At 68.1% G+C, this 54,755-nt stretch carries 58 protein-coding genes, 2 tRNA genes and 1 pseudogene (1 of these 61 running past the window's edge); 37 read left to right on the top strand and 24 right to left on the bottom strand.

The genetic code is table 11. The features are described 5' to 3' along the window. The 5 genes and pseudogenes from AB4Z46_RS13270 to AB4Z46_RS13290 form a co-directional block, all read right to left on the bottom strand. Positions 1–2,171: fatty acid cis/trans isomerase (locus tag AB4Z46_RS13270; protein WP_442283967.1), on the bottom strand; the 2,171-nt coding region annotated here is incomplete at its 3' end. Between the two features lie 175 nt (positions 2,172–2,346). Next, positions 2,347–2,481, bottom strand: coding sequence for a hypothetical protein (locus AB4Z46_RS13275; protein WP_442284197.1), 135 nt, complete (start codon positions 2,479–2,481; stop codon positions 2,347–2,349). 4 nt (positions 2,482–2,485) lie between these two features. Continuing rightward, positions 2,486–2,884 (bottom strand): annotated as a pseudogene (locus AB4Z46_RS13280) (HEAT repeat domain-containing protein); the annotation flags it as partial. Positions 2,885–2,970: 86 nt separating this feature from the next. Continuing rightward, on the bottom strand, positions 2,971–3,498 hold the full coding sequence (locus AB4Z46_RS13285; protein WP_442283968.1) for a rhodanese family protein: 528 nt from the start codon (positions 3,496–3,498) through the stop codon (positions 2,971–2,973). Positions 3,499–3,525: 27 nt separating this feature from the next. Continuing rightward, the gene (locus AB4Z46_RS13290; protein ID WP_442283969.1) at positions 3,526–3,837 is read right to left on the bottom strand and encodes an ArsR/SmtB family transcription factor; all 312 of its coding nucleotides are present in this window, start codon (positions 3,835–3,837) and stop codon (positions 3,526–3,528) included. A gap of 83 nt (positions 3,838–3,920) precedes the next feature. Here AB4Z46_RS13290 and AB4Z46_RS13295 point away from each other — a divergent pair, with 83 nt between their 5' ends. After that, positions 3,921–4,805 carry an MBL fold metallo-hydrolase gene (locus tag AB4Z46_RS13295; protein ID WP_442283970.1) on the top strand — a complete coding sequence of 295 codons (885 nt, stop codon included), beginning with the start codon at positions 3,921–3,923 and terminating at the stop codon, positions 4,803–4,805. A gap of 13 nt (positions 4,806–4,818) precedes the next feature. Further along, positions 4,819–5,190, top strand: a complete 372-nt coding sequence (locus tag AB4Z46_RS13300) for a hypothetical protein (protein ID WP_442283971.1) — start codon at positions 4,819–4,821, stop codon at positions 5,188–5,190. A 60-nt stretch (positions 5,191–5,250) separates the two neighbouring features. Here AB4Z46_RS13300 and AB4Z46_RS13305 read toward each other — a convergent pair whose 3' ends face one another. Both AB4Z46_RS13305 and AB4Z46_RS13310 read right to left on the bottom strand, forming a co-directional pair. Beyond that, positions 5,251–6,228 carry an AraC family transcriptional regulator gene (locus AB4Z46_RS13305; protein ID WP_442283972.1) on the bottom strand — a complete coding sequence of 326 codons (978 nt, stop codon included), beginning with the start codon at positions 6,226–6,228 and terminating at the stop codon, positions 5,251–5,253. A gap of 10 nt (positions 6,229–6,238) precedes the next feature. Next, the gene (locus tag AB4Z46_RS13310; protein ID WP_442283973.1) at positions 6,239–6,772 is read right to left on the bottom strand and encodes an OsmC family protein; all 534 of its coding nucleotides are present in this window, start codon (positions 6,770–6,772) and stop codon (positions 6,239–6,241) included. Between the two features lie 192 nt (positions 6,773–6,964). Between AB4Z46_RS13310 and AB4Z46_RS13315 the strand changes: the two genes are divergently transcribed. The 3 genes from AB4Z46_RS13315 to AB4Z46_RS13325 all read left to right on the top strand — a co-directional run bounded on the left by AB4Z46_RS13315 (position 6,965) and on the right by AB4Z46_RS13325 (position 8,903). Next, positions 6,965–7,777: a class I SAM-dependent methyltransferase gene (locus tag AB4Z46_RS13315; RefSeq protein ID WP_442283974.1), complete on the top strand. Its 813-nt coding sequence runs from the start codon at positions 6,965–6,967 to the stop codon at positions 7,775–7,777. A gap of 106 nt (positions 7,778–7,883) precedes the next feature. Next, the gene (locus tag AB4Z46_RS13320) at positions 7,884–8,462 is read left to right on the top strand and encodes a DJ-1/PfpI family protein (RefSeq protein ID WP_442283975.1); all 579 of its coding nucleotides are present in this window, start codon (positions 7,884–7,886) and stop codon (positions 8,460–8,462) included. 63 nt (positions 8,463–8,525) lie between these two features. Then, complete coding sequence (locus AB4Z46_RS13325) at positions 8,526–8,903, top strand: ribbon-helix-helix domain-containing protein (protein ID WP_442283976.1); 378 nt, start codon at positions 8,526–8,528, stop codon at positions 8,901–8,903. 1 nt (position 8,904) lies between these two features. Here the strand turns inward: AB4Z46_RS13325 and AB4Z46_RS13330 are convergent, their stop codons facing one another. After that, positions 8,905–10,590, bottom strand: coding sequence for a M30 family zinc metallopeptidase (locus tag AB4Z46_RS13330; RefSeq protein WP_442283977.1), 1,686 nt, complete (start codon positions 10,588–10,590; stop codon positions 8,905–8,907). A gap of 283 nt (positions 10,591–10,873) precedes the next feature. Next, the gene (locus AB4Z46_RS13335; RefSeq protein ID WP_442283978.1) at positions 10,874–11,200 is read right to left on the bottom strand and encodes a hypothetical protein; all 327 of its coding nucleotides are present in this window, start codon (positions 11,198–11,200) and stop codon (positions 10,874–10,876) included. Positions 11,201–11,565: 365 nt separating this feature from the next. Between AB4Z46_RS13335 and AB4Z46_RS13340 the strand changes: the two genes are divergently transcribed. Further along, positions 11,566–12,459 (top strand): DMT family transporter, encoded by an 894-nt coding sequence (locus tag AB4Z46_RS13340; RefSeq protein WP_442283979.1) that lies wholly within the window; start codon positions 11,566–11,568, stop codon positions 12,457–12,459. A 110-nt stretch (positions 12,460–12,569) separates the two neighbouring features. On the opposite strand, the gene AB4Z46_RS13345 is transcribed toward AB4Z46_RS13340, so the two are convergent. Continuing rightward, on the bottom strand, positions 12,570–13,946 hold the full coding sequence (locus AB4Z46_RS13345; RefSeq protein WP_442283980.1) for an EAL and HDOD domain-containing protein: 1,377 nt from the start codon (positions 13,944–13,946) through the stop codon (positions 12,570–12,572). A 197-nt stretch (positions 13,947–14,143) separates the two neighbouring features. Further along, the gene (locus AB4Z46_RS13350) at positions 14,144–14,506 is read right to left on the bottom strand and encodes a hypothetical protein (RefSeq protein WP_442283981.1); all 363 of its coding nucleotides are present in this window, start codon (positions 14,504–14,506) and stop codon (positions 14,144–14,146) included. A gap of 61 nt (positions 14,507–14,567) precedes the next feature. Here AB4Z46_RS13350 and AB4Z46_RS13355 point away from each other — a divergent pair, with 61 nt between their 5' ends. The 6 genes from AB4Z46_RS13355 to AB4Z46_RS13380 all read left to right on the top strand — a co-directional run bounded on the left by AB4Z46_RS13355 (position 14,568) and on the right by AB4Z46_RS13380 (position 17,423). Continuing rightward, positions 14,568–15,224, top strand: a complete 657-nt coding sequence (locus AB4Z46_RS13355; protein WP_442283982.1) for a DUF6988 family protein — start codon at positions 14,568–14,570, stop codon at positions 15,222–15,224. A gap of 51 nt (positions 15,225–15,275) precedes the next feature. Continuing rightward, positions 15,276–15,362 (top strand) — tRNA-Cys (locus tag AB4Z46_RS13360). Between the two features lie 107 nt (positions 15,363–15,469). Next, complete coding sequence (locus tag AB4Z46_RS13365; RefSeq protein ID WP_442283983.1) at positions 15,470–15,670, top strand: short-chain dehydrogenase; 201 nt, start codon at positions 15,470–15,472, stop codon at positions 15,668–15,670. Between the two features lie 37 nt (positions 15,671–15,707). Beyond that, positions 15,708–15,783 (top strand) — tRNA-Asn (locus tag AB4Z46_RS13370). Positions 15,784–15,869: 86 nt separating this feature from the next. Continuing rightward, positions 15,870–16,316 (top strand): MarR family winged helix-turn-helix transcriptional regulator, encoded by a 447-nt coding sequence (locus tag AB4Z46_RS13375; RefSeq protein ID WP_442283984.1) that lies wholly within the window; start codon positions 15,870–15,872, stop codon positions 16,314–16,316. A 9-nt stretch (positions 16,317–16,325) separates the two neighbouring features. After that, positions 16,326–17,423, top strand: coding sequence for an FUSC family protein (locus tag AB4Z46_RS13380; RefSeq protein ID WP_442283985.1), 1,098 nt, complete (start codon positions 16,326–16,328; stop codon positions 17,421–17,423). Positions 17,424–17,432: 9 nt separating this feature from the next. On the opposite strand, the gene AB4Z46_RS13385 is transcribed toward AB4Z46_RS13380, so the two are convergent. The 5 genes from AB4Z46_RS13385 to AB4Z46_RS13405 all read right to left on the bottom strand — a co-directional run bounded on the left by AB4Z46_RS13385 (position 17,433) and on the right by AB4Z46_RS13405 (position 22,345). Then, positions 17,433–18,506 carry an NAD(P)-dependent alcohol dehydrogenase gene (locus AB4Z46_RS13385; protein ID WP_442283986.1) on the bottom strand — a complete coding sequence of 358 codons (1,074 nt, stop codon included), beginning with the start codon at positions 18,504–18,506 and terminating at the stop codon, positions 17,433–17,435. Positions 18,507–18,622: 116 nt separating this feature from the next. Continuing rightward, positions 18,623–20,140 (bottom strand): SLC13 family permease, encoded by a 1,518-nt coding sequence (locus AB4Z46_RS13390; protein WP_442283987.1) that lies wholly within the window; start codon positions 20,138–20,140, stop codon positions 18,623–18,625. Between the two features lie 104 nt (positions 20,141–20,244). Further along, positions 20,245–20,697 carry an RrF2 family transcriptional regulator gene (locus tag AB4Z46_RS13395; RefSeq protein ID WP_442283988.1) on the bottom strand — a complete coding sequence of 151 codons (453 nt, stop codon included), beginning with the start codon at positions 20,695–20,697 and terminating at the stop codon, positions 20,245–20,247. Between the two features lie 12 nt (positions 20,698–20,709). After that, a complete protein-coding gene (locus AB4Z46_RS13400) occupies positions 20,710–21,948 on the bottom strand; it encodes an NnrS family protein (RefSeq protein WP_442283989.1) in 1,239 nt (412 codons plus the stop codon). Next, positions 21,941–22,345 (bottom strand): group III truncated hemoglobin, encoded by a 405-nt coding sequence (locus AB4Z46_RS13405; protein WP_442283990.1) that lies wholly within the window; start codon positions 22,343–22,345, stop codon positions 21,941–21,943. Before AB4Z46_RS13405 ends, AB4Z46_RS13400 begins: the two co-directional genes overlap by 8 nt. A gap of 327 nt (positions 22,346–22,672) precedes the next feature. Here AB4Z46_RS13405 and AB4Z46_RS13410 point away from each other — a divergent pair, with 327 nt between their 5' ends. The 11 genes from AB4Z46_RS13410 to AB4Z46_RS13460 all read left to right on the top strand — a co-directional run bounded on the left by AB4Z46_RS13410 (position 22,673) and on the right by AB4Z46_RS13460 (position 32,000). Then, the gene (locus tag AB4Z46_RS13410; protein WP_442283991.1) at positions 22,673–23,617 is read left to right on the top strand and encodes a PDR/VanB family oxidoreductase; all 945 of its coding nucleotides are present in this window, start codon (positions 22,673–22,675) and stop codon (positions 23,615–23,617) included. Beyond that, positions 23,601–24,329 carry a GntR family transcriptional regulator gene (locus AB4Z46_RS13415; RefSeq protein WP_442283992.1) on the top strand — a complete coding sequence of 243 codons (729 nt, stop codon included), beginning with the start codon at positions 23,601–23,603 and terminating at the stop codon, positions 24,327–24,329. The genes AB4Z46_RS13410 and AB4Z46_RS13415 overlap by 17 nt, the downstream gene beginning before the upstream one ends. Before the next feature lie 5 nt (positions 24,330–24,334). Continuing rightward, positions 24,335–25,363: a Rieske 2Fe-2S domain-containing protein gene (locus AB4Z46_RS13420; protein ID WP_442283993.1), complete on the top strand. Its 1,029-nt coding sequence runs from the start codon at positions 24,335–24,337 to the stop codon at positions 25,361–25,363. Between the two features lie 22 nt (positions 25,364–25,385). Beyond that, positions 25,386–25,775: a RidA family protein gene (locus AB4Z46_RS13425; protein ID WP_442283994.1), complete on the top strand. Its 390-nt coding sequence runs from the start codon at positions 25,386–25,388 to the stop codon at positions 25,773–25,775. A 3-nt stretch (positions 25,776–25,778) separates the two neighbouring features. After that, positions 25,779–26,567, top strand: a complete 789-nt coding sequence (locus AB4Z46_RS13430; RefSeq protein WP_442283995.1) for an SDR family NAD(P)-dependent oxidoreductase — start codon at positions 25,779–25,781, stop codon at positions 26,565–26,567. Beyond that, positions 26,564–27,493: a 3-keto-5-aminohexanoate cleavage protein gene (locus AB4Z46_RS13435; RefSeq protein WP_442283996.1), complete on the top strand. Its 930-nt coding sequence runs from the start codon at positions 26,564–26,566 to the stop codon at positions 27,491–27,493. Before AB4Z46_RS13430 ends, AB4Z46_RS13435 begins: the two co-directional genes overlap by 4 nt. A 64-nt stretch (positions 27,494–27,557) precedes the next feature. Beyond that, entirely contained in the window at positions 27,558–27,947 is a 390-nt protein-coding gene (locus AB4Z46_RS13440) for a RidA family protein (protein WP_442283997.1), read from the top strand. Positions 27,948–28,017: 70 nt separating this feature from the next. After that, a complete protein-coding gene (locus AB4Z46_RS13445) occupies positions 28,018–29,079 on the top strand; it encodes an ABC transporter substrate-binding protein (RefSeq protein WP_442283998.1) in 1,062 nt (353 codons plus the stop codon). Then, complete coding sequence (locus AB4Z46_RS13450; RefSeq protein ID WP_442283999.1) at positions 29,076–30,260, top strand: ABC transporter ATP-binding protein; 1,185 nt, start codon at positions 29,076–29,078, stop codon at positions 30,258–30,260. Before AB4Z46_RS13445 ends, AB4Z46_RS13450 begins: the two co-directional genes overlap by 4 nt. A 12-nt stretch (positions 30,261–30,272) precedes the next feature. Further along, the gene (locus AB4Z46_RS13455) at positions 30,273–31,172 is read left to right on the top strand and encodes an ABC transporter permease (RefSeq protein WP_442284000.1); all 900 of its coding nucleotides are present in this window, start codon (positions 30,273–30,275) and stop codon (positions 31,170–31,172) included. 3 nt (positions 31,173–31,175) lie between these two features. Next, complete coding sequence (locus AB4Z46_RS13460; RefSeq protein WP_442284001.1) at positions 31,176–32,000, top strand: ABC transporter permease; 825 nt, start codon at positions 31,176–31,178, stop codon at positions 31,998–32,000. A gap of 10 nt (positions 32,001–32,010) precedes the next feature. Here AB4Z46_RS13460 and AB4Z46_RS13465 read toward each other — a convergent pair whose 3' ends face one another. Next, complete coding sequence (locus AB4Z46_RS13465) at positions 32,011–33,096, bottom strand: helix-turn-helix transcriptional regulator (protein ID WP_442284002.1); 1,086 nt, start codon at positions 33,094–33,096, stop codon at positions 32,011–32,013. 261 nt (positions 33,097–33,357) lie between these two features. After that, positions 33,358–35,547, bottom strand: coding sequence for a carboxypeptidase regulatory-like domain-containing protein (locus tag AB4Z46_RS13470; RefSeq protein WP_442284003.1), 2,190 nt, complete (start codon positions 35,545–35,547; stop codon positions 33,358–33,360). A 276-nt stretch (positions 35,548–35,823) separates the two neighbouring features. Here AB4Z46_RS13470 and AB4Z46_RS13475 point away from each other — a divergent pair, with 276 nt between their 5' ends. The 13 genes from AB4Z46_RS13475 (at position 35,824) to AB4Z46_RS13535 (ending at position 48,121) form a co-directional block, all read left to right on the top strand. Beyond that, complete coding sequence (locus AB4Z46_RS13475) at positions 35,824–36,618, top strand: GntR family transcriptional regulator (RefSeq protein ID WP_442284004.1); 795 nt, start codon at positions 35,824–35,826, stop codon at positions 36,616–36,618. A 73-nt stretch (positions 36,619–36,691) separates the two neighbouring features. Further along, the gene (locus AB4Z46_RS13480) at positions 36,692–37,867 is read left to right on the top strand and encodes an ABC transporter substrate-binding protein (RefSeq protein ID WP_442284005.1); all 1,176 of its coding nucleotides are present in this window, start codon (positions 36,692–36,694) and stop codon (positions 37,865–37,867) included. Positions 37,868–37,889: 22 nt separating this feature from the next. Then, positions 37,890–38,858 carry a ferritin-like domain-containing protein gene (locus AB4Z46_RS13485; RefSeq protein WP_442284006.1) on the top strand — a complete coding sequence of 323 codons (969 nt, stop codon included), beginning with the start codon at positions 37,890–37,892 and terminating at the stop codon, positions 38,856–38,858. Positions 38,859–38,950: 92 nt separating this feature from the next. Further along, positions 38,951–39,886: a hypothetical protein gene (locus AB4Z46_RS13490; protein WP_442284007.1), complete on the top strand. Its 936-nt coding sequence runs from the start codon at positions 38,951–38,953 to the stop codon at positions 39,884–39,886. Positions 39,887–39,900: 14 nt separating this feature from the next. Then, complete coding sequence (locus tag AB4Z46_RS13495) at positions 39,901–40,773, top strand: branched-chain amino acid ABC transporter permease (RefSeq protein ID WP_442284008.1); 873 nt, start codon at positions 39,901–39,903, stop codon at positions 40,771–40,773. Next, positions 40,770–41,801, top strand: coding sequence for a branched-chain amino acid ABC transporter permease (locus tag AB4Z46_RS13500; RefSeq protein ID WP_442284009.1), 1,032 nt, complete (start codon positions 40,770–40,772; stop codon positions 41,799–41,801). Before AB4Z46_RS13495 ends, AB4Z46_RS13500 begins: the two co-directional genes overlap by 4 nt. Continuing rightward, a complete protein-coding gene (locus AB4Z46_RS13505; protein ID WP_442284010.1) occupies positions 41,788–42,624 on the top strand; it encodes an ABC transporter ATP-binding protein in 837 nt (278 codons plus the stop codon). Before AB4Z46_RS13500 ends, AB4Z46_RS13505 begins: the two co-directional genes overlap by 14 nt. Further along, positions 42,611–43,330, top strand: a complete 720-nt coding sequence (locus AB4Z46_RS13510; protein WP_442284011.1) for an ABC transporter ATP-binding protein — start codon at positions 42,611–42,613, stop codon at positions 43,328–43,330. The genes AB4Z46_RS13505 and AB4Z46_RS13510 overlap by 14 nt, the downstream gene beginning before the upstream one ends. After that, complete coding sequence (locus AB4Z46_RS13515; RefSeq protein ID WP_442284012.1) at positions 43,320–44,186, top strand: alpha/beta hydrolase; 867 nt, start codon at positions 43,320–43,322, stop codon at positions 44,184–44,186. The genes AB4Z46_RS13510 and AB4Z46_RS13515 overlap by 11 nt, the downstream gene beginning before the upstream one ends. Positions 44,187–44,206: 20 nt before the next feature. Then, positions 44,207–44,596, top strand: coding sequence for a RidA family protein (locus AB4Z46_RS13520; RefSeq protein ID WP_442284013.1), 390 nt, complete (start codon positions 44,207–44,209; stop codon positions 44,594–44,596). 40 nt (positions 44,597–44,636) lie between these two features. Further along, positions 44,637–45,650 (top strand): alpha/beta hydrolase, encoded by a 1,014-nt coding sequence (locus AB4Z46_RS13525; RefSeq protein WP_442284014.1) that lies wholly within the window; start codon positions 44,637–44,639, stop codon positions 45,648–45,650. Positions 45,651–45,710: 60 nt separating this feature from the next. Further along, positions 45,711–46,364: a glutathione S-transferase family protein gene (locus AB4Z46_RS13530; RefSeq protein ID WP_442284015.1), complete on the top strand. Its 654-nt coding sequence runs from the start codon at positions 45,711–45,713 to the stop codon at positions 46,362–46,364. Positions 46,365–46,555: 191 nt separating this feature from the next. Next, positions 46,556–48,121, top strand: coding sequence for a methyl-accepting chemotaxis protein (locus AB4Z46_RS13535; protein WP_442284016.1), 1,566 nt, complete (start codon positions 46,556–46,558; stop codon positions 48,119–48,121). A 55-nt stretch (positions 48,122–48,176) separates the two neighbouring features. Here the strand turns inward: AB4Z46_RS13535 and AB4Z46_RS13540 are convergent, their stop codons facing one another. The 3 genes from AB4Z46_RS13540 to AB4Z46_RS13550 are packed head-to-tail and all read right to left on the bottom strand — an operon-like array spanning position 48,177 to position 51,186. Further along, on the bottom strand, positions 48,177–48,776 hold the full coding sequence (locus AB4Z46_RS13540; protein WP_442284017.1) for an SCO family protein: 600 nt from the start codon (positions 48,774–48,776) through the stop codon (positions 48,177–48,179). Beyond that, positions 48,773–49,231 (bottom strand): hypothetical protein, encoded by a 459-nt coding sequence (locus AB4Z46_RS13545; RefSeq protein ID WP_442284018.1) that lies wholly within the window; start codon positions 49,229–49,231, stop codon positions 48,773–48,775. The genes AB4Z46_RS13540 and AB4Z46_RS13545 overlap by 4 nt, the downstream gene beginning before the upstream one ends. Positions 49,232–49,242: 11 nt before the next feature. Beyond that, the gene (locus tag AB4Z46_RS13550) at positions 49,243–51,186 is read right to left on the bottom strand and encodes a galactose oxidase-like domain-containing protein (RefSeq protein ID WP_442284019.1); all 1,944 of its coding nucleotides are present in this window, start codon (positions 51,184–51,186) and stop codon (positions 49,243–49,245) included. A gap of 267 nt (positions 51,187–51,453) precedes the next feature. On the opposite strand from AB4Z46_RS13550, the gene AB4Z46_RS13555 reads away from it, so the two are divergent. After that, positions 51,454–51,627 carry a hypothetical protein gene (locus AB4Z46_RS13555; RefSeq protein ID WP_442284020.1) on the top strand — a complete coding sequence of 58 codons (174 nt, stop codon included), beginning with the start codon at positions 51,454–51,456 and terminating at the stop codon, positions 51,625–51,627. Between the two features lie 46 nt (positions 51,628–51,673). Here the strand turns inward: AB4Z46_RS13555 and zwf are convergent, their stop codons facing one another. The 3 genes in view from zwf to edd are tightly spaced (each overlapping or abutting the next) and all read right to left on the bottom strand, a layout consistent with a single transcriptional unit that may run on beyond the window. Continuing rightward, positions 51,674–53,137 carry a glucose-6-phosphate dehydrogenase gene (zwf, locus tag AB4Z46_RS13560; RefSeq protein ID WP_442284021.1) on the bottom strand — a complete coding sequence of 488 codons (1,464 nt, stop codon included), beginning with the start codon at positions 53,135–53,137 and terminating at the stop codon, positions 51,674–51,676. Further along, a complete protein-coding gene (eda, locus tag AB4Z46_RS13565; RefSeq protein WP_442284022.1) occupies positions 53,137–53,799 on the bottom strand; it encodes a bifunctional 4-hydroxy-2-oxoglutarate aldolase/2-dehydro-3-deoxy-phosphogluconate aldolase in 663 nt (220 codons plus the stop codon). Before eda ends, zwf begins: the two co-directional genes overlap by 1 nt. Beyond that, positions 53,796–54,755 carry the 3' portion of a phosphogluconate dehydratase gene (gene edd / locus AB4Z46_RS13570; RefSeq protein ID WP_442284023.1) on the bottom strand. It continues 945 nt past the right edge of the window, so only the last 960 of its 1,905 coding nucleotides appear in the window; its start codon lies beyond the right edge, outside the window; its stop codon occupies positions 53,796–53,798. The genes eda and edd overlap by 4 nt, the downstream gene beginning before the upstream one ends.

A 54,755-nucleotide genomic window follows, 5' to 3' on the forward strand; every position in this document is an offset into this window, starting at 1 on the left:
CGGCGATAGCGCTCGACCAGCGCATCGCTCACGGCCCAGAAGCCGGGGTCGGTGCGGCGCACCGCGAAGCGTTCGGAGAAGGCCGCATAGTCCGCCTCGGACTTCAGCTTCCGGATCGCGTCGGCCATGGCCGGCAGCTGGGCCGGACTGACCCGGTAGAAGGCATTGGGGTAGGCACCGATCACGCCGGGCACGAGGGTCAGCGCGTTCTCGTCSGGSCGCAGCTCGCGGCGCTCGCCCAGCAGGTGCGAGACGCTCGCATGCCCGGTGTCGCGCAGCAGGCTGAAGGTGGCCGGCGCGGCGCCCGGCGCCTCGACCACCAGCGCGGCATCCTCGGGCAGCCATTGCAGCGATGCGCCGCGCACCGCACCGAGTTCGCGCAGCGGCGCCTGCAAGGACAGCGCCGCACGGCTGAGTTCGAAGCCCGAGGGCAGCACCGGCGCCAGCCGGGTCTTCATCATCTGCAGCAGTTCGAGCCGGGCGTCGGCGGTGCGGTAGTGGATGCCGCTGTCGACCGAGAGCGTGGTGGACGGCCCGCCGTAGACCTGTTCGCGCGTGGCCTGGCTGTCGGCGCGGTACCAGAGGTCGCGCGTCGCGATGCGCTGCGCCTTGGGCAGCAGCGTGAGGAAGTTGAACTCGCCCTCCATCCGCAGGAAGTCCATGTAGAGGCGCGAGTTGAGCTGGTGCCCGACATTGCCGAAGACGTCGTAGTCGGCCACCAGCAGATAGTGGATGCGCTCGAGCAGCGGATAGCCGATGACCCAGGCGGTCTTGGGCGCGTCGCCGACCATGCCCTTGACCACGCTGGCGCTGTCGAAGTGCCTGAACACGGTCAGCGCGGCGTTGTCGTTGCGGCCGTCGCCGTCCCACATCAGGCGCAGATCCAGGTTCTCCGGCCCGCCCAGGCTCCGGGCGAGTTGCTCCGACTTGGCGCGCAGGTATTCGTTCTCGAGCCGTGCGTAGTGGAGCCACGGCGTGACGACGGCCTCGTTGCTGCTGCCGGTGGGCAGGCGCAGCAGGTTGGCATCGCGCGCCAGCAGGTCCGCCTGCGYCTGGTCGTTGCGCGCCGARGGCGCGAGGAAGACCACCCAGAAACGGTCCTCGATGACGTCGAGCGCCATCTGACCGCGGCACACYGGCCCCTTGATGAAGCCCATGATCGTGAACTCCGCCTCGTCGAGCATGAAGCGGTAGCGCGCGTTCACCGGCAGCGCCGCGAAGGTGGCGAAGGGATTGGCCGCGGTCTCGGCGCTGTAGCCCGGCAGGCGATCGACCGCGTAGGGGACATCGAGGAACAGCGCGCGCCAGCGGGCCATGCGTCCGGCGCCCAGCGCGTAGGGCATGTGGGTCTTGGCGACGATGGTCTCGCGCTCGGGCACGAAGCGGTAGTAGACGCGCTCGACTCCGGGATCGTCGACCGGCCGGCGGCTGGCGATCAATTGCACGGGCTGGCCCGGCGGCGTGGCCGAGCGCACCAGCTTGAAGTACTGGCGCCCCGGGTCGTCGTCGAAGTAGAGGTGCGCCAGGAACAGGTGTTCGTAGGCATAGCGGCTGAAGAGCCTTTCCTTCAACGAATCGCCGTTGAAGAAGCGCTCCCACATCGCGATGCGCTGCAACGCCAGCGGCGCCAGTGCCGGTGGCCCCTCGTAGGGCGCGCCGCGCTCGATCCAGCGGGTCAGCACGCCCAGCTCGGACGGGCTCAGGCCCGGCAGGCCGAARGGCATGCCACCGAGCGGCATCTTGCGCTCGTAGTCATCGATCTCGGCGCCGGCCGGGCACATCGCYTCGCGGTCGACGGAGAAATCGAGCCCTCCGCCGACGATGCCGCGGGTCGGCAACGGATGCTTCTCCTTCTGCATCAGCAGCCGGTGCATCAGCCCGGCGGCGCGGTTGGCCTCGGGGGTGGGCGCATGCTCGTTCAGCACCGGAAAGAAGCCGCGCTCGCGCCATTGCGARGGCTGCTCGGCATCGACGAAGAGCCGGGTCGGCGTCGCCGCGAGCAAWCGGGAGGCGTCATAGACCGGCGTCTTGCTGGCGCCGCGCGCCAGGCCTTCCCAGGCCGTGGCCTTGAGCTGGCAGGGCGCGTCGTAGCAGGCGTGGCAGACCACGCAGCGCCGGTCGAGGATCGGCTGGATGGTCTGGGCATAGGACTCGCCCACGGGCGGTGCCAARGGATGGTCGAAGCGCTTCGGGTCGGCCGGCCCGTAGAGKTCATCGAAGCGGTGGAGGGCYACCGTCGTGCAGGCGGCGACCAGRAGGACCAGGATSAGGGATGCGACACGACGCATGCAAATACTCTCGGCTTCAGCTGTGGATCGTGCAATGTACCCGCCAGCGGGCCTGCCGCTAGGGGCAGCGGGCAGTGATCCATTGCCGCCACTGGGCGGCCGCGGCGCCGCGCGCGGCGGCATCGGCGTCGTTCGGATCGTAGGCGCCGAGCGAGCGCCACAGCGAAGGTTCGTGCGAGCGCGTCCAGCGCATCGGGCGCGCCGATCGCCGCCAGGCCCTGGGCGGCGCGCCCGCGAACCAGCGGATCGCTGTCGGCGACCGCGGCACGCAGGGCGTCGGTGGCCACCGGATCGGCGATCTCGGCCAGGCCCTGCGCCGCCTTCTCGCGGATGCCGGCATCGCCGTGCTGGAGTGCGCGCAGCAGAATCGGCGTCGACGCCCGGCCGGCCACCACCAGCATGGCGAGCGCGCGGCCGCGGTCGGTGGCATCGGCCGCATCGAGCCCGCCGAGATCGCCCGGGGCTGCGCTCATGGCCCCCTCGACACCAGCGGCGCCGCCGCGACACGCCCGCAGGGCGCCGTGTTTCCGGCGCGTGGCGCCCCAGGCTGTCGTCCCTTCACATGTCTCATCGCTCGGCTCCTTGCTCGGCATCATCCCCCCGCATTCGCGCCAGGACAACGGCGCCGATGGGCCGCGCTTCACGGCGCCCCCGCGCCGAGAATGGTGAAGCGAATGCGGGCTCAGCCGGCGAGCGGGTTCCGGTTCCAGGGCATCTTCAGGAGCACGCGCGCCATCCCGCAGAAGCCCGAGACCCCTGCGAACACCAGGCCCGCGCCGACGAAGCCGGACAACAGGTGGAACCAGGGCGAGACGGTCGCGCCCAGCACTGCCCCGGCCACGATCAGGGAGCCCGCGGCGATCTGCACCTGGCGCGCCAGCTCCAGCGGCTGCGAGGCGTCCGAGACGACCGGGAGCCCGGCCTTCTTCCAGCCGTCCAGCCCTCCTTCGAGCACGTAGGCATCGCCCGGCGCGCAGGCACCGAGCGCCACCGCATTGATCCGGGTCCGGTTGCCCGAGCGGCAATAGAAGATGACGGCGCCGGTCTCGCCGGCCGGCAGTTGCCGGGCTGCAAGCTGCGCCATGGGAATGTGGTGCGCCTGCGCGATGTGCTCGCGCGCAAACTCGTCGGCGGCACGGATGTCGACCAGTACGGCGCCCTGAGCGATTCGTTCGCGGGCGCCTTCGGGCGTGAGGGATTCGACGGCCATGGTGTTGGTTTCCTTGGTTGCAGAGATTCAGGGACAGAAGATGGTCTTGAGCGTCGCCACGAGCTGTTTCACATCGGGGTTCTCGATGCGGTAGTGCAGCGTCTGGGCTTCGCGCCGGAAGCTCACCAGGCCTTCGTCCCGCATCTTCGCCAGGTGCTGGGACAGGGCCGACTGGCTGAGTTCGACCCTCTCCAGCAGCTCGCTCACGCTCATCTCGCCATGCTCGATCAGCAGGCAGAGCACCAGCAGGCGATGCTCGTTGCCCACGGCGCGCAGGAGGGCCGCGGCCTTCCCCGCCCCTTCCTGGAGAAACAAACGGTCTTTCTTGCTCAGTGCCATGGGTGGATTGTATATTAGTCTTCTCTAATTTAGCAATATCTAATATTATGAGAGCCATCGAATCACCCGACAGGACTTTCCCCATGACCGCACAGGCCGACATCCGGGCCTTCTTCGACGCCGCGACCCAGACGGTCACCTACCTGGTCTCCGACCCCGGCAGCCGCCAGGCGGCCGTGATCGACCCGGTGCTCGACTACGACCACCGCAGCGGCAAGGCCTCCACCGCTTCGGCCGATCGTCTGCTCGAGGCCGCGCGCGAGGCGGATCTGCGCATCGCCTGGGTGCTCGAGACCCATGCGCATGCCGACCACCTGAGCGCCGCGCCCCACCTTCAGCGGCACACCGGCGCCTCGATCGGCATCGGCGAGCACATCCGGGAGGTGCAGAAGATCTTCGGCCCTGCGTTCAACCTGCCGCAGGTGTCGGGCGACGGCAGCGAATTCGACCGGCTGCTGCGCGACGGCGATCGGCTGCCGCTCGGCGCGCTCGACATCGAGGTCATCCACACGCCCGGCCACACGCCGGCGTGCGTGTCCTACCGCATCGGCGACGCAGTGTTCGTCGGCGACACCCTGTTCATGCCGGACTACGGCACGGCGCGGGCCGACTTCCCCGGCGGCAGCGCGCGCACGCTGTACCACTCGATCCGCCGCTTGCTGGCCTTGCCGCCGCAGACACGGCTCTTCATGTGCCACGACTACAAGGCGCCGGGGCGCGACGACTACCGCTGGGAGAGCACGGTGCAGGCGCAGCGCGCGCACAGCGTCCACGTCCACGACGGGATTGCCGAGGATGCCTTCGTCGCCATGCGGCAGCAGCGCGATGCGACGCTGCCGGCGCCGACGCTGCTGCTGCCGTCGATCCAGCTGAACATCCGCGCCGGGCGCTTGCCCGAGGCAGAATCCAACGGCGTGCGCTATCTCAAGATCCCGCTGCAGTTCGCGGGGCGGAACGGCACGGAATGAAAGGCAGATTCGGATGACCTCACAGCTCGCGATCGCGAAGCGGACCGCCTGCGCCCTTCTGGCAGCGCTGGCCGCCGGCCTGCATGCCGAACCCACGCACTGGCGCGGCGACTTCGTCTACTTCGCCGATGCCGCCCTGTTCACCGACTGCGCGAGCGGCCAGCGCTGGCCGGTGGCGATGACCGCGGACGCGGTCGCGCTGCAGCGCAGCTACCTCGAATGGCGCAAGGAACCCGCCGCGCCGCTGCTGGTCAACTTCGACGGCCGGCTCGAAGTCCGCGAGTCGATGGAAGGGCCGCCGCGCGAGCAGTTGGTGGTCGAGAAGTTTCGCTCGGTCGAGCCGGGGAATACCTGCGCCACCGTGGCAACCGTCAAGGGCAAGTGACCCCACTGCACCGCCATTGACGCAGACGACGGCCCCTGGCCCTGACCCCAGGCGAACGCCCTACGCGGCAACCACTTCAGCGCGCGCCAGCCGGCTCCGGCGCCAGGCGGCCGGCGGCGCGCCATATTCGCGCCGGAAGGCCCGGCTGAAGGCCGTGTCGGTCTGGTAGCCCACGTCTTCGGCGATGCTGGCCAGCGGCGCGTTGCTGCGAACCAGCAGGTTGGCCGCCAGCAGCATGCGCCACTGCGTCAGGTACTGCATCGGCGAGCTGCCAACCAGCTGCTGGAAGCGCTCCGCCAGCACCGAGCGCGAACTGCCCGCGGTGCGCGCCAGTTCCTCCAGCGTCCAGGCATGCGCCGGGCTCTTGTGCAGTGCCTTCAGCGCGGGGCCGACGACCCGGTCGCCGACACCGGCGAGCCAGCCGGTGCGCCCTTCGCCCTGCTCGTTCATGTAGAGCCGCAGCACCTCGATGAACAGCACCTCGGACAGCTTGGCAAGCACCCCGGCGCCGCCCGGCCGCGGCGAACGCGCCTCGGCCAGCGCGTAGCGCACCGAGGCTTCCAGCCAGGCGCCCGCGTTCGATCCGCGCACGTTGACCCGGACCAGCGCCGGCAGCCCCGCCAGCACCAGGCCGGCGAGCCGCGCGTCGCAGGCCAGGTAGCCGCACACCAGCCGCGTCGGCGCGCCGCCGCCGCCATAGGAGAGCTGGCGCGGCCGGCGCGCCAGAACGGCGTCGAGGCGCCCGCCGCTGGCCGGCGGCAGCCCGGGCTGCGAACACATGCGGTGCGCATCGCCCTGCGGGAAGACGACCGCGTCGCCCGCGACCAGCCGAACCGGTGGCTGACCGGCCAGTTCGACATGGCACTCGCCTTCGGTGATCAGGTGGAAGATCACCACCCGTTCGGCACCGGGCTCGAGCAGCGGCGCCACCGTGTCGGCGCGCGGCGACTGGTAGCACCAGGGCGCGGTGAACCTGGCGTTGATGAAGATGGCGCCGACCAGGCGCACCACGCGGAGGGTCTCCGACAGGGCGTCCATCAGCTCGCCTTCATCGGGCTTCGATCTCGATGCACAGCGCCACCGGCAGCGCATTCGTCAGCGCACGGGCCATCGGCGAACAGCGGTAGCTCTCTTCGACCAGCGCGCGAAGGCGCTGCTCGGGAACGCCGCGGGCAGCGATCCGCACCCGCATCTCGACGTCGCGCGGGCCCGCATCGACCCGCGTGCCATCGGCGTGCGCCATGCCCAGGAGGCCCCGCAGGTCGGAGCGGCTGCTGGCGCTGACCTCGAGCGCCTGCAGCTCGATCTGCTCCGCCGCCGCGGCCATCGCAATGCGCGTGGCCGTGCAGGACGCGAAGCCGGCACGCAACAGCCAGCCCGGCGTGACCCGGTCGCCGCTGCCACCCAGCTCGGCCGGCATGTCGGTCAGCACCTGGGTGCCATTGGCATGGCTGGCGGCAATCCGCAGGCCGCCTTCCCAGCGCGCGGTGGCCGTGGAATCCTCGTGCAGCCCGGTCTCGGGCCGGCGCTGCAGCAGCGATTCCGAGCGCCGCCATGCCGCCGCGATCTGCTCTGCCGCCATGGTCGATCCTCCGTGTCGGATGCAGGGATGGCCATTGTGAGCGCCTCACCCGACCGGGACCATGGGCGGGATGGGCTATGCCGGTTGGCGGATGAACGGGCAGCGATCCCGGATGGCCGGGCAGGACGCGGCACGGCCTGCGGCGCGACAGTTCGGCAGCGTCTTCCACTCACCCCCAAGGAGCCAAGCCCCATGAACGCACCCGTCGATTTCAGCGCCGTCAAGGCCCGCCAGATGACCGCCTGGGCCAGCGGCGACTATGCCGTGATCGGCACCACCCTGCAGCTGGTCGGCGAGCTGCTGGCCGAGGCCTGCGACCTCTGCTGCGACGAGCGCGTGCTCGATGTCGCGGCCGGCAACGGCAACGCCACGCTCGCGGCGGCGCGCCGTGGCTGCGAGGTGACATCCACCGACTACGTGGCCGCGCTCCTCGATCGCGGCGCCGAACGCGCGCAGGCGGAGCGCCTGCGGGTGACCTTCCTGCCGGCTGACGCCGAGGCCCTCCCTTTCCAGGACGCCAGCTTCGACGCGGTGGTGTCGACCTTCGGCGTGATGTTCTCGCCCGACCAGGCGAAGGCGGCCGCCGAGCTGGCGCGCGTCTGTCGTCCGGGCGGCCGCATCGGCCTGGCCAACTGGACGCCCGAGGGCTTCATCGGCCAGTTGTTCAAGACGCTCGGCAAGCACATGCCGCCGCCGCCGGGCGTGCAGTCGCCTTCGCTCTGGGGCGTCGAATCGCACCTGCAGTCGCTGTTCGGCGACCGTGCGGCTTCGATCAAGGTCACGTCGCGGCAGTTCAACTTCCGCTACCGCTCGGCCGCCCATTTCATCGAGGTCTTCCGCACCTGGTACGGACCTGTGCACAAGGCCTTCGCGGCGCTGCCGCCCGACGGCGCCGCGGCGCTCGAGCGCGACCTGAGGGACCTGCTGAACCGGCTGAACCGCGCCGGCCCCCGGTCGCTGGTGGTGCCGAGCGAGTACCTCGAAGTGGTCGTCGCGCGGCGCTGAACCATCGACACCATCGAAACGGCCGCAGGATCACAGCCGACTGCTACCACCGCCGGCCGCGCCTTTCCAACAATGGCGTCTCCAGAATTCCTGATGGAGACCCACGATGACGCGCAAGATCCTGATGCTCTGCGGCGACTATGCAGAGGACTACGAGACCATGGTGCCGTTCCAGGCCCTGCAGGCGGTGGGCCACACCGTGCATGCGGTGGCGCCCGACAAGAGCGCGGGCGACTGGGTCCACACCGCGATCCACGACTTCGAAGGCGCCCAGACCTACAGCGAGAAGCCGGGCCACCGCTTCACGCTGAATGCGAATTTCTCCGACGTCCGCCCCGAAGCCTACGACGCCCTGGTCATCCCCGGTGGACGCGCCCCCGAGTACCTGCGGCTGAACAGCCGCGTGGTCGAGATTGCGCGCCATTTCCTGGCCACCGACAAGCCGGTGGCGTCGGTGTGCCATGGCGCGCAGCTGCTGGCGGTCACCGGACTGCTGAAGGGCCGCAAGGTGTCGGCCTATCCGGCCTGCCAGCCCGAGGTCGAGCTGGCCGGCGCCGAGTACATGAACATTCCGGTCGACCAGGCCGTGACCGACCGCAACCTGGTCAGCGCGCCGGCCTGGCCGGCGCACCCGGCATGGATCTCCCAGTTCCTCAAGGTGCTCGGCACGCGGATCGAGACCTGAACGCAGGTCGGACGGCGCTACAGTCGCGCCATCCCGTCCTTCCCGCCCCGTGAGGAAATGACCATGTGCGAAGTCTTCATCAGCGCAGATCCGCAGAGCTACGACAGCCGCACCCGGTCGATCCGGCTGCACGGCGTGGTGACCAGCATCCGGCTCGAGAACCTGTTCTGGCAGGTGCTCGAGGAGATCGCCCAGCGCGACGACATGGGCGTGGTGCAGCTGATCGAGAAACTCTACGACGAGTTGGTCGCGGCGCGCGGCGAGGTCGGCAACTTCGCCTCCTTCCTGCGCGTCAGCGCGCTTCGCTATGAAGCGCTGCTGGCCCAGGGCCGGATCCCGGCCGACACCCGGATCGCGATCCGTTCACTCGATGCGCAGGCAGTGCTGCACGCACTGCCGCGCGGCTGGGGCCGACCGGCGCGGGTCGGCGTCACGAGTTGACCTAGTTGACGACCACCGTGAGCGTCGTTCCGGCCGGCACGCGGACCGTCTCCGCGTAGGTGCCCGACACATTGGGACGCGCCACCGGGAAGCTGCCCAGCTTGTGCAGCAGGTCCGGCACCGCCTGCGGCAGCGCCCGGCTGCTGCGGCCCAAGCTCGACGGGTCGATCGCCGGCAGGCTGAAGCCGCCTTCGCTGCGCGCCGGCATGCTGTACTCGGCGATGCCTGCACCGAGCGGGATGACACCGGCCGCGGTCGCCGAGAAGCGGCGCAGTTCCTCGCCGACGCCGGAGCCCGGCCGCTTCGACTTGATGGCAGCGTCCAGCATCGCGATCGAGTCCTCGGTGCCTGTGCTGTTCAGCAGTGCCTTGTAGAAGTCGAGGCCGAACTGGCGATTCAGGAAGCCGCCGAACGAGCCGGTCAGCGCGTAGCTCTCGCAGCTTGCGCCCATCGGCGTCCACTCGGACAGCGTGCAGTTGTAGCTGCCGGATCCGTTGTAGGCCAGGTAGTGGGGAAAGCGCGAATCGCGGATGGCGTTGTGGCTGGGATCGATGTTGAAGCTTGCCCAGTCCTCCATCATCAGCGCCGACATCTCCTCGAGCCAGACGTCGAAGGTGTACTTCGAGCCCATCTTCACGCCGCGGCGATAGAAGTTCTGCATGTGCATGCCTTCGTGCGCCATCGCAGTGGCAATCTGCTTCACGCCGGTCTCGCCGTCCAGGTAGAGCGATTCGGAATCGAGATAGAGGCTCAGCGATTCATTGCTGTAGGCGAGATCGCCTGCGCCCTTCTTGAAGTTGTTCAAGCCCCAGAAATAGCCGATGAGTCCATAGGGCTTGCCGTTGGCGTCGAAGTTGACCAAGAAAATGTCGACCGGTTGACCTCCTCCCGACACCAGCTCGCTGAAGCCGTGCCCGCCCCACAGCGGGCCGCCGGTGCGCACCAGCATGTCGTAGATGCCGCCGGGCGCGGCGAACTTGTCTTCCATGCGTTGGGCAAGCTCGGCCGTGATGCGCGACGGGATCAGTTCGCCGGCCTCGACCCACAGGTTGATCAGGGTGCCGTCGCTCGCTGCGCGCTGGGCGGCCAGCTTCACGGTGCGCTGCGAGCGGTCGTGGAGGTAGATGCTGCGCTGATCGTCGACGGCATAGGCGGCCGACGGCGCCATCGACTTGGAGACCAGGGGCTGGGCCTTCGACTCCGGGCCCAGCAGCCGGCCGAAGCCCGCTCGGTTGAACTCGCCGATCGCCAGCTTTCGCGCCTCGACGCCGTCGCCGGCGTCAGTGCCCTGCACCATCGCCTTGCTGGGCGCCATGCTGCGCTCGACGTTGGAACGCAGCACCATCCCGGCCAGCGCCTGGTTCTGTGCGCTCTCGTTCGTCAACACCAGCGTCACGGTCTGGCCGCCGAGACCGGAGATCGACAGCGGAATGTCGGTGGGCGCCTGCGATCTGTTGATGCCCTGCCAGATGCCGGTGCCCGAACCCGAATAGGTGCTGACGTCGAGTGCGCTGCACGACGTGCAGGAGGTCGTGATCGCCACACCGTCCGCCGGCTTCACCTCCGCAGGCGGCGCCGCGGCTGCGGGTGCCGCCATGCCGCCGCCACCGCCACCACCGCCCCCGCCGCAGGCCGAGAGCGACGCGGCGACCGCCACCACGGCTGCCGCACCCCAAAGCAATTCCACTCGTGACCTGCAGCGCATCTTTCTCTTCCTCGTTCGACGGTTGGGCGACGTGGAATCGAAGGCCGGCTCCACGTTGCACAACCCGGAGGAATGCGCGACGGGTCGGCATTCGAAAACTCGGGTTGCAGATGCTTATCGGCCGGCGCGGAGAAATATTCAGGGCGCGGCTCGATCGCCGGCGACGCCGCGGATGGTGCGAACGGAAACAAGAAAGCCGTTGCAGGTCCCGGACCTGCAACGGCTTCTCGTGTTCACGGTGACGGGCCTGCCGCCCGTGCGCCTTCTAGAGCCGCATGAGCTCCGAAATCCTCTGCCCGACGATGCGGGCCCGGCTGCGCGGTGCCGCCGCGGCCCGGCGATGGTCGGCCAGCGATTCGAGCGCCTGGGCGACCGTGTCCGCGCGATCCTCGTCCTCCCCCGGCCGGCTGCGCCAATTCTTGGCGAGCTCGCTCAGCTCGTCGGCGCTCAAGGGCTCCGGCGGGTCATTGACGGTTCGCGCAGGCCGAGGCGCCAGGCCCGCCTGCGGGCTGCCCGCGGGCAGGCTGGCTCGAAGAACGCCCAGCAGCCCTTTGGTGGACCACTGCAGTTGGGGTGAACGGGTGGAGTGCATGTAAGGCATTATGACTAATAACACTTTTGGTTACAAGCCCCCTCCAAATGGACCGGTCCCCGCCCGCGTCGCGGCGCCCACCGAAGGACCGTCTGGACCCTGTGTCAGGCCCGCGGCAGCCGGAAGAAGCGAAACCTCTGGTACAATCCGACCTCCCCGAAACGCCTTGGCCTCTTTCGGTTGCCTGCGCAGGCAAGCCGCATCTCACGCCGGCGCGTCGAAGCCACCACGACGAGAAAAACTACAGGTGACTTCCGCAAGTGAACATTTGCCGTAACGTGGGTCGCGTAAGTGCCCACGGCCACATTCATGAAAGCCCGCCTCGCGCGGGCTTTTTGCATTAACTGCCGCGAGACAGCCCGCCCATGCACTCGACCGGAACCCTGCGCGGCATCGCCGCGATGCTGTTGGCTTGCGCCTTCTTCGCCTGCATGGACGCGCTGCTCAAGAGCCTGGCCGGGCACTACCCGCCGGTGCAGGTGATGGCACTGCGCGGACTCACGGCCCTGCCCTTGGTGTGCCTGTACATCGCCTGGCGGCGCGAGGCCGCCGGCGTTTTCAACCGCGGGCTGCGTTGGCGCCTGCACCTGCTGCGCACCACGCTGAACATGACAATGCTCGTGCTCTTCGTCTATGGCCTGAAGACCCTGGGCCTGGCTGAGGCCTACACCCTCAGTTTTGTCGCTCCGCTGCTGATGGTGCTCATCGCCGTGCCGATGCTGGGCGAGTCGGTCCAGCCGAGGCACTGGATCGCGATCGGGCTGGGCTTCGTCGGTGTCGTGATCGCACTGCGGCCCCAGCAGGGTGCCTTCCTCTCGATGGGCGCTCTGGCGGTGCTTCTGGCCGCAGTCTGCTATGCGCTTTCGAACATGCTGGGCCGGCTCATCAGCCGCACCGAATCGAGCGCCGCGCTGGTCTTCTGGACTACGGCCGGCATGGCGGTGGGCGGTAGCCTGCTATCGGCGCCGCAATGGGTGCCAATCCAGGCCCAGCACACGTGGGTGCTTGCGGGTTTGGCCATCAGCGGCTTTCTGGGCCAGATGGCCATCGCCGAGGCCTTCCGCCACGGCCAGGCCGCCGCCATCGCGCCCTTCGAATACAGCGCCCTCGCCTGGGCGCTTGTGCTGGACTGGTTGTTCTGGCAGGCCGCGCCCGATGCATGGACGCTGGGCGGCGGAGCGCTGATCGTTGCGAGCGGACTGTGGCTGGCGCGAAGCGAAGCGCCAAGGTCCGCGCGGCAAAAGCGGCAGGCCGCCTGAGCCGCGGCGCCATGCGCAAGGACGCGAGGAGAAATACCTGCTTGCCTTCCCCGCCCTGAGGGGCGAGGTTTGACGCGCATCTTGATCAGCGACAACCGACGCAGCCCCGTCTAGCACGCCACTTCCGACGGTTCTACATCCAGCGCCCATGCCATCGCGCAAAGGTGCGACGCATTGACCTTCTCCGCGCTCAGCCCGATCGACGTCGCCAGCGATGCCGCTCCACTGGCGTCGAGCTCGCACGATTCCGCCAGCGCAACGAACGGCCCGTACAGCCCACCACGCGTCCGGACGGCCTCCTGCACCGCCTCGGGCAGTTGCACCTTGGCCAGCACCTCTTCCATGGGAATGCCCAGCACACGGTCGATCAGCGAGAACATGCCTGCGACGAACAGGTTGTTGGATTCGTCCGCCGGCAGCGCGCCTTGTCCCATCAGTTCGACAAAGCGCCCGCGCATGATGGCCTTCTTGGTCATGTACGCCATGCCGCTGACTTTGGTGCTGGTGGCCAGCAGCAGCGACAGCCACCGGAACAGCGCCGAGTAGCCCAGCAGCCCGACGGCGTGGTGCAGCGAATGCACCTCCACGTTGTGGCTGCTGGCGAGCGTGTTGATGTGGCGCAGCAGACGGGCCGTGAGCGATTCATCGTTCTGGAGCGCGGCCTCGATGGCACGAAGGTCCTCGTTGCGCTGAAGCATCTGCATGACCCGAATGATGAGGACGGACGCCGGCTGCAGGTTCGTGCCGGCCTTCAGTTCGGCCGCGATGGCAGTCTCGCCGCGCACAAAGGCGTCGATCCGACGCGAGGCGCATGCGTCGAACTCGCCCCAGCTCGCGATCCGGGTAGCGATCGGCAGGATGGCCGGACCCCCCGGCCGCGGGAGGTTTCGCGCACCATCGACAAGCTCCTTGCGCCCATCGAGCACGTCCAGATGGGTGACGAGGGCCAGGCCGCCAAACGGATCCGCGACTTCGGATTCTTCGGATTCTTCGGATTCTTCGGATGCCTCGGATTCGGGCGCTTCGGGCAACCCTTCCTCGTCGCAAAGCATGATGCTGAAGCCTTGGGCGCGAAGCGCTTCCAGCGCGGGACGCAGCTTCCTGTCGGCCAGTTCAGGCAGGCGCAGACAGAGAACCACACGCTCCGGCGGAAGGGCCTGCAGTTCCTCGAAGACCAAGCCCTCGGCGGTGGCATCGAGGTAGACCATCAGCTTGCCGAGCCGCCAATCCGACTTCGCGCCCGTGAGATTCGAAGCGACGGTGGAGAGCACCGCCCTGAAGTTGTCAGAAGCGCTGACGTCCTCCGACTCCGCGCGCCATTCGAACTTGTAGCCCTTGATGTGTCTTTGCGCGTCCAGCTGCAACGCGTAGGTCAGAAAGCCGCCGCGAGGTGCTGACGGGGTCGATTCGATCGGGGCTGCTGTCGCCTGGTCGGCGGGCGCCGGGGTGACTTTGACCTGATTCCGCTGGAAGATTTTGAAGTGCATTTCGCTTTGGTCCCCTGCCGGCGCGCGTGCGCCTCTTCATTTTCACGACCACCTCGACGCGTGGCCGCGCTTCCATTCATATCGGCAGAATTTCTTGTTTCTTTAGGGGCGCGCCGCCGCCATCCCGACCGGGATCGGTGCGAGATCTGGCTCCAGGCACATGACCGCTACGATGCGGCGCTGGAGGCCCTTGGGTCTCAGGATCCGCCCGGGGCGCTTCGAGGACCGTTGAAGGCCCTGCTGCAGCGCTCGGTCATCTGATACCAGGTGATCTCACCCCTCTTGCGGGATTCGCTCTGTCGCACGCATTCGGGATCCTTGTCGTCGGGCACCTCCGCGGCCTTCGCCTTGGCCTGTGCCGCCTGCGCCTCCTTCAGCTCGCGCCAGCTCTTGGCTTCGTCGGATTCGCAGCCTGCCGCGAACACACCTGCCACGAGCATGGCGGCGAGGATGAAGCGATTCATGGTTTTGCTTTTCATGAGAACCAGAATACGGAACGAGCCGGCAAACCGTAAGGGCAAACAGAAGGAGGTTTCGCCCTCACTTTCGCTCCACGCCACACCCGGTAGTCATTCCGTCTTCCTTCGGTACGATGGCCGCTTTCGCCGCCAGTCGCCTCCCATGCCCATTGAACAGATCCTTCGCCGCTCCGAAGAGCTCGACGAAACGATCGTCAGAATGCTCGACCCCGATACCTATCCCGTGTACGGGCCTGACGGGTTGCGCATGGGCTTGAGCGTCACCGCCGCATCACTCTCGCTCGAGCATGCCCGGGCCCTACGCCTGCTGGTCGCCGGCGGCTTCGTCTCCTCCGCGGTCCCGACCATGCGGATGCAGTTCGAAGCGACGACGCGTTCAGCCTGGCTGCTCTTCGCCGCAACCGACGCCCAGGTCGCTGCCGCCGGCGCGCCGCTCACCGCCGAAACCGAGGAAGCCGCGCGCGACCTGCCAATGGCGACTGGAATGATCAAAGAGCTGGCCAAGGCATCCGCTAACGTGCCGGCTGCCAACGCACCGGCGGTCATGCTGGGGCAATTCAACCGCCTTCAACGCAACGCCCTGAACTCCTTCGTGCACGGTGGCATTCACGCGCTGCGCCGCCATGAGGAGGGCTACCCCGTCCAGATGGTGCGCCAGCTCGTGGAGTGCTCGAACGGCCTGGTGACCATCGGCGCGATGCTGCTGGCCATCCTCTCCGGCGACACCGTGCTGATGCGCCGGATGAACAGGGTCCATGAGGGGTTCGAGGACTGCATCACGCCGATGCTGCCAACCTGAAGCGGCCCTTGATGGCCGGCCGGCGCCCGCCCCGGCATCCTTCCAGTTTTCAACGAGGCAGCCAAGTGGTCGAAGGCACCGGTCTGCAAGTCCGGCGAGCGTTGCTCCACGTGGGTTCGAATCCCATCGTCGTTTCCAACTCGCCTCGCTTGTCTCCTCTATCCACCGGATTGAGGAGTAAACATTTCGCCAGATTTGCCGATATCCAGAGACCATCAGGCGTCGCCCTTACCTGGAGAACACCCATGCGTATCACCACCAGCCCTCGTCGGCCGGCGAGCCGCACTGCGGTGCCCGCCTCCAAGCCCCGCAACCCTGTTGTACAGGCGGTTGTTCACGGGTTCGGCACCATGACCGGGCAGCGCCACCGAGACGCCGTGCGAGCTCGCGAACGCTTCGAACGGCTCGACTTCGATCAGCGCGTGCGTGAGGTCGGCGAGTGGTAGTTCCTGGCGGCCGTGGGCCGTCGCGCACATGGATTTTTCCTCGATAGCTCAGTTGGTAGAGCGACGGACTGTTAATCCGCAGGTCCCTGGTTCGAGCCCAGGTCGAGGAGCCAACCCCCTTGCATATGCAGCGTGCCCATCTTTCGCCGGCAAATCCATATTTCGTTTGAATTCAAATGATTTTGATAGAATCGAAGCCATGGAGTACGACCCTTCCGAACTGCAACACCGCATCGGCATCCGCCTGGTCGGTCTCGCACGGCGATGGCGCCAGGCGCTGGATGCCCGCCTCTCGTCCGCCGGACTGAGCGACGCCACCTGGGCCCCCTTGATCCACCTGCACGAGCTCGGCGGCGGCATCTCGCAGAGCGAACTGGCCGCGGCGGTCGGGCTCGACGGCTCCAGCCTGGTTCGCCTGCTGGACATCCTGGTCGAACAGGCGTTGATCGAGCGGCGGCCCCATGCGGTCGACCGCCGCGTCAAGCTGGTGCACCTGACCGCGGCCGGGCGCCGGACCGTGGCCTCCATTCGCAAGCGCCTGCGGATCATCGAAAGCGAATTGCTGGCCGACGTCGATGACCACGAGGCAGAAGCCATGCTGCGCGCCTTCGAGAAGATCGAAGCCCGGATTGCCGCGACAGGCTGAAGCACACCCGTGACCACCCGCCGCGCGTCCATCCGCCATCTGCTGGCTGCCACCCGCGTCCGCGAGAGTTTCGCCCTCGCGACCCCGCCCTCGCTGCGCAACGCCGCGGTGGCCGGCATGCAGACCTCCCTGGCGGTGCTGATCGCCGTGGCGGCGACCCACGTGTCGCCCTGGGCGCAGCTCGAGGGCTTTCCCGCGCTGGGCGCCCTGGCCGCGCTTTACGGCCGCTTCGCGCCAGCCCGACGGCGCATGGCGATCGTCACCGCGTCGGGCCTGCTGCTCACCGCATCGGTCGGGCTGCTGTCGCTGATCGCGCACGCAGGCGCCGCGCCCGCGGCGATGCTGCTGTGCCTGGCGGTGCTGGCGGGAATCCTGAGCGCGCTGGCGGGCCGATGGCGGATCGGCGCCCCCGGGGCGGTCATCTTCGTCTTCGCGGCCTGCGCCGCGGTCGGGCCCGCAGAGAGCTGGCGCACCGTGGCCGAGCGCACGATCTTCACGGCGGCCGGTGCGGCCGTCGCCTGGCTCGTCTGCCGCCTGACGGATCGGCTGCGCTCCCAGGCACCGGCGCCCGTCGTCGAGATGCGTGAAGCGGCCCCGCCGACGGGGCCTCAGCTGATCGCGGCCGCGCGCATCGCGTTCTGTGCGGCCGTCGCGGCACTGCTGGCCCTTGCCGCCGGCTGGTCCCATCCGGCCTGGGCGGCGATGGGCGCGACGGCGGTGCTGCAAGGCAGCCCTCTGCACGTCACGATGCATCGCGCCGTGCAGCGCACCATCGGCACCTTCGTCGGTTCGGGCATCGCCTGGGTCATCCTGGCGAACCATCCGTCCTTCTGGCTGGTGCTGCTGGCCGTGGTCGTGCTGCAGTTCGTCACCGAACTGGTGATCGGCTTCAACTATGTCTTCGGCCTGATCTGCGTCACGCCGATGGCACTGCTCATGACCTCGCTCGCGACGCCTTCGGCCGCTGCCGGCATGCCCTTGACGCGCGTGCTCGACACGGCGCTCGGCGCACTGATCGGCATCGCGTTCGCGGTGGTGTTCTCGACGCTGGCCGACCGGGCCCATCTGGCGGCGCACCATGCGCGGACGCAGACGCGGCCCGGCTAGGGTGTCGGGTCAGGGCGTGATCGCCACCTTGAGCACCCCGTCGCGCTGGTTCGCGAACAGCTCGTAGGCGGCCTCGATGTCGTCGAGCTTGAAGCGATGCGTCACCAGCGGCTTCAGATCCACGCGCCCCGAACCGACGACGTCCATCAAGCGGCGCATGCGTTCCTTGCCGCCGGGGCACAGCGTGCTGACGATCTTCAAGTCGCCGAGGCCGGCCGAGAAGGCGCCCAGCGGAATCCGCAGGTCGCTCGAATAGACGCCCAGACTGGACAGCGTGCCGCCCGGCCGCAGCACGCGCAGCGACGACTCGAAGGTGCCTTGCGTGCCGAGCGCCTCGATCGCGACATCGACGCCGCGTCCGTCCGTCAACGCCATGATCTGTTCGACCGGATCGCCCTGCTTGAAGTCCACCACGTGATCGGCGCCGAGGCTGCGGGCCACGTCAAGTCGCGCTGGCACCGTGTCGACGCCGATGATGGTGGTGGCGCCCATCAGCTTCGCGCCGGCGACCGCGCACAGGCCGATGGGCCCGAGTGCGAAGACCACGACGGTGTCCCCGATCCTGACCTTGCCGCTTTCGGCGCCCGAGAAGCCCGTGGACATGATGTCCGGGCACATCAGCACCTGTTCGTCCGTGAGGCCGTCCGGGATCGGGCTGAGATTGGCCATGGCGTCCTTGACCAGCACGTATTCGGCCTGGCAGCCGTCGATGGTGTTGCCGAACTTCCAGCCGCCCATGGCCTTGAAGCCGTGCCTGGTGCCCACGCCGTCCTGCGAACCGCAGCCGCACAGGCAGGCGTAGCTGTGGCCGCTGGGCGTGATCGCGCCGGCGATCACGCGCTGGCCCTCCTGGAAGCCGGCGACCGCAGAACCCAGCTTCTCGATCACGCCGACCGGCTCGTGGCCGATGGTCAGGCCGCGCTCGACCGGGTACTCGCCCTTGAGGATGTGAACGTCGGTCCCGCAGATCGTGGTGGTGGTGACGCGGATCAGGGCATCGAGCGGCCCGACGTCGGGAATCGGCTTCTCGTCGAGCACGATGCGGCCCTTTTCGACAAAGATGGCGGCTTTCATTTTCTTCATGGCAAGACCCTTTCTTTCAGTCCGTCCATTGGACGCCATGCGCGTGACGACGGCTTGACCTCGCGCAAGGACGATCCAGAAAACTTCCGCCGGCGCCACCCCCGCGCCGAAGCCCTTCAGCCCTTCGACGTCATGTAGCCCATCCACGGCCAGTAGGTGAGCGCGAAGACGACCAGCAGCCCGGTGGCGGCCGCCGTGATCGCGAGCCCGGTGCGCACGAAGTCGCGCGCCTCGAAGGTGTCGGTGCCGTAGGCGATCATGTTCTGCGGCGCGTTCACCGGCAGGATGAAGCCGAAGCTCACCACGAACTGCAGCAGCATCGTCATGCCCACCACGTTGAGGCCCGGGGTCTGCACCGCCGTGAGCACGCTGATCACGATCGGGATCATGGTCGAGGCCAGCGCGGTGGCGCTCGCGAAGCCGAGATGGATCACGATCAGGAACAGCGACAGCAGCATCAGGATCGCGAACGCGCCGGCCTGCTGCAGCCCCAGGTGGTGGACGATCAGGTTGGCCAGCCAGCCCGCGGCGTCGGTCCTGAGCAGCGCGGTGCCCACGCTGATGCCGACGGCGAACAGCACCACCGTGCCCCACGGAAAGCCGCGCTGCGACTCCTTCCAGTCCATCACGCCGATGCGCGGCAGCAGCATCAGCGCGATGGCGGCGATGGTGGTCGACGAGGTGTCGAAATCGTGCAGCACCTTCTCGGTCGACCAGAAGCCCAGCAGCGCGAGCACCAGCACGAGCAGCTTCCATTCGCGGCCGGTCATCGGCCCGATCGCATCGAGCTGCTGGCGGATCGTGGCCTTGCCGCCCGCGATCTCGGCCATCTCGGGCTTCAGCATCCGGGTCATGACGAAGTAGAGCGCCACGCTGAGCAGGGCCGAGAACGGCGCCCCGGCGATGAACCATTCGGTCCACGTGATGTTGACGCCGAACTGCTTCTCGATGAAGCCGACCGCCACCATGTTCTGCGCCGCCGCGGTCTTGATGCCGACGTTCCAGACGCTGGCGGTCTGCGCCGCGGTGATGACCAGCAAGGCGGCGAAGCGGCTGCGCTTGTCGACCTTGAAGGCCAGGATGAAGCCCATCATGATCGGCATCAGGCAGGCCACCCGCGCCGTGGTGCTGGGCACGATGAAGGACAGCAGGAAGCCCACCGTCATGGCGCCGATCACGATGTGGTTGGTGCGCGCGTCGACCTTCGACAGCACCACCAGCGCGATGCGGCGGTCGAGCCCGGTGGCCGTCATGGCCGCGGCAATGAAGCAGGCCGCGGCCACCAGGGCCACGGCGCTGCTGGCGAAGCCCGAGAGCGCCAGCCCGAGCGCGGCGGCCGTCCCCATGTCGGCGCCGGCCGGCTTGGCGGCATCGGGCGTGTAGGCCAGCAGGAAGATCATCAGGGCGCCGATCACCACCGCGCTCACGGCGTAGTCGAGCGCCTCGGTCATCCAGACGATCACGGCGAAGGCCAGGATGGCGAGCATCACCTGCCCGGCCTGGGGCAGGCCCTGGGCCGCGGGCATCCACACGATCGCGAGCAGGGCCGCGAGCGCGGCGACGAGGCCGGCGCGCTTGACGATCGGGACCGGCGCCGGTGCGGCGGCGGGCGTGGGCGAGGCGATGGCGTTCATGGTTTTCCTGATTGAAAGATCGGATCAATCTTCGGCGCAGGCCTTGCGCCGGCCTTTGACCTGGATCATCCCAGGTGAGCGCGGAACTGGCCGAGCCCGGTGCCTCAGCTGCTGGGTCGATCGACGCGCATGCGCCGCAGCGGCGCGAACGGGAGATCCGTGCCGGGCAACAGGTCGGCCAGCGTGACGCCGTCCAGGTGCGCCATGAAGTCGTGCAGCGCGCCCTGCAGCACGCCCGCGAGCCGACAGTTGCCGGTCAGCATGCAATGGTCGCCCGTGCCGAAGCACTCGACCAGATCGAAATCCGGCTCGACGCTGCGCACCACCGCACCGAGGTTGATGTCCGCGGGCGCATGGGCCAGGCGCATGCCGCCGCCCTTGCCCCGCACCGTCTCGATCCAGCCCTGCAGGCCGAGCTGGTGCGTCACCTTCATCAGGTGCGCCTCGGAAACGCCGTGGGCCTGCGCGACCTCGGCGATCGTGCACAGCCGCTGCGGCTGCTGCGCCACGTACATCAGCAGGCGCAGCGCGTAGTCGGTCATCATCGTCAGGCGCATGGGGCTTTCCGTTCACTTCGTCGCGCGCAGGCGCAGGCCGGACTTGATCGCCGCCGGCGAGTTCGCCGCGTCGACGCGGGGCCGGATCATCATCGGGAAAAAGCGCCACAGGTACAGCGCGAACGCGAGCACCCAGGCGCCGGCCGACGCATGCAGCGCGCCGAGCGCCAGGCCCGTCGGCAGCAGGGCCAGCAGGCGCAGCGCGGCGGCGGCGATCACGAGCAGGTAGCAGGCCACCAGGGTGCGGTCCGCGCGCAGCGGCCGCCCCAGGTGGCCCAGGGCCGTGCGCGTCACCATGCCGATGATCAGCACCGACAGGCCGGCCACGCCGATCACGTGGACCGGCCAGGCCGCGCGCAGCACCCAGCCCGCCGCGTGCGCGGCCGCCGCCAGCAAGCCTGCCCCGAGCGCGGCGTAGCCCAGATAGAGGACCCACAGCAGCGGCGCGCGCCGCACCGCCCAGGGCTTCCAGGCCATGACCTGCCATAGCGCGATGGCACCGGCCAGCGCCAGGGCCGCGGCCATGGCGGGCATCTGGCCCAGCAGCCCGAAGCCGATGGCCAGGCCGCCCGCGCCGAGCTGCCAATGGCCGCTGCGCGTGTGCATGGGAATCGACAGGCCGGGCACCGCGCGCATCGCGAAGAACGGGATCACGCGGCGCGCCACCAGCAGCGCGATGACCGCCATGCACAACAGGCCGGTGTCGAAGCGCTGCATCAGCAGCGCGTGGTCGCCCAGCCAGGCCGCGCGCAGGTACAGCGCATCGGCCGCGCCGAGCGCCAGCACGAGCAGCGGCACGCCGTAGTTGCGCTGGCTGCGTGCGCCGTAGATGGCACGACCCAATGCGGCCGCGGCCCAGGCGAAGAACAGCAGCTCGCAGCACGCGGCCAGCCGGAAGGCGCCCTGCCCCGGCAAGAGAAAACCCACCCGCGCCAGCACCCACAGCACGCCCAGAAGACCCAGGGCGCGCCCCTTCAGCGGATTGATCCCGGTCCAGTTGCTGCCCGCCGTGAGGAGGAAGCCCACCGCGATGGTGGCGACGAAGGCCCAGAGCATCTCGTGTGCATGCCAGGTGACGCCGGCGAGCGTGCCTCCGAGCCAGCCCGGCGCGAACACCCACAGGGCCACCGAGATTGCGGCCCAGAAACAGCCCGCCAGGTAGAGCGGCCGGAACCCCATTTCGAGGAAGGCCTTCCATTGCGGCGGCGCCCTCGCCCCCTCGGGCTCCTCGATGCGAAGCAGCTCAGCCATGCGGCAACACCGCGGGCAGTGCATCGGGGTCGCGGCTCGCCTGGTAGCCCATCCACAGGCTTTGCGCGATGCGCTGCGCCATCGCCTGCGCCTGCTCGGCCATGGCGCGATTGGGTTGCGCGTCGGTGGTCTCGCGGAACAGGCCCAGCCAGCGCTCGAACAGCGCCGCACTCAGGCCGGGCAGCACCGCGTGCTTGGGCATCGGCGCGCCGGTGAAGCGCCCGGTGCGTCGAAGGATCGCCGACCAGAAGTCCGCCAGCCTGGACAGGTGAAGGTCCCAGTCGTCGACATGCGCATCGAAGATCGGGCCCAGAACGTCGTCCTGGCGCACCCGCGCATAGAACGCATGGACCATGCGCGAGATTTCTTCCTCGGTGCACAACTCGGTGGCAGTCAATGTCCGCTCCTTGGCTTGCCGGTGGCAGGCCCATAAGGTCCATTGTAAATAAATCTTATGAGGCCGATCCGGCAGGCATTTCACGGCCATGCCATTGAAGATATAACAAAATATGGAAAAATCGCCCTCATCGCCACGCCACCCATCTCGTGTAGCGCTCAATCAAGCAAAAACCAAGGACAAACCCTTAACAATGCGAGTTTTTGCTTGCGATTGACCGCTTAACTCGCCAACAATCTTGTTATATCAAAGATAGAAAAAACGCCATCCATGCCTTCCACGTGCTCACCCCTCGCTGTTGCCGACGCTGTCGAGGCGCATGGCGACTTGAAGGTCCGGGTCCGCAGCGTGCAATGGGAGTGCGACGGCATCTGCTCCTATGAACTGGTGGATCCCGCCGGACGTCCCTTGCCGCCGTTCGAGGCCGGCGCGCATGTCGACGTGCGAATCGACGGCGTCGGCGTACGGCAGTACTCGCTCTGCAACGATCCCGCCGAGCGCCATCGCTATGTCGTGGCGGTTCAGCGCGACGACCATGGGCGCGGGGGCTCCAGGACCCTCCACGAACGGGTCCGCCCGGGCGACCTGCTCCGGATCTCGGTGCCACGCAACCGCTTCCCCCTCGCCCTTGAGGCCGGATCGTTTTTGCTCATCGCAGGCGGGATTGGTATAACGCCGATCCTTTGCATGGTTCGCACGCTGATTCGAGAGGGCAAGCCCTTTCGCCTGTATGTGTGCACGCGTTCGAAGGCCCGCACGCCGTTCCACGACGAACTCCAGGCGCTGTCCGCCCACGGGCAGGTGCATTTCGTCCACGACGGCGGAGAGCCCGCCAGCGGCCTGGATCTCGACCGGCTGCTGGCGTCGCCCCGCTCCGGGGAACATGTGTACTGCTGCGGTCCCGCGGCCCTCATGGACGCGGTGGCGTGCAAAGGGGCCGGCTGGGACGCCTTGCGTTTCGAACGCTTCGGCGTCGCCCCGGAGAGGGAGGCATCGGCGCCGCCGGGATTTGCCGTGCAGATCCGCAGCACCGGCCAGGTGATCCAGGTGCAGCCGGACCGGTCGGTGCTCGAGTGCCTGCGCGACGCCGGCATCGAGGTCGAAAGCGCCTGCGAGCAGGGCATCTGCGGGACCTGCGCCGTCGGCGTGGTGTCGGGCACGCCCTTGCATCGGGACGAGGTGCTGGATGCGAGCCAGCGCGAGGCCGGCCGGCTGATGATGATCTGCGTGTCGCGCGCAGCGCAGGGAGAGTGCCTTGTCCTCGACCTCTGACGCCATGTCCGACCTCAACAGCGGCGCGCCGGCGCCTCTCGATCTGTCAGCCGGCAACCTCGAGGACCAGATCTACCACCGGCTGCGCGAGGCCCTGAGCTCCGGCCGCTACAAGCCGGGCCAGAGCTTCACGATCCGCTCCCTGGCCGAGGTGTACGGAACCAGTCCGATGCCGGTGAGGGACGCGCTCAAGCGCCTCGCCGCCGAGAAGGCGCTCGACGTGCTGCCGAACCGATCGGTGGTGGTGCCGCTGATGTCCCGCGCGCGTTTCCAGGAGATCCTGCGGGTGCGCCTGAGCCTGGAACCCGCGGTCGCCGCCACGGCCACCGAACTCATCGGACTCGAGGACATCCACCGCATGGCGGAGGACGACCGGCGCATGCGCCAGGCGCTTGCGGACGGGGATCCCAAGCAGTACCTGGCGCTGAACCAGCACTTCCACTTCCGGCTCTACAGCGCGGCGCATTCGGTCGTGATGATGCCGATCATCGAAAACATGTGGATGCAGGTCGGCCCCTACCTGCACGAATTGTTTGCGGCGAGCCGTGGCATGCAGTCGTCCACCGAACACCACGCCGAATTGCTTCAGGCGCTGCGGCGCAAGGACAGCGCCGCGGTCGCCCAGGCGGTGCACAAGGACCTGGCCGATGCCGCGGACGTCGTCATCGCCAGCAACCATTTCGCCGGCGACGGCGGCAACCCGAGGAAGTAAGAGCCATGACTGTCGAATCAACGAACCCGACGACGACATCGTTCCAGACCATTGCGATGCCCGTCCCCCGAGAAGTCTTCCCGCCCCAGGGCGTGGGCGGCTACGACCAATGCTGGTATCCGCTGGCCTTGTCGAGCGAGGTCGCCGCCGGCGAAGTGATCGGACGCGCGTTTCTCAGCGGCCGCGTCGCGATCTTTCGCGGCGAGAACGGCAAGGCGGTCGTGCTCAGCGCCTATTGCTCGCACTACGGTGCCGACCTGTCGGTGGGCAAGGTGATCGGCAACAACCTGCGCTGCGCCTTCCACTACTGGCAGTACGGCCAGGACGGCAAGTGCAACCACATCGCCTCGGGCGACCGCATCCCGGCCGCCGCGATGCAGTTCCGCTTCCCGACGCTGGAGGTGGCCGGCATCATCTGGGCCTTCAACGGGCTCGAGCCGCTCTACGAGCATCCGCTGGCCGACATCAACGAGGCCGACTACGTGATCCGGGCCACCAAGATCAGGGACTTCCCGATCGATCCCGGCCTGTTCATGTGCAACACCTTCGACTTCCAGCATTTCCGCGTGGTGCACGGCCTGCGCCCCGAAGGGGATCGCGATCCGGAGCCGACCTTCGAGCAGTACCGGGTGCTCTACAACATCAACATGAGCCCGCCCGACGGCTACGCGCTCGAGTACCGGCTGGCCGTGGTGGGAACCAACAAGTTCGTGATCGACGGCAAGTTCGACGGCAAGCGGGTGCGCGGCATCTACGCAGCCACGCCCACGCCGAACAACCACTCGGCGAACTTCATGGTGTCGTGCGCCCCGCGCGCGCCCAGCGGCTCGGCCGAGGAAGCCGAGGTCGAAGCCCTGCTCGACACCGTGACCAAGCTGCGCGACCGGATCGTGTCCGAGGACTGGCCGATCCTCAGCGCGATGCGCCATCCGCGCTTCGGCCTCTTGACCAAGTCCGACACCATGCTCGGCCGCTTCGTCCTCTATCTGCGCAAGTACCCGCGCGCCCATCCCTCCGCCGCCTACATCGGCTGACCCACAACCCGCCGGAACCCCCATGTCCACAGAAATCAGCTGCGCGAGCCTGTGGCCCGCGCTGGAAGAAACACGCAACTACAGTCAGGCCGTCAAGGTCGGCAACGTGATCCACGTGGCCGGGACGCTGGGCCTTCATCCCGACGGCACGCTGGTCAGCGACGTCAACATGCAGATGCAGACGCGGCAGGCCTATGCCAACCTCGATGCCACGCTGGCGAAGTTCGGCGCGACGCGAGCCAACGTGGTCAGCGAGACCGTGCTCGTCACCAGTCTCGAGCAGGCGCGCGTGGTCGACCTGCTGGGCCAGGCGTATCGCGACGGCCGCCCACCCGCGCGCACCATGGCCGAGGTGACGCAGCTGGCGATGCCGACCGCGATGATCTGCATCAGCTGCATCGCGGTGCTCTGAGCCATGGCCCTCATCGCCATCGTCACCGGCGCGGCGCGAGGCATCGGCGCGGCCACTGCCATCGCGCTGGCGCGGCGCGGCGTCACGCCCGTGCTGATCGTGCGGGAGCCCGCCGCCGCGGCCGAAGTGCAGCACGCCATCGCGGCCACGGGCGGCACCTGCGAGGTCATCGGCGCCGACGTGACCGACCTCGCGGCGGTGCGCGAGGCCGTGGCTCTGACGCTCGATCGCCATGGCAAGGTCGACATCGCGGTCAACAACGCCGGCGTGATCCACCCGATCGGGGCGCTGGCCGACACGGATCCGGGCGCCTGGGCCCGCAATGTCGAAGTCAACCTGGTGGGCCCCTACCACGTGTGCCACGCGGTGCTGCCGTCGATGCTGGCGCGGGGCAGCGGGGTCATCGTCAACGTCTCCAGCGGCGCGGCCCATGCGCCGCGCGAAGGCTGGACCGCGTATTGCAGCGCCAAGGCGGGCCTGTTCATGATGACCCGCGGCCTGGCGCTGGAGTATGGAGAGCGCGGCGTGGCGGTCTACGGGCTGCAGCCCGGACTCATCGACACCGGCATGCAGGTCAGCATCCGCCAGTCGGGCATCAATGAGATCAGTCGCGTTCAGCGGGCATCCCTGGCCTCGCCGGACCGGCCGGCCTCGGTGATCGCCTGGCTGTGCTGCGACGCCCCCGGCGATCTGAGAGGTCTCGACCTCAGCATGTCCGACGACGGCCTGCGCGAGCGCGCAGCGCAACAGGCCGGCGACCCAACCCTTCATCGAGCCTGGCAAGACGCATGAACAACAACAAAGTCATCATCACCTGCGCGATCACCGGCTCGATCCACACGCCGACGATGACGCCGCACCTTCCAGTGACCGGCAAGCAGATCGCCGACGAAGCGGTCGCCGCGCATGCAGCCGGCGCCGCCATCGTGCATCTGCATGCGCGCGACCCGGTGGACGGCCGGCCAACCCAGGACCCGGCGGCATTCAAGGACTTCCTGAGCGAGATCAAGGAGCGCTGCGATGCCGTGATCAACATCACCACCGGCGGCTCTCCGACCATGTCGGTCGACGAGCGACTGCGTCCGGCGCTCCAGTTCGAGCCGGAGATCGCGTCGCTCAACATGGGCTCGATGAACTTCGGCACCTACGAGATGCTGGCCCGCTACCAGAACTGGAAGCACGAATGGGAGGCCGACTATCTGGCCGGCAGCGAAGACCGCGTGTTCAGGAACACCTTCAAGGACATCGCGCGCATCCTCGAGCTTTGCGGCGGCAACGGCACCCGCTTCGAGATCGAGTGCTACGACATCGGCCATCTCTACACGGCGGCCCACTTCCTCGACCGCAAGCTGCTGCAGCCGCCGCTCTTCATCCAGTCGGCCTTCGGCATCCGCGGCGGCATCGGCACGCACCCCGAGGACGTGATCCACATGCGGCGAACGGCCGACCGGCTGTTCGGCGACGCCTACCAATGGTCCGTGCTCGCCGCCGGCAGCCATCAGATGCGCGTGGCGACGCAGGCGGCCCTGATGGGCGGCCACGTGCGCGTCGGCCTCGAGGACAGCCTCTGGCTCGACAAGGGCCGCCTGGCTTCGAGCAATGCAGAGCAGGTTGCCAGGATTCGGCAGATTCTCGAATCCCTCGGCCTGCAGATCGCCACGCCGAACGAGGCCAGGGCGCTGCTGCGCCTCAAAGGCTCTGCGCGGGTCGCGTTCTGAGGCCGGCGCGCCGAACGTCGCCCACCGATTCATTCCACCCATCCACCACGAAGGAGCTTCCGACATGCTGAAAATCCACAACCCTCCCACCATCGCGCCGCCGCTGCTGCCCACCTATTCCAACGGCATCGAGGCACCCGCGAACGCGCGATGGCTCTACACCGCGGGCCTGGTGGGCGTCGACAAGGCCGGCAACGCCATCGCGGGCTTCGAGAACCAGGCCGAGGCGATCTGGCAGGGACTGGTCGCGGTGCTGGAGTCGGCCGACATGACGGTCAACGACATCGTCAAGATGAACGCCTTCGTAGTGCATGGCCAGGACATGCGCAGCTACGGCGCCGTTCGCAAGAAGTACCTCGGCGAACACAAGCCGGCGTCGACCATGATCACAGTGCCGGCGCTCCTGTCGCCGGACTACCTGCTCGAAGTGGAAGTCATCGCCGCCAAGGCCTGAGCTTCGCTGCCGGGCGCGCACGCGCCCTGTCCTGCCCTTCCTCTGACGAACCCCATTCATGGAGTGAAACATGCCCTTCGCCGCTTTCAACAGAGCATCGCGCATCCTGATCACGCTGGGCCTCGGCACGGCACTTTCAGCCACAGCATTCGCCCAGAAGGCCGTCACCGTGGCCGGCTGGGGAGGAGACAGCCAGGACGCGGTGGTGAAAGGACTGCTCGGTGCCGCCAAGCCCATGGGCATCGAACTGCGCGAGGACCGGCACGGCGGCTTCGCGGGCCTGAAGGCGAACGTCACCTCGGGCAAGACGACCTGGGATCTCGTGGACATGGGCTTCTCGCGCTGCGAGCAGGCGGCCGCGGGCGGGCTGCTGGAGAAGCTGGACTACAAGGTCATCGACGCGAAGAGAATCGACCCCGCCTACGTCCGCCCCTCCTACGTGGGCGTCTTCAGCTTCAGCTACGGCATCGCCTACGACGCCCGCAAGTTCGCTTCGGCGGCGCCGGCCAACTGGAAGGACTTCTGGGACGTCAAGAAGTTTCCCGGCAAACGGGCGATGTTCAACCAGGGCCCCTATGTGCTCGAGGCGGCGCTGATGGCCGACGGCGTGGCGCCGGCCGATGTCTATCGCCTGTTGGCGACGCCGGCAGGCGTCGACCGCGCATTTCGCAAGCTGGCCGAGATCAAGCCGCATGTGTCCGTGTGGTGGAGCTCGTCGGGCCAGGCCATGCAACTGATCCGCGACGGCGAGGTCGACATGATCATGCTGGCGAACGGGCGCGCTGGCGCGCTGGTCGACGACGGCGCGAAGATCGGCTTCTCGTTCGACCAGGCATTGCTCGAGATCGAATGCCTGATGGTGCCCAAGGGCGCGCCCAACGCGGCCTCGGCGATGCGGCTGATCGACGCTGCGCTCGAACCGCAGGCGCAAGCCAGGATGGCGACGATGATCGAATACGGGCCGGTGAATCTCAAGGCCTACGACAGCGGCGCGATTCCAGCCCAGCGCGCCGCCAAGCTCCCGACGGCCCCGCAGAACCTCGGCAAGCAACTCATGACCTCGCCGGAGTGGTACAGCTCCCCGCAAGGCATTGCGGCCATGGAACAGCTCGCCCGGTTCATCCAGAAATGAACGTCGCAGCCCACATCACGAACCGATCCACGCTCGGCCCCGCACACGCCGCGCCGGCGCACGGCGCGGCGAGCCGCGCCGGGACGGCGAGGCGGGATTCCCTGTCGATCCGGGTCGAGCACGCCTGCAAGCGATACGGCAGCGTCAGCGTGCTCGAGGACGTCTCGCTGGACGTGGCTCCGGGAGAGTTCCTGACCCTGCTCGGGCCGTCCGGGTCGGGCAAGACCACGCTGTTGAACATCCTCGCCGGCTTCGTCTCGATGGACGAAGGCCGCGTGTTCTTCGGCGATCGCGACGTGTCCACCGTCTCGCCGCACCAGCGCGACCTGGGCATCGTGTTCCAGCAGTACGCGCTGTTCCCGCACATGAACGTCCATGCGAACGTGGCCTTCCCTCTGCGCATCCGCAAGGTCGCGGAGCACGAGATCCGCGAGCGCGTGGACTGGGCCCTGAAACTGGTCCAGCTCGACGGCCTGGCCCAACGCCCCATCGGCGCGCTGTCCGGCGGCCAGAAGCAGCGCGTGGCCCTCGCACGCGCCGTCGTGTTCGAGCCCAGCATCATCCTGATGGACGAGCCGCTGTCGGCGCTCGACAAGCAGTTGCGCGAGCGCATGCAGATCGAATTGCGCCAGTTGCACGACAAGCTCGGCACGACGACGATCTACGTGACGCACGACCAACGCGAAGCGCTGACCATGAGCGATCGGATCGCCGTCATGAACCACGGGCGCATCGTGCAGCTCGACCCGCCGCGCGCCTTGTATGACGAACCGGCAGACGCCTTCGTCGCGGACTTCATCGGGGAGTCGACCTTGATACCCGTGGAATGGGTGTCCTCCGAAGTGGTGCGACTGGGCCAGTTGCGACTCGCCACCTCGCGCCCCGTGCCTCGCGTCGAAGAACTGTTCCTGGCCGTGCGGACCGAAAAGCTCCTGCTGCACGGCGAGTGCGCCGAGGCCAGCAACGTGATCGTCGCGACCGTGGACGACGTGATCTTCCAGGGCGAGAGCCTGCTGCTGATCGCGCGCCTGCCCGAAGGGCAGCAACTGACGATGCGCCGGCTGTGCAACTCCCCCAGCACGGCGCGGCTCCCCGGGCCGGGCGAATCGGTGCAGCTGTCGCTCAGACCTTCCGACACGGTGGTGGTGCCGCGGGCCCAGGCCACGCGAACGCGCGCGTGACCGGAGACCGCCATGACACCTGAGCTTTCCTGCACACCTTCGGCGCCGCCCTCCGCACTGCGCCGGCGCGCCGCGCGCTCGCGCGACGACTGGGCCCTGCTCGGCCTCTGCTCTCCGGCACTGGGCATCGTCTCGGTCTTCCTGCTGATTCCCCTGGCCTGGCTGGTCTGGCTTTCCTTCCGGTCGGCGGACGGCTTCACCTTGCAGAACTATGCGCGCCTGGTCACGGACGAGGCCTACATCAGGAGCCTCTGGCTCACGCTGCGGCTGTCGGTCACCGTCACGGCGCTGTGCGTCCTGCTCGGCTATCCGCTGTGCTACATGCTGGCCCATATGCGCCCGCTCGCGGCCCGCCTCTGCCTGTTGCTGGTGATCGTTCCGTTCTGGACCAGCCTGCTGGTTCGAACCTACGCCTGGCTGGTGCTGCTGCAGCGCAAGGGCATCATCAACAATGCACTGCTGTCGAGCGGACTCATCGACGAGCCGCTGTACCTGGTGCACAACCCCACCGGGGCGCTGATCGGCATGTTCCACATCATGCTGCCCTTCTTCGTGCTGCCGCTCTATTCGGCGCTCAAGCGGATTGATCCCGACTACCTGAAGGCGTCCGCCAGCCTGGGCGCATCGCAGCTCGAAACCTTCTGGCGCGTCTACTTTCCCCTCTCGAGACCGGGCCTGGTGGCCGGCGGAATGCTGGTCCTGATCCTGTGCTTCGGCTTCTACATCACGCCGGCGCTGCTCGGTGGCGGCAAGACGCTCGTGATCCCGATGCTGATCGAGCGCAACGTCAATCTGTTCTTCGAATGGGGCGCGGCAAGTTCCGTCGCCGTCGTCTTCCTGGTGGCGGTGTTGCTGCTTTTCGCCGCCATCAACCGCCTGCTGTCGGTCGAGCGCCTGTTCGGCGGAGCCTGAGCCATGTCTGCAAATACCGCATTGCATCGAACCGGCCACCTGCGCCGGCTGTGGCTCTATGCGATCGGAGGAGCGACCCTGTTCTTCCTGATCCTCCCGGTACTCATCGTGATACCGATGTCGTTCTCCAGTTCGCGCTTTCTCGATTTTCCGCCGCCTCACTGGTCGCTGCGCTGGTACGAGGCGTTTCTCGGATCATCCGACTGGACCCAGGCCACCCTCGTCAGCCTCAAGGTGGCGGTGCTCACCTGCCTGTGCGCCACGCCGATCGGTGTCGCTGCGGCCTATGCCATTCATGCGAGCGAGAACAAGGCAGTCAAGCGCCTGCAGACCGTGCTGCTGCTGCCGCTGATGGTGCCGAACATGATCGTGGCGATCGGCGTGTACTTCGTCTATGCGCGACTCAATCTCGTCGGAACGATCGCCGGACTTGTCTTTGCGCATGTCATGCATGCCATCCCCTTCGTCCTGATCACCACGCTGGCAGGCTTGCGGCAGTTCGACATGACCCTGGAGAAGGCCGCGCGCAGCCTCGGCTGCAGCCGATGGCAGGCGTTCCATTCCATCACGCTGCCGCACATCTCCTCGAACGTCGCGGCAGGTGCGCTGTTCGCTTTCGTGACCTCGCTCGACGAAGTGATCATCGCCATCTTCGTCTCGTCGGGAGCCAACACCACGTTGACCAAGATCATGTTCACCACGCTGCGGGACGAGATCGATCCGCGCATCGCCGCCGTGAGTTCGATGCTGATCGTCATCAGCCTGGCGATCGCCCTGACGGGCACGCTCATGCACGCGACACGCCAGTCGAACAGGGAAAGCGGCTAGAAGCACGCCCCTAGCTCTCGCCGTACGCCTTGCGAACAAGGTCGACCTGGCGGTGGCAGTCCATCTTTTCCATCAGCATTGAGATCTGCTTTCTCACCGTGTTGATGGAGATGGCCTGCAACCGGGCGAACTCGCCGGGGGACTGGCCTGCGACGAGCGCTGTCAGCAGCCGCTCTTCAGCCGCCGTGAGCCCGTACGAGGCGCGCAAGACACCTGACGAGACATGGTTCACGGCATCGTTGAAGCGCAGTCGCACAAACACGAGAGGTTCATTGCCGATGCTCAGCCTTCGGTCCGCGCGGACGAGATCCAGCACGCACACTCCCCCATGTTCGCCAGGGATGGAGATGGCGAGATGGCCGTCGAGCGCGGACAAGCTGCGCAGCGCAGCGCTCAAGCGCTCCCGTACCTCGGGCCGGGGATGCCACAGCCGGCCATTGCGGTGGCGCAGCGAAGCGCGTTCCCACATCAACTGCTGCGCGAAAGCGGACTGCCGAATCACTCCGCCCATCGGCGAGACCAGGCACGTTGCCTCGCCCAGGGAGCGAAAGGTGGAATCGGCCGCGTCGATCCATTGCTGCGCTTCGGTCCGCCGGTTCCGGACCGCTGCTTGAAGCGCGCGAGTGAAGGTCCGAACGGACTCGCTCTCCAGACGCTTGCGCGCGCGGTCGAGCGGAACTTCTCGCTGGATCGTCAACCCTCCGCGGCGCGAAGGACTCTCCTCGACGATGAAAGTCAGCATCTGCCGCATGCGGTGTCTACACATGAAATCCACGTAGTAGCTGCTTCTCTCGAGCGAGGCGCGCGAAAACAGCTCGTTCGTGTCGAGCCATGTTCCTTCCACGGTCCCGAGCGCCCGCGGGACGACGATATCGCTCGCGTAGAAATGGTCCGTGTACTCGGCCAGCGCCGCCGTCGACACGTTGCACTGCTGGACCGTCAGGAGTTCGCTGTTGCCATCCAACAGGATGAAGCTGGCGCTGTCGCCGCCTACGACCTGGCGCGAGCACTGCAGTATTTCGTCCCAGGGGGGCGTCGGGTCGGAGAGATGCCGCACCGCCTCGAGCGCGCGGTTCAGGACGATGGCCGAGGTCATCGGACACGCCTCGACGGCCGCCGCAGAGAACTTCTTCCTCCAGGCTCGGGCTTCATCACCCCTCCAGTCCGTTGTTCTTGGCTGCTCCCCGGGCCGGTTCACGGTGTGGCCGCGCCCTGTAAGCAACGAATACTTTGGTTTCTGGAATTTGCGATGGTTGAAGGCCCCTGTCAAGTGATCGGGCGGCCGAGAGCGGCCGGGCAAAAAAAACCCTGGCCAGGTGGCCAGGGCGTGAAGCGGAAAGGCGCGTCTGTCTTCTGCTCAGGGCCGATAGACGGCCGCCCCGGTATAGAACGACATCTGCTTCAGGCTGTTCGCCGACAACTGAAGGTAGTTGAACTGCGTCCCTTGCGCGAACTGCAGAACACCGGTCGACGAATCGCAATGCGCATCGGACACGGTCGCCCTGGAGCAGAACACGGCGGCCCTGCGCGTCGAGCTTGCCAGGTTGGCACTGCTGTCATCGAACGCCGCACCCACCGCGTTCCCGACGGTCGGCGCGTATCCGAAGATGGTGAACGAGTTCGGCGCAACGGCCAGCGGCGGCACGGTGTAGGCGTCGCCACCACCCATGGTGTTGAAGTAGAACGCGTTCGGCGTCGTCGCATTGGGCGGACCGAAGATGTACCGGCCCGTGCCCGAAGTCTGCGCGATCAGCAGCGCACGCATGTCCGGCGTGAGCTCCGCGAACTTGACCTGCGTCGACTCGGCCAGCGTGAACGGCCGCTGCAGCGTTCTCTGGGATTGAACGACATTGGGCTTTTGCGGGTCCACATGGAAGAACTCGAAAGTCCAGACACTCTGATCCGGCAAGGCTGCAATCTGTGCGTCGGTGTACTGCGGCGACACATAGTAGAGATTGTCGATCGTCGAAGGACTGCCCGGCGTCGACGGTTTCTTGTACGCGGCAGCGAGACGGACGAACGACGAATTGATCACCGTGCCGTCAGGCTTCCTGATGCGCAGCGCGTCGGAGCCCACTGTCGGCACGAAAGTCACCGTGGACCCGTCAGGCCCCGTGGCGACGATCTTGGTGAAGATGCTCGCGCCATTCACGTCTTTGACGTTCGAGAGGCTGAAGTTGTAGCCTACGTTGAGGTAAGTCGAGTCGGGCGCGTTCACGAACTCGCGGATCTGCACGGACGGCCGGACCGCCGCTGAGTAGACATGCTGGTTCCCGACCAGCTTCATCTCGCCGCCGACGGCGCGAACCACCGTGATCTCCGCCGAAGTGTTCCCCAACGTATCCAGCGTCCTGAAGGTCATGACCATGTCGCCGTTGGGTCGGAAGAACTCCAGCACGCCGCTGTCGAAGATGGCCCCGGTCGCGCCTGGCCTGAAGAGACCCGAGAAGGAGCCATTTCCCGAAGCGTCGCGCCCGACCTTCGAGCCGTTGTGGAGGTATGTCGATGGATCGTCGTTCACGAAGGCTGTTCGACAGGTCGGCGCCTTGACGTCCGCGGCGCCTCCGACGACCGCCGCAGTGTCGTTGGGCGCATTGACGCGTTGCGAAAGCGGCAATGCATAGCAGGCCGTGATTTTCGCCAGCAGCGCGGCAATCCCCAGCGAGCTGCCGGGCGGCACGAGCGCCGCCGCGGTCAGCGTCGAGGGGAGGGTTGGCGGCGGCGCGTCGCTCCTGAACACGATCGCAACGGGACCCGTGTCCGTCGCGGTGGCCGGACGCGCACGCACGGTGATCTCGATGTTGGCCGCCGTCCCGTCCGGCTTGATGCTCACGGCGACAGAATCGAGCACACGATCGTGCCCGGCACCGTTCGCCGAGAACTCGCCCGTCAAGGGATCGGTCGCGTCGCCGATCGCATCCAGAAGGGGCTTCAACGCGGCCAGGAGCTGCGCCACCTGCGCCTGGATCTTCGAGGGATCCAGTGCGGCCGGATCGACCTTGATCGCAGCCGCGAGCAACGACGCATCGCCCGCGGGAGACAGGCGGGACGCAATGATCGAGGTGAGCGGCGTGACATTGACCCGTCCGCCCGTCGCGTTCGCGCTCACGCTGTACAGCACACGCGAATCTTCCCGCGCCGTGATCACCAGCGGCATCTGGGTGGTTGCCGGAAGCTCGCAGGCGTACGCCCCTTGAGCACTCACCACCGTGTCGCAGACGGTTGCGCCTGTCTTGTCCACCGCCGTCAATTGCGCGCCGGCGAACGGTGCGCCCGATGCCACGACACCGGACATCGTGACCGCACCGGTCGGCGTCGCGGGCGCCGGGGCCGGGGCCGGCGCGGGGGCAGGCCCTGCGGCCGGCGCTGGAGCGGACCCGACGGGAATGAACCCCTGGCCTCCACCTCCGCCGCCGCAAGCGGCCAGTGCGAGCGTCATCGCGCTGGCCGCCAGCAACCCCGCACGTCGGGCGGAAGTGTCGATTCCATGAGACCAAGCGGTGCGGGGTGGCGGGCAGGCCGCCGGTACGTTCTGTTCCTGATTCATGGTGCTTCTCCTCCTGGTGGTTCCAGGTTGAGTGCAGCGTATTCAGCGAGCAATCGTTAGGGCAGGTACGAACTGATGTTGACAGGCGCCCTGGAAAGTGTTCCCGGGCGCTTCCGTCCTCCGGACTGACTACGTACAAACCCCACTGTTTCGTTCCCGTTCAATACATATAGTCCGTATAACCGGACAACCTGACATCCAACCCCGGACGTCGGCCAGAACGGGAATCCAGAGCCGCCGCGGCGTGACCCGCGACAACGAGACCGTGATCGCCCCATGAGCCCTTCGCCAACGATCGACCGTGACTCCCCGCTGCCGCTCTACGCGCAGGTCAAGCGCAGCCTGCAGGCGAAGCTCATGGCCTGGCCGGCGGAGGACGACCGCTTCTACACCGACCAGGAACTGCAGCGCATCTTCGGCGTGAGCCGGGCCACGGTTCGCCAGGCGCTGACCGAACTCGAGGTCGAAGGCCTGGTACGCCGGCGCCGCGGCTTCGGCACTTTCGTCAACCGCGACAAGATCGAGGAGTCCTTCGCCGCGCGCAGCGACTTCTCGGGCCAGTGGGCGCAGAGCGGCCGTTCGCTGCGGGTCGCCAACCTCAAGGTCGAACGCACTTCGTGCCCGGCCCACTTCGCCAAGGCGCTGGGCCTGCCCGCGGGCACCGAGGTGCTGAGCATGGAGCGCCTGCGCCTGTCGGGCGAGGTGCGCGTGGCCTGGGACCTGCGCTACATCCCGCTCGCCGTCGCCGGCGAGATCGCGCTCGAGGAATTCGAGAACGTCTCGCTGCTCCAGGTGCTGCGGCATCAGGTCGCGATCGAGCGCGCCGACACCCAGATCGAAGCCGCCCTGGCCGACGAGGAATATGCCGAGCGACTGAACATCCACCCGGCCGCGCCGATCCTCGTGCGCGAGATGACCTACTTCGCCGCCGGAGGTACGCCCGCCTTCACCGGCATCTCGGTCTATCGCGCCGACCAGGTCCGCTACAAGTTCAGCGGCCCGCTCGAGACCGATGGCGACATCGGGCGCTCCGATGTCCGCATCAAGGCCGTCCAGCCCGCCGAGGCCTGAAGCACCCCCTTCCTTTCCTGCATCGGCCTGCATCCATGGCCCCAACTTCCACCGTTGTTCGAGGAGTGTCGTGATGAAACGTGAACTGTTCCCGAAGATGTCTTTGTCGGTGTTGCTGGCGGCGACCTTGTCGTTCGCCGCAACGTCCTCCGCGTTCGCGCAAGCGACCGTGAAGGTGGGCTCGATCCTGTCCGTCACCGGCCCCGCGGCCTTCCTCGGCGAAGACATGAAGGCCGGCATGGAGCTCGCGGTCGAGGAGATCAACGCCAAGGGCGGCGTGGGCGGCAAGAAGATCGATTGGGTGTTCTACGACGCCGAGAGCCAGACCCAGAAGGGCCTGACCGCCACCCGCCGCCTGCTCGACCAGGACAAGGTCGACATGATCGTGGGCGGCGGCAACATGAGCGGCATGGCGATCGCGATGCTCGGGTTGACCGAGAAGGCTTCGGTGCCCTTCATCTCGACCGAGGGCGCCATGGACATCGTGACGCCGGTGGCCGAACGCCAATGGACCTTCAAGAGCACGGCCGACGACGAACAGGTGATGGAGCGGCTGGCCGACTACTTCGCCAAGAAGGGCATCAAGAAGATCGCGTTCCTCGGCGACTCCAGCGGCTTCGGCCAGGGCGCCGCGGTGCAGCTCAAGAAGGTGGCGCAGCGCCGCGGGCTCGACGTGATGTACGAGAGCTTCAATCCCTCCGACACCGACCTCACGCCGCAGCTCGGCAAGATCAAGGCCGCCGGCGTGCAGTCGGTCATCTGCTGGACCGTCACGCCCGCCGGCGTGGTGTTCCTCAAGCAGGCGCAGCAGCTGGGCATGGAACAGATGAACCTGATCCACAGCTACGGCTTCGTCGACAAGCGGTACATGGACCTGGCCGGCGATGCGGCGAAGAACGTGCTGCTGGTCTCGGTCAAGTTCCCGGTCGGCGCGCAGTTGCCGGATGGCGATCCGCAGAAGGAGCGCATCGCCGCGCTGACCAAGGCCTTCGAGGCCAAGTACAAGCGCAAGCCGAACCAGTTCGCCGCGCAGACCTACGACGCGATCTACCTGGCGCGCACGGCGATCGATCGCGCGGGCGGCACCGACCGCACCAAGGTCCGCGACGCGCTGGCGGGCATCGACAAGTGGCCGGGCGTCGGCGGCGTCTTCAACTTCAGTCCGCAGCGCCACTCGGGGCTGTCGAAGGACGACCTGGTGCTGCTGAGCTACCGCGACGGCGCCTTCCAGCTGGCCGACTACAAGTGATCCATCGCGAAGGAATGCAGCCATGACCACCGCCACAGCCACCCCCGCCGCCGCGGCCCGGGCCCTGTTCCCCGATGCCGCCACCATCATCGATGCGCCCGAGAGCCGATTCCCCTTGAAGCTCGGCGTCGAGAACCGGCGCATCCGCGAGCTGTTCCACACCGCGACCCGGATGCAGTGGAACCCGGCCACCGACATCGACTGGGACCAGCTCCACCCCGAGCAGTACACCGATGAACAGCGCCGCGCCGCGCGCATGTACTGGAGCCGGCGCGCCTGGGGCGAGTACGGCGCCATCTCGGAAAGCCCGGCGCTGCAGATCCGCTTCTGCCACGAGCGCTGCCCGCCGGACATGGCGCTGTTCTTCTCGATCCGCTCGCAGGAGGAATCCCGCCATGCCGAGGTCTGCTACCGCATGGCCGAGGCCCTGGGCGGCTACTTCGACCAGCCGGCCGCGGTCGCGTTCCAGGGCTCGGTGGCCTCGCACGGCATCCGCAAGGTGGCGCTCGATCCGGCCATTTCGCTCGAAGGCACGATCGCGGCGCTGGTCTGCGCGGCCGAAGAAATCGCCTTCGACGTGTTCCGCCACCTGACCGAGATCACGGTGAACCCGGTCGCACGCCAGGTGGTCAAGGCCATCCTGCGCGACGAGGTGCGGCACTGCGCCTTCGGCTGGGCCTTCCTCGACCAGCGCATGCCGCAGATGAGCGCACAGGAGAAGGACGTGGTGCGCCAGGCGGTCATCAACATGATCGAGAAGGTGGAGCTCAACGGCTACCACAGCTCCTGGCTCGCGCCCGCCAACCCCTCGTCCACGGCCGAGATGGAGGTCGACGAGATCACCCATCAGGCAGGGCTGGGCGCGACCACCGAGGCCCTCGAGAAGCCGGTGTTCCTCCAGTCGATCGCCGCGATGCGCGAGCGCATGCGCGACAACTGGGGCATCGAGATTCCGATGTTCCGCCACCCGAAGATCGAGGGGCCGTTCTAGGCGCTGCGCGCCGATGGCCCGTTGCCGGGCCTTCCCCCTCCCCGTCTTCCGCCGCCCGCCTTCTTCGTCGACCTTGCCCAAGGAGCATCCCCGTGCCGCACCCCGATTCCACCGCCGCGTCGCCCGCACGCACCCCGATCCGCGTCGAGCGCCGCTTCCCGCTCGACCTGCGCCAGTCCGACCAGGCCATCCGCACGCTCTACGAGGATTCGAAGAAAGCCCGCTGGGCACCCGAGCTCGACATTCCGTGGGACGCCTTCGATGCCGGCGCGCACGACCCGGCCGCGCTCGACGCCGCACGCCGCGTCTGGAGCCGCCGCGCCTGGCTCGAGTACACGGGCCTGGCCGAAACGCCGGCGCTGGTGATCCGCTTCTGCCTCGAGCTCGACCGCGAGGCCGACCCCAAGTACTTCCTGACGGTGCGCAACACCGAGGAGGCCTGGAACGTCGAGTCCTTCCATCGCTATGCCGAGGCCTGCGGCGGCTACCTGGACACGCCCGCCGACCCGCACTGGCAGCCGCTCTTCAACCGCGGACTGCACCGGGATGCGCTCGATGCCGACCGTTCGCTCGACGGCCATGTGCTGACCCACTGCACCTTCGGCGACGGCCTCGAGCATGCGCTGGCCGGCGCCTGGCTGGCGCAGACCCGCGAGCCCGTCGCCCGGGCGCTGCTGGCGCGCTGTGTCGAGGCGCGCGAGCGCCATGCCCGCTTCGGCTGGCTCTACATCGAGCGGCGCGCGCCGCTGATGTCGAACGACGAGCGCAGCGCGGCCGTGCAGGCCCTGGTGCAGCACCTGGTGCAGGTCGAGCTGGCGGGCTCGCGCTGTGTGGGTCTCGCGACCGCGATCGACGCCTCGACCGACATCGCCGACCTCGACCGCGTGGCCGCGGCGGGTCTCGGCGCCGCGACCGCGGAGGCCGAGGTGCAGGTCTTCAGGCGATACCTCGCCGACTGCCGCGAACGGCTCGACGCCATCGGCATCGCGCTGCCGGCACTCGACCATCCCCGGCTCGGCCGCCTCTGACCATCGAGCATCTGGTGGATCAACTGCCCAACCTGTTGCTGTCCGGCATTTCGACCGGCAGCGTCTACGCGCTCGTGGCGCTCGGCTTCAATGTCATCTTCAAGAGCACTGGCGCGATCAACTTCGCGCAGGGCGAGTGGGTGATGATGGGCGGCATGGTCGCCGCCGCGGCCGTCGCGGCCCAGGTGCCGCTGGGCTTCGCGGTGCCTTGCGCGATCGCTGCCGTGGTGCTGCTCGCGCTGCTCAGCGAGCGCTTCGTCGTGCGCCGCCTGCCGGCCCAAAGCCCGCTGACGGTCACGCTCGTGATGATCGCGGTCGCGATCTGCTTCAAGAGCCTCGTGATGCTCGTGCTCGGCAAGAACCCGATGAGCCTGCCGGGCTTCTCGGGCAGCACGCCGATCGTTCTCGGCGCCTTGCGCATCCATCCGCAGACCCTGTGGATCGTCGGCACCTGCGCGCTGGTCATGGTCGGCGCGCACTGGTTCTTCGAGCGCACCGTGCTCGGCCGCGCGATGCGCGCGGTCGCGGCCCAGCCCGAAGCTGCGGCGCTCTGCGGCATCGAGCCGCGCATGGCGATGGCGCTGTCCTTCGGCCTCGCGGCGGCCTTCGGCGCGATCGCGGGGATCGTCATCACGCCGCTCACGCTGACCTCCTTCGACCATGGCACCGTGCTCGGCTTCAAGGGCTTCTCGGCCGCCATGCTCGGCGGCCTCGGCAGCCTGCCGGGCGCGCTGGTGGGCGGGCTGCTGCTGGGCCTGCTCGAGGCGCTGTCGGGAGGGCTGCTGTCTTCGCACTTCAAGGATGCGGTCGCCTTCGTCGCGCTGCTGGCGACGCTGTTCCTGCGTCCCTCGGGTCTGCTCGGCCGCCATGCCGTGGAGCGCGTATGAAGCATCCCGCCGCCCTTCCCCTCGCGTCCTCGCCGCTGCGCGAGCGCAGCCTGCGCATCCGTCACGTCGCCGTGGTCTGGATCCTGTTCGCCGCCTGGCCGCTGGTCGCCGGCAACGACTATGTGCTGAGTCTCGGCATCTTCTTCTTCATCAACCTGCTGCTGCTGGGCGGGCTCAACCTCGTGATGGGCTACGGCGGACAGATCTCGCTGTGCCAGGCCGGCTTCTTCGGCCTGGGGGCCTATCTGTCCGGCGTGCTGTCGGTGCGCTGGGGCGTGCCGCCGGCAATCGGCGCACTGGCCGCGATGGCCGGCGCGGCGCTGTCGGCCTTCGTGATCGGCCTCCCGGCACTGCGGCTTCGCGGCCATTACCTGAGCATGGCGACACTGGGCTTCAACGCGATCCTGTCGGTGCTGTTCAACGAGCTGGTGTCGGTCACCGGCGGGCCCAACGGGCTGTCGGGCGTGCCGCCGATCGCGCTGTTCGGCTTTGCCTTCGACACGCCCGCACGCTTCTTCTGGCTCGCCTGGCTCGGCGGCCTCGCGGTGATGCTGCTCGTGGCTTCGCTGCTCGCAAGCCGCGCCGGACGGGCCTTGCGCGCGGTCTCGGGCAGCGAGGTGGCGGCCGACAGCATGGGCATCGACCCGTTCCGCAGCAAGCTCGCGGCCTTCATGGCCTCGGCTGTGGCCGCGGGGCTGGCGGGTGCGCTCTACGTGCACTTCAACCAGTACGCCTCGCCGGAAACCTTCAGCTTCTCGGCCTCGGTGCTGCTGGTGGTCATGGTGGCCATCGGCGGCTGGGGCCGGTACTGGGGTCCGCTGTTCGGGGCCGCGGTCTTCACCGCTGTTCCCGAATTGCTGCGCCGCATCCAGGATGCCGAACTGCTCGTGTTCGGCGCCGGCATGGTGGTGGTGCTGCTGTTCCTTCCCGGCGGCATCGCGAGCCTCGCCGCCCGCCTCGGCCGGCGCAGGAAGACCGCGGCCCCGGAACCCAAGAAAGAAAAGGTGGCGCGCCATGGCCTTGCCTGAAGCAACCCTGGAGCGCGGGCCCGCCCCCGGCATCGCCGCCGCACCCGCGCCGGGCCCCGCGCTCGAGGTGCGGTCGCTGAGCGTGAGCTTCGGCGGCCTGCACGCGGTGGACCAGCTCTCGTTCACGGTCGCACCCGGCATCATCAAGGGCATCATCGGCCCCAACGGCGCCGGCAAGACCACCCTGTTCAACGCCATCGCCGGCGTCACGGCGCCCACGCTCGGAAGCGTCAGGCTCGACGGCCGCGACATCACGGCGCTGCGCCCGCACCAGCGCGCGGCGCTCGGCCTCTCGCGCACCTTCCAGAACCTGCAGCTGTTCCCGGCGATGAGCGTGCTCGAGAACGTCATGGTCGGCGCCCATCCGCGCCTGGCCGGCGGCTGGTGGTCGGGCCTGTTCGGCGGCGCGCTGGCCGAGGAGCGCAGCGCCGAAGCCGAAGCCTGGCGCCTGCTGGCGCTGCTCGGGCTCGAGGCGCGCGCGGGCACGCTCGCGGCGGACCTCGGCTTCGCCGATGCCAAGCTGCTCGAGATCGCGCGGGCGATGGCCTCGAAGCCGCGGCTGCTGCTGCTCGACGAACCGATCGCGGGGGTGCCGCTGGCAGAGCAGAACCGCATCCTCGAAGTGATCCGCGCGGTCAATGCCGAGGGCGTGACCGTGGTGCTGGTCGAACACAACATGCGGGTCGTGATGAGCGCCTGCGATGAGATCCTGGTGGTCAACCACGGCAAGCGGCTCGCCGAAGGCCGGCCTGCGGAAGTCTCGCGCAACCCGGAGGTGATCCGCGCCTACCTGGGTGGGGAGGCGGCGCATGCCTCTGCTTGACATCCAGGGCCTGCATGCGGGCTACGGTGCCTCCGACGTGCTGCACGACGTCGCGATCGCGATGGAGCCCGGCTCCTTCCATGCCTTGATCGGGGCCAACGGCGCCGGCAAGTCCACCACGATGAAGGCGCTCTCGGGCCTGTTGCGGCCCGTGCGCGGTTCGATCGCCTTCGCGGGCGAGGACATTGCGCGGCTGCCCGCTGCGCGCATCGTCTCGAAGGGCTTCGCGCTGGTGCCCGAAGGCCGGCGCGTCTTCGGTCCGCTGAGCGTGAAGGACAACCTCCAGATGGGCGCCTTCACCGACCTGTTCCCGCGGCGCAAGAGCAACCTCGAGGATCGGCTGGCCTTCGTCCTGTCGACCTTTCCGCGCCTGGAGGAAAGGCTCTCCCAGGCCGCGGGCACCTTGTCGGGCGGCGAACAGCAGATGCTCGCCATCGGCCGCGCGCTGATGTCGGGCCCCCGCCTGCTCGCGCTCGACGAACCATCGATGGGGCTGGCGCCGGTGATCGTCGAGCAGGTCTTCGCCGCCCTCAAGCAACTGCAGCGCGGCGGGCTGACGATCCTGGTGTCGGAGCAGAACGCGAGCATCACGCTGGCCCATGCGGACATCGGCCACGTCATGGAAAGCGGCGCGATCACGCTTTCCGGCGCGGCTGCAGCCTTGCGCGACGACGACCGCGTGCGGGAGGCCTATCTTGGACTTTGAACCCGCCGACCTCCCGGTGCTGCCGCCGGTGGACCCGACGCTCGAGAGCGAATACGCCCTGCGCTCGCGGCACCCCGAGCGCAATGCGGTCTACGAGCGCCAGGCGCGCGCGAGCGCCGATCTGCGCCGCGGCATGCAGGGGCTCCAGACCCGGCGCTATGCCGAGCCGAAAGGATGCCTGCTCGACTTCCTGCCCGCGCCGCAGCCGGCGACGGCGGCCGCGCCGCTGTTCGTCTTCATCCACGGCGGCTACTGGCGAGCGCTGGATCGCGGCATCTTCACCTTCCTGGCGGCCCCCTGGCTCGAGCTCGGCATCCACGCGGCCTTCATCGGCTACGACCTGGCGCCGGCACTGCGGGTGTCGGACATCGTCGCCGAGATCGGCGAGGCGATGGCCTGGCTGCGCGGGCACGCGCAGGAGCTCGGCGTCGACAGCGCGCGCATGCTCGTGGCCGGCCATTCCGCGGGCGCGCAACTCGGCGCCTGCGTGCTCGACGGCCCGCAGGGCTGGCAGGCCGCCGCCTTCGTCGGCGTCAGCGGCGTCTACGACCTCGAGCCCTTGCGCCACACCAGCATCAATGCCGACATCCGGCTGGACGAACGCGAGGCGCGCGCGATCAGCCCGATGGCCTGGCCGGCCGAGCGCTCGACGAAGCACCTGCTGGTCGTGGGCGGCGCCGAGACCGAAGGTTTCCGGGGCCAGTCGATCGACTATGCCGAGCACCTGCGGCGCGCGGGCTGCGCGGCGGCGCTGCGCATCGTGCCGGAGCGAACCCATTTCGACATCCTCGACGACCTCGGCGATGGAAGCAACGCGCTGTTCCGCGATGCCTACGCGCTGCTGGACTCACAATGAAATCCTCATCTCCCATGGCCATGAAAAAACACAACCCCTCCACCATCGCCGCGCCGGCCGGCGCCTACTCGAACGGCGTCTCGGCGCCCGGTGGCGGCCGCTGGCTGCACATCGCCGGCCAGGTCGCGATCGACCTCGACGGCACGGTCCCAGAGAGCTTCGAAGCGCAGGCGCATGTGGCCTGGCGCAACCTGCTCGCCGTGCTGGCGGATGCCGGCATGGGCGTGGCCGACCTGGTGAAGGTGAACCACTTCCTCGTGGACGCCGGCGACATGGCGGCCTACGCGGCCGTGCGGGCCGGCTACCTCGGCGATGCGCGGCCGGCTTCGACGCTGCTGATCGTGCAGGCGCTGGCCCGTCCGGCGTGGCGGGTCGAGATCGACGCCGTGGCCTGGAAGGCGCAAGGTTGAGACACAGGCGTGGCGGCCCGTTGAACGCCGCATCGAAGCGATGACTTCGCCCTCCTCGCCGGCCGCGCATTCGCCACCCGAACCGCACGCCGCGATGGCGGCGCTTCTCGCGCGCCTCGCGGCGGCCCGCAGCGGGCAGCCGAGCCGCTATGCACTGCCCTTTCCGCAGGCGCGCGCACAACTGCTGGCCGAGCGCGAGCCCTGGCTCGACGACGGTCCGCCGTGCGAGCTGTCGTCGCGGCGGATCGAAACCCAAGGCCGCCCGGTCGGCCTGCAGATCGTGCGGCCGCGACGCTGCGAGAGCGATCGCGTGGCGGTCTACCTGCACGGCGGCGGCTGGTGCGTGGGCTCGCCGCGCACCCACGAGGCCATCGTGCGGCGGCTGGCCGAGGCCCTCGGCTGCGAGACCTGGTCCGTCGACTACGCGCTGGCGCCCGAGCATCCCTACCCCGCGGGCCTGCAGGACTGCATCGCGGCGATCGAGCAGGCCGCGCTGGAACACCCGGGCGCGCGCCTGATCGTGGCCGGCGACTCGGCCGGCGCCAACCTCGCGCTCGAGGCGGCGATCCGACTGYGCGATCGCCATCGCACCGAGGGCCGGCAGAAGGAAGGCGCCTGGCCGGATGCGCTGCTGTTGTTCTATGGCGTCTACACCCGATCGTTCGCGGGTCGCAGCATGACGGCCTTCGGCGACGGCCGCCATGGCCTGTCCGTTGCTGCACAGGAGCGCTATCTCCAGGCCTACCTGAGCGGGGAATCCGGCGCCAGGAGCGATCCGGACGCCGCCATGCCGCCTCACACGGCCTTTGCGCTCGATGGCGGTGTCGACCTCGGCGCCCTGCCGCCGGCCTTCCTGCTGGCGGCCGAGATCGACATCCTTCACGACCAGACTCTCGCCATGGCCACGGCGCTGCGAGCCTCCGGCAACGCCGTCGAAACCATGGCAGTGCCCGGGGTGACGCATGGCTTCCTGGCCTATGGCAAGGCGCTGCCCGGCGAGGTGGATGGCGCGATCCGCGCGGCGGCGGACTTCGCGCTTCGAGTGCTTCGATGAAGAGGTGAGGCCGGCCGCGCCGAGGCGGACAATGGCCTGCGCAACAGCCGGAGACTTCGAATGACCCCCACCATCACCGCCTTTGCACAGTCGCCCGATCGCGGAAAGGGATTGGCGCGGGACATGCGCGTTCGCTGGGCGCTGGAAGAAGTGGGCCAGCCTTACGAGGTTCACCTCGTTTCGTTCGCCGAGATGAAGGAGCCAGCGCATCGTGCGCGTCATCCTTTCGGGCAGATCCCGACCTATGAGGAAGGCGATCTTGTCCTGTTCGAGTCGGGGGCGATCGTGCTCCATCTCGCGGAAAGCCACCCTGGCTTGTTGCCGGACGATGCAAAGGCAAGGGCGCGCGCGATCACCTGGATGTTTGCAGCGCTGAATACGGTGGAGCCGCCTATCGTTGATCGCGGAATCGCCATGCTGACCGAACGCGACAAGGTCTGGTTTGCGGAGCGCTTGTCGATCCTCGACGATCGCGTCCGTGTGCGGCTGGGCGAACTGGCAGGCCGGCTTGGCAACGCGGACTGGCTCGACGCTGCATTCAGCGCCGGCGATCTGCTGATGGTGACCGTGCTGCGCAGGCTGAGCGGATCGGGTGTGCTGGAGGAGTTTCCGAACCTCTGCGCCTATGTCGCGCGCGCCGAAGCGCGACCGGCCTACAAGCGTGCCTTCGACGATCAACTGGCGGTTTTCACTGCAAGGCCACCGGGCGCCTGAACAGTCCGCTTTCTGCCCAGCGCCCTGCGGAGATCGTGCTGCCTGCGCCTGATGTTTGACGGCGAGGACTTCAAGTTTGCTCCGCGCTGCCGATATCCGGACGTGGCAGCAGGCCCTGGCATCGCTCCGTGCGACGCCCGCCCGTGTGCCAAGCCCTTGTCCGCGCGTCTTCCCCTCATGAAAGTGGAGTCATGAATCTGCGAAATCTCAAGATCGGTGTGCGCCTTGGCGGCGGTTTCGCAGCCATGCTGCTGCTCATGGTGTTCATCTCTGGCATCGGCATCCTGCGGCTCGATGCCGTGGCCGAGTCGACCTCCGTCATGGTCGAGGAGGCGCTGGTCAAGGAACGCCTGGCCAACCAGTGGGCCAACCTGCTCGGCCCCAGCATCGTCCACTCCTTCGGTCTGGCGAAGGCCACCGACCCCGAGAACGAGGCTTATTTCAAGAAGAATCTCGGCGAAGGCATCGCATCGATCAACCCGGTCCAGCAGCAGATGGACAAGCTGCTCACCGAGCCGGACGAACGCAAGCTCTTCCAGGCCGTGGTGGACGCGCGAAAGCTGGTGCTGGAGCACCTGGGGAGCATCAACAAGCTGAAGGCCGCCGGCGACCGCGAAGGCGCCAGCAAGCTCGCCGATACGCAATACCAGGCAGCCCTGGCCGTCTACAAGCAGGCGGTGCACCAGATCGCCGACGCCCAGCGTGCGCGGATCGACGTCATGGCCAAGGAGATCCAGCAGCACCACCGCAGCGGCCGGCTGATGCTGATCATCCTGTCGGGCGTGGCGGTGCTGGTCGGTGCGCTGTTCGCGTGGCGGCTGACCGTCGGCATCGTGAATCCGATGCGTGGCGCGGTCGAACTGGCGGAAAAGGTGGCTTCCGGCGACCTCAGCACCCAGGTCAGCGCAGGCTCGCGCGACGAGGTCGGGCAACTGCTGACGGCGCTGAAGTCGATGAACGACAGCCTGTACAAGGTGGTGGGCGAGGTGCGCAATGGCACCGACACCATCGCGACGGCATCGAGTCAGATTGCCTCGGGCAACCAGGACCTGTCGTCGCGCACCGAGCAACAGGCCAGCTCGCTGGAAGAGACGGCGGCCTCGATGGAAGAGTTGACCTCGACAGTCAAGCAGAACGCCGACAACGCCCGCCAGGCCAACCAGCTCGCCCTGTCCGCTTCGGAAGTCGCCGTTCGCGGCGGCAGCGTCGTGAGCCAGGTGGTCGACACGATGGGTTCGATCAACACCTCGTCGCGCAAGATCGTCGACATCATCGGCGTGATCGACGGCATCGCCTTCCAGACCAACATCCTGGCGTTGAACGCGGCTGTGGAGGCTGCCCGCGCTGGCGAGCAAGGCCGCGGCTTCGCGGTGGTCGCATCGGAAGTTCGCAGCCTGGCGCAGCGCTCGGCCGCGGCAGCCAAGGAAATCAAGGGGCTGATCGACGACTCCGTGGGCAAGGTCGAGGCGGGCAGCCAGCAGGTGGCCGAAGCCGGCAAGACGATGGAAGAGATCGTGGACAGCGTGAAGCGGGTGACCGACATCATGGGCGAGATCACCGCCGCCAGCGAGGAGCAGACCTCGGGCATCGAGCAGATCAACCAGGCCATCACGCAGATGGATCAGGTGACCCAGCAGAACGCCGCACTGGTGGAAGAAGCCGCCGCCGCCGCCTCCTCGCTGCAGGAACAAGCCAGCAGCCTCTCGCAGGTCGTTGGCGTCTTCCAGCTTGGCGGTCCGCAGCGCGCGCGCGCCTGACCCCGTTCACCCTTCTTCAGAGACAAGAGCGTTCACGCGCGTCACCCTCCCCTTCCTACGGAAGGCGCTGCAACGCGGCCATGACCTCGCTCGCCGGCGGGAGTTCGCTGGTCCGCCAGACCAGCCTGGCATTGCGGTCGAACAGATAGACCTGCGCGCTGTGGCGGTCTCCCGCGGCCGCGCCGCCATTGAACAGGGAGAGCATCGGCTCCAGCGCGCCGGGGTCGGGCGCCGCTGCGCTCCATGCAGGCGCCGCGCCGAAACGCCGCAGCCAGGCGCTCAGCGCAGCGGGGTTGTCCGCGAGCGGATCGACGCTGAGCGACAGCAGGCGGACCGCTGTGCTGCGTTCGGCCTGCAATGCAGCTTGCAGGGCCGCAAACAACGCGCCCTGGATCGGGCAGACCGTGCTGCAGCCGGTGAACATCAGATGGACCGCCGTCGACGCACCGCGCAACTGCGCGGCCAGCGTCGGCACCGCGCCGTCGTGGCGCCGCAGCGGCAAGGCCGGCGCCGCGATGGCCGGCAGCACAGGACCGACGCCGTTGGCTCGGGCCGCCGGCAGCACACCCAGCGACGCCCACGCGCCCGCGGCCAGCAGGCTGCGGCGCCGCGCAGACGCCGGCCCGCATGGGATGGAGCGGCGGTGCACGTTCATTCGGCAGGCTCCCGCGTCAGGTAGTCCCACAAGGCCGCGCACTGGGCATCGTCGGCATCGAAGCGCGGCATTGCGCGTGGCAGCACGACGTGGGCCGGGTCGACGCCGGTGCGCAGCGCGCGGCAGAATGTGGCAGGCTCATAGGACACGGGCGGCCCGCCACGGCGCGGCCGGGCTTCGCGCAAGTGGCGTCGGTCGAGCGGCGTCGTCAAGGCAGAAGGCACCGCGGCAGAAGCACCCGGGCCGACGTGGCACTGGCTACAGCGCGTGGCCGCGACCGGAAGCGACGCGCGGTGCCCGGCCAGCGTGCCGGCGAGCGACTCGGTGCCGTCGAACAGGCGCGCGCCGCGCGTCACCGACGGCGAGACGGCAGGCTCGCGCCATCCGAACCACGCAAGGCCGGCTGCCAGTGTCGTTGCGAGCACCAACGCCATCGACAGTCCCGGCTTGCGCATGTGGCCGGCCGCTACCGGATGTTGAGCGTGCGCGCCACGCTGGGTGCGCCTTTGGCGTCCAGTGCGAACAGCATGTGGTTGCCCGGGAGCACGACGCCGCGCTGGGCCGGAATGCTCAGTTGGTAGTTGCCGTCCGTCCCGGTAAAGGAGAGCGGAATGCGACGCTGATCCGTGTTGACCGAGTGGGTCACCGAGGTCATGCGCACGAGCGCGAAACGGGCCACCGCGCGGTCGGTGCGGACGGCGATCTGGCTCCCCCACGTGGCCGTGGCCGGTGCGGCCGTGATGGCTGGGCGAGGCGCCGGCGAGCCGTCGGGCGCCAACAGGTAGGGCGGCGTGTAGATTTCCACGTCCAGGTGGTCGCCGTCGCAGGCGCACAGCCCGCCGCCGCCCGACAGCACGCGACCGTCCATCAGCAACAGCGCCACGCTGTGATAGTTGCGCGGCTTTTGCATCGGAGGCAAGGTGATGAAGCTCTCGGTCGCCGGACTCCACAGCTCGGCGGCCAACACGCTGTAGGCATCCGAGAAGGGCACCGGCTGCGTCTGGCCTCCCATCACGACCACCTCACCGTTGGGCAGCACCACGCTGTTGACGAAGGTGCGACCGTAGGCCATCGGCGAGACCTTGCGCACCGTGGCCGGATTGGGCGGGCCGGCATTGATGTCGATGATGTAGGCGGTGTTGAAGGCGTTGCCGCTGTCGTGGTTGGGGGCGCCGCCGAGCTTGAGGATCCGGCCCGGGTCGTACATCACGGCGCTGGCGGTCATGGCGTAGGGGTCGTCGCTGCGCGGGCCCGCCTGCACGATGGCGCCGCTGCCGCGCGTGTCGATCCAGTGCATCGCGGCGGCGGGCCCGCCGTGGAACACCCAGCCATCGGCCACGCCGAACAGCCACATGTGATTGTCGCCGCGGTACACCCCGGCTGCGTCCGGGCCACCCAGCGGCGGGTTGGAGGCGTTGGCCGCGCTCGGCATGTCGGCGGGCACACTGGACAGCGTGCGCCAGGTCCTCGTGCTGGCCGACCACAACTCGCCGGACTTGCCCCCCTGTCCGCCGTTCCACGAACCGCCGACCAGGAACACGGAGCCATCGGACAGCGTCGTGCTGGAGTGGTAGGCGCGCGCAATCCCCAGTTGTGCGCCGGCCGCCCAGACGCCCGTTGCCGGGTCGTACAGCGATGTCTTGGCCGCATCGCTGCCGCCGCTGACCAAGACGCTGCCGTCGGCCAGCATGCTGAGGCCGGGGCAGAACATCTGGTGCCCGGTGGCCGTGACCGACACGCTGCTCGAGGTTTGCGTCGCCGGGTCGAACACCGTGGTATAGGTGTAGGCATCGCTGCTGCTGGTGGTGAAACTGGTCGGCGACCGGGCCGCCCACATGAGCAGCTTGCCGTCGGGCAGGTGGGCCGCCGCGGCGGGCACCAGCGGCAACGCGATCGGATCGGACCAGGGCTTGATCGCGGCAGTGGACTGCGCTGCGGTGTAGCCCGCGGCCGTGAAGCGGTATTCGTTGGGCGCCAGCCACTTCCCCTTGGAGCGGGATCTGAGCGTCACCACGATCTCCGCACCGTTGACCGGCAGGTTGGCGACGGTCACCGCTGTCGCGCTGGTCACGGTGTCGTACAGCGGCGCTGCCCCGGCGGGCGACTGGATCGTGAGCCCGTATTGGTTGGCGCCGGTATCGGACCAGGCGAAAGTCGTGCTACGGCCGGACAGCTTGCTCCCCGGCGTCGGACTGGACAGGACCGCGGCCTGTCCATCGGGTGGCGGTGTTGGTTTGCCTGCGGAAGCGAATGCGTCTTCGCGCTTCGCTGCAAGCGAAGGGGTGGTCGCGCTGGACGATCCCGGAGACATGCCCTGAGTGCTGCCGTCGCCGCCGCCGCATGAGGTCAAAAACGCCAGGGAGGCATAGACAAGCCCGAGGCCGGTCCATCCGGATGGAACGCTTGACATCGCTCCCCCTTCTTCGTCGTCGTGCAATCGTGCAATCGTGCAATCGTGCAATCGTGCAATCGTGCAAGACTAGCCCTCGCGCGGCAAGAATCAACAGAAGAAACACTGAGAAGATCGCGGCAGCCGCATCGCTGCGCCGGCGGACATTGTCCGGCGTTGCGCATGCAGAAGCGGTTTCGGCGTTCCAGCCGAACTCGCACAGTACGATCCAGCCCCATGGAAAACCAAGACCAACCGCTCCGCTCGAGATCTCAGCGTCCATAGGCCATGAACCTGAGCTACTTCTGCCCCTTCTTCGCCGCAACCATCGCGGGCGTCTTCGTTGCCGGTGGCGTCTGGAAGCAACTGCGGCCCCACGCGATCGGCTGGGACGCGGTGGTCGCGGCCACCCTCCTGACCGGTGTCGCGATTGCCATCATCCGCATTCCGCTGAATCCCTGAACCAGCGACCGGGCAACCACGCCGGGGCGGCGTGGGAGTGAGCGCCTCAGGACTCCTCCCGCCATGCGGCACCATCGCGCCCGACCAGCGCACTGGAGGCAGCGGGCCCCCAGGATCCGGCGGCATAGGGCCTGGGCATCTGGTCGGAAGCGCGCCAGCCGTCCAGGATCGGCTCGCACCATCGCCACGCGGCATCCAGTTCGTCCCGGCGCATGAAGAGGGTCAGGTTCCCCCGGATGGCATCCATCAGAAGCCGCTCGTAGGCTTCCATCGGACGCTGCATGAACTGCTCGGCAAAGTCGAGGTTCAGCTCCACCGGCTTGAGCTTCAGGGTGTCGCCCGGYACCTTGGCCATCATGAACAGCTTGAGTCCCTCCTCCGGCTGGAGCTGGATCACCAGCCGGTTGCCGAGCGAGTCCTTTCCTGCGGAAGGGAAGATCGAATGGGGCACAGCGCGGAAGTTCACCACGATCTCGGCCACGCGCTCGGCCATGCGCTTGCCGGTGCGCAGGTAGAACGGCACGCCCGACCAGCGCCAGCTTTCGAGTTCCGCGCGAATGGCGACGTAGGTCTCCGTGGCGCTGTGGGGCGGGATGCCCGGTTCCTCGAGGTAGGCGGGAACCGGCAGGCCGTTGATCGTTCCGGCCCGGTACTGGCCGCGAACGGTGCGCGAATCGACGTCGGCCGGCGTGAACGGCGCCAGCGCTCGCAGCACTTTCAGCTTCTCGTCGCGCACGGCATCCGGGTGAATGGACGAAGGCGGCTCCATCGCCACGATGCACAACAGCTGCAGCAGGTGGTTCTGCACCATGTCGCGCAACGCACCGGTGCGGTCGTAGAAGTCGCCCCGCGTCTCTACACCCACTTGCTCGGCGATCGTGATCTGCACGTTGCTCACCCAGGTCCGGTTCCACAGGGGTTCCAGCAGCGCATTGGCAAAACGCAGCGCGAGCAGGTTCTGGACCGGTTCCTTGCCGAGGTAATGGTCGATGCGGAAGATCTGCGGCTCGGCGAAAACGCTGCCGACGTCTTCGTTGATCTTCTGCGCCGACGCCAGATCGCGCCCGAGGGGCTTCTCCAGCACCACGCGCGAGTTCGCGCCAACCAGACCCGCCGCCGCCAGGTTCTTGCAGATGGGTGCGAAGAAGTCCGGCGCGGTGGAAAGGAAGAAGACCCGCACGTCGGCCGGCGAGTCCTTCAGCGCCCGTGCAAGCCCGCTGAAATCCTGGGGCGTGTTCGCTTCCACCTGGAGGTAGTCGAGCCGCGCGGTGAAGGCTTCGAAGCTCGCCGCGTCGATGTCGGCGGCGGCGACGAAGTTGGCGAAGCTGGCCTTCACCATGGAGACGAACCGGTCCCGGCTCAGCGCCTCGCGCGCCAGGCCGAAGATCCGGCCGTGCGGCGGGAGGTCGCCATCGCGGTGGCGGAAGTACAGCGCAGGAAGCAGCTTGCGCATGGCAAGGTCGCCGGTCCCGCCGAACAGCAGCAGATCGAACGAGGAAACCTGCGGCATCAGCAGGACTCCTTGCCCGGGGCGCCCGCGAGGGCGCGGGCCGTCGCCAGCCCCACGGCTGCGCGCGCCAGCGCCGTGATCTGCGCCCAGTCCCTCGCAGCGATCGTGTCGCTCGGCGTCAGCCATGAGCCGCCGACGCAGGCGACATTGGGCAATGCCAGGAAGTCCGGCGCCGTGGCCGCGCCGATGCCGCCGGTCGGGCAGAACTTCAGGTCGGGAAACGGCCCGGCCAACGCCTTCAGCATGCCGATGCCGCCCGCCTGCTGCGCCGGAAACAGCTTGAGAGCCGTGAAGCCTGCCGCGCGCGCCGCGATCACTTCGGACGGCGTCATCACGCCGGGCAGCAAGGGCAGCGTGCTGTCCTTCGCCGCGGCGACCAGGGCCGGCGTCAGTCCCGGGCTGACGCCGAACAGCGCGCCGGCCTTGAGCGCCGCGTCGAAGTCCTCGGCCCGGGTGATCGTGCCCACCCCGGTGATCGCGCCTTCGACCTCGTTCGCGATGGCCTCGATCGCCTGCAGCGCCACCGGCGTGCGCAAGGTCAGCTCGAGCACGCGAATGCCGCCCGCCACCAGCGCGCGCGCCAGCGGTACGGCATCTTCGAGTCTGTCGATGACGATGACCGGGATCACCGGTCCGGTTTGCATGATTTGTAGAACGGTCATGCCGTGGCTCCCTGGTCGAATGCGAAGTGGTCGTGGACCGGTGCGACCTGGGCGCCGGGCGCTGAAGCTCCCGGCTCGGCCGCGTCGAAGGTGATCGCGCCCTGCTCCGCACCGAGCGCATTGGCGCGAAAGGCCGCGAACAATTCGCGCCCCATGCCATGGCGGGACTCGCCGAGATCGGCGACGGCGGGCTGCCGCGCCTGCCACTCGGCGGCGCCCACGCGGGCTTCGAGCAAGCCGCGTTCGCCATCCAGCAACAGCGTGTCGCCGTCGCGCACGAGCGCCAGCGGTCCGCCCGCGAGGCACTCCGGCGTCACGTGGATCGCGGCCGGCACCTTGCCGGAGGCCCCGGACATGCGGCCATCGGTGACCAGCGCAACGTGGAAGCCCTGGTCCTGCAGGACACCGAGGATCGGCGTGAGCTTGTGCAATTCGGGCATGCCGTTGGCGCGCGGCCCCTGGAAGCGCACCACGGCGACGAAGTCGCGCTGCAGTTCGCCGCGATCGAAGGCCGCCATCACCGCTTCCTGGGTGTCGAACACCCGCGCCGGCGCCTGCACCACGCGGTGCTCGGGCTGGATGGCCGAGGTCTTGATGACGGCCCGGCCGAGGTTGCCCGTGAGCAGCTTCAACCCTCCGTCGGCACTGAAGGGTGCCGATGCGGTCGCCAGCACGCCGGGATCGGCGCTGACCTGCGGCGCATCGCGCCAGGCCAGGCGGCCGCTGTCGTCCAGGTACGGTTGCTGGCGATAGCGCGCCAGCCCGCCGGCGCCGGCCACCGTGAGCGTGTCGCCGTGCAGCAGGCCGGCGTCGAGCAACTCGCCGATCACGTAACCCATGCCGCCGGCCGCCTGGAACTGGTTGACGTCGGCCTTGCCGTTCGGATAGACGCGCGCCAGCAGCGGCACCACCTCGGACAGGTCGCGGAAGTCGTCCCAGTTGATGAGGATGCCGGC

It is taken from the genome of Variovorax sp. M-6, from assembly GCF_052114385.1.
Classification (GTDB): domain Bacteria; phylum Pseudomonadota; class Gammaproteobacteria; order Burkholderiales; family Burkholderiaceae_C; genus Variovorax.

Bases quoted from the DNA above. Each gene is read 5' to 3' on its own strand.
- AB4Z46_RS13275 (WP_442284197.1), bottom strand. From the start codon at position 2,481: ATGCGCTGGACGCGCTCGCACGAACCTTCGCTGTGGCGCTCGCTCGGC.
- AB4Z46_RS13285 (WP_442283968.1), bottom strand. From the start codon at position 3,498: ATGGCCGTCGAATCCCTCACGCCCGAAGGCGCCCGCGAACGAATCGCT.
- AB4Z46_RS13290 (WP_442283969.1), bottom strand. From the start codon at position 3,837: ATGGCACTGAGCAAGAAAGACCGTTTGTTTCTCCAGGAAGGGGCGGGG.
- AB4Z46_RS13295 (WP_442283970.1), top strand. From the start codon at position 3,921: ATGACCGCACAGGCCGACATCCGGGCCTTCTTCGACGCCGCGACCCAG.
- AB4Z46_RS13300 (WP_442283971.1), top strand. From the start codon at position 4,819: ATGACCTCACAGCTCGCGATCGCGAAGCGGACCGCCTGCGCCCTTCTG.
- AB4Z46_RS13305 (WP_442283972.1), bottom strand. From the start codon at position 6,228: ATGGACGCCCTGTCGGAGACCCTCCGCGTGGTGCGCCTGGTCGGCGCC.
- AB4Z46_RS13310 (WP_442283973.1), bottom strand. From the start codon at position 6,772: ATGGCGGCAGAGCAGATCGCGGCGGCATGGCGGCGCTCGGAATCGCTG.
- AB4Z46_RS13315 (WP_442283974.1), top strand. From the start codon at position 6,965: ATGAACGCACCCGTCGATTTCAGCGCCGTCAAGGCCCGCCAGATGACC.
- AB4Z46_RS13320 (WP_442283975.1), top strand. From the start codon at position 7,884: ATGACGCGCAAGATCCTGATGCTCTGCGGCGACTATGCAGAGGACTAC.
- AB4Z46_RS13325 (WP_442283976.1), top strand. From the start codon at position 8,526: ATGTGCGAAGTCTTCATCAGCGCAGATCCGCAGAGCTACGACAGCCGC.
- AB4Z46_RS13335 (WP_442283978.1), bottom strand. From the start codon at position 11,200: ATGCACTCCACCCGTTCACCCCAACTGCAGTGGTCCACCAAAGGGCTG.
- AB4Z46_RS13340 (WP_442283979.1), top strand. From the start codon at position 11,566: ATGCACTCGACCGGAACCCTGCGCGGCATCGCCGCGATGCTGTTGGCT.
- AB4Z46_RS13345 (WP_442283980.1), bottom strand. From the start codon at position 13,946: ATGCACTTCAAAATCTTCCAGCGGAATCAGGTCAAAGTCACCCCGGCG.
- AB4Z46_RS13355 (WP_442283982.1), top strand. From the start codon at position 14,568: ATGCCCATTGAACAGATCCTTCGCCGCTCCGAAGAGCTCGACGAAACG.
- AB4Z46_RS13365 (WP_442283983.1), top strand. From the start codon at position 15,470: ATGCGTATCACCACCAGCCCTCGTCGGCCGGCGAGCCGCACTGCGGTG.
- AB4Z46_RS13375 (WP_442283984.1), top strand. From the start codon at position 15,870: ATGGAGTACGACCCTTCCGAACTGCAACACCGCATCGGCATCCGCCTG.
- AB4Z46_RS13385 (WP_442283986.1), bottom strand. From the start codon at position 18,506: ATGAAGAAAATGAAAGCCGCCATCTTTGTCGAAAAGGGCCGCATCGTG.
- AB4Z46_RS13390 (WP_442283987.1), bottom strand. From the start codon at position 20,140: ATGAACGCCATCGCCTCGCCCACGCCCGCCGCCGCACCGGCGCCGGTC.
- AB4Z46_RS13395 (WP_442283988.1), bottom strand. From the start codon at position 20,697: ATGCGCCTGACGATGATGACCGACTACGCGCTGCGCCTGCTGATGTAC.
- AB4Z46_RS13400 (WP_442283989.1), bottom strand. From the start codon at position 21,948: ATGGCTGAGCTGCTTCGCATCGAGGAGCCCGAGGGGGCGAGGGCGCCG.
- AB4Z46_RS13420 (WP_442283993.1), top strand. From the start codon at position 24,335: ATGACTGTCGAATCAACGAACCCGACGACGACATCGTTCCAGACCATT.
- AB4Z46_RS13425 (WP_442283994.1), top strand. From the start codon at position 25,386: ATGTCCACAGAAATCAGCTGCGCGAGCCTGTGGCCCGCGCTGGAAGAA.
- AB4Z46_RS13430 (WP_442283995.1), top strand. From the start codon at position 25,779: ATGGCCCTCATCGCCATCGTCACCGGCGCGGCGCGAGGCATCGGCGCG.
- AB4Z46_RS13435 (WP_442283996.1), top strand. From the start codon at position 26,564: ATGAACAACAACAAAGTCATCATCACCTGCGCGATCACCGGCTCGATC.
- AB4Z46_RS13440 (WP_442283997.1), top strand. From the start codon at position 27,558: ATGCTGAAAATCCACAACCCTCCCACCATCGCGCCGCCGCTGCTGCCC.
- AB4Z46_RS13445 (WP_442283998.1), top strand. From the start codon at position 28,018: ATGCCCTTCGCCGCTTTCAACAGAGCATCGCGCATCCTGATCACGCTG.
- AB4Z46_RS13450 (WP_442283999.1), top strand. From the start codon at position 29,076: ATGAACGTCGCAGCCCACATCACGAACCGATCCACGCTCGGCCCCGCA.
- AB4Z46_RS13455 (WP_442284000.1), top strand. From the start codon at position 30,273: ATGACACCTGAGCTTTCCTGCACACCTTCGGCGCCGCCCTCCGCACTG.
- AB4Z46_RS13460 (WP_442284001.1), top strand. From the start codon at position 31,176: ATGTCTGCAAATACCGCATTGCATCGAACCGGCCACCTGCGCCGGCTG.
- AB4Z46_RS13465 (WP_442284002.1), bottom strand. From the start codon at position 33,096: ATGACCTCGGCCATCGTCCTGAACCGCGCGCTCGAGGCGGTGCGGCAT.
- AB4Z46_RS13470 (WP_442284003.1), bottom strand. From the start codon at position 35,547: ATGAATCAGGAACAGAACGTACCGGCGGCCTGCCCGCCACCCCGCACC.
- AB4Z46_RS13475 (WP_442284004.1), top strand. From the start codon at position 35,824: ATGAGCCCTTCGCCAACGATCGACCGTGACTCCCCGCTGCCGCTCTAC.
- AB4Z46_RS13480 (WP_442284005.1), top strand. From the start codon at position 36,692: ATGAAACGTGAACTGTTCCCGAAGATGTCTTTGTCGGTGTTGCTGGCG.
- AB4Z46_RS13485 (WP_442284006.1), top strand. From the start codon at position 37,890: ATGACCACCGCCACAGCCACCCCCGCCGCCGCGGCCCGGGCCCTGTTC.
- AB4Z46_RS13500 (WP_442284009.1), top strand. From the start codon at position 40,770: ATGAAGCATCCCGCCGCCCTTCCCCTCGCGTCCTCGCCGCTGCGCGAG.
- AB4Z46_RS13505 (WP_442284010.1), top strand. From the start codon at position 41,788: ATGGCCTTGCCTGAAGCAACCCTGGAGCGCGGGCCCGCCCCCGGCATC.
- AB4Z46_RS13510 (WP_442284011.1), top strand. From the start codon at position 42,611: ATGCCTCTGCTTGACATCCAGGGCCTGCATGCGGGCTACGGTGCCTCC.
- AB4Z46_RS13520 (WP_442284013.1), top strand. From the start codon at position 44,207: ATGAAAAAACACAACCCCTCCACCATCGCCGCGCCGGCCGGCGCCTAC.
- AB4Z46_RS13530 (WP_442284015.1), top strand. From the start codon at position 45,711: ATGACCCCCACCATCACCGCCTTTGCACAGTCGCCCGATCGCGGAAAG.
- AB4Z46_RS13535 (WP_442284016.1), top strand. From the start codon at position 46,556: ATGAATCTGCGAAATCTCAAGATCGGTGTGCGCCTTGGCGGCGGTTTC.
- AB4Z46_RS13540 (WP_442284017.1), bottom strand. From the start codon at position 48,776: ATGAACGTGCACCGCCGCTCCATCCCATGCGGGCCGGCGTCTGCGCGG.
- AB4Z46_RS13545 (WP_442284018.1), bottom strand. From the start codon at position 49,231: ATGCGCAAGCCGGGACTGTCGATGGCGTTGGTGCTCGCAACGACACTG.
- AB4Z46_RS13550 (WP_442284019.1), bottom strand. From the start codon at position 51,186: ATGTCAAGCGTTCCATCCGGATGGACCGGCCTCGGGCTTGTCTATGCC.
- AB4Z46_RS13555 (WP_442284020.1), top strand. From the start codon at position 51,454: ATGAACCTGAGCTACTTCTGCCCCTTCTTCGCCGCAACCATCGCGGGC.
- eda (WP_442284022.1), bottom strand. From the start codon at position 53,799: ATGACCGTTCTACAAATCATGCAAACCGGACCGGTGATCCCGGTCATC.